The following is a 57671-nucleotide window of genomic DNA, read 5'->3' as shown; positions in this document are numbered from 1 at the left end:
CTTCGGGAACTCAAATGAATCAAAGAGAACATAGCTCTGGATTGAATCGTTGGAAATTGTAATGTTTCTTGCACTACCTATGGAACGATTGGTTACGTCGTCAATGATATCACAATCAAACGTTGTAGTTTCCTCAATTTCTTGCCCTGTCGTACGATCGTACTGAATATTAGCAATATTCGTACGGTTCGGAAGCATAATAGCACTGATTTTATACTTTGTACTATAAATATTATTCAAAATGATATCGACAGTCATGTTACCGTTTGATGCTTCAAAGCGACGATACATATTGTTCTCAACACTACCCTTCACATTTTCGTTACGATTAGCGGGAGTCAATTCAACAAGTGTTCCTTGACGAGTAGTCAGAGCGGTTAAGTCATTTTGAGTTGTAGCAATAAAGAAACCATACTGCAATTTAATTTCGTTCTTAGAAACAATTGAATAAGCAGGATTTACATTATAGCTATTGACTGCGTATATGTAACCATTTGAAGCTTTATATGGAGACTGTCCATTAAAGATAGGATTGACACCACCTGGATTGGAATTATAATAAGTCACATTATTTGTAGACTTAATAGAATCTGCATGAGTAGCGTAATGATTCACCTGAGCTGAATCTGTCTGATTTGCAACAGGGAATTGGCTAGTACTGAAGAAAGCGCTACTAATAAGCATATCTTTTGCACTATAAGATTGCAGAGAGTCAGCGTTCACACGGAGTGCGTTATTATCTGTCTTATCAAAAACACGACGCTCACTTGACCAATCATAGGCATAACTACTACCGTACTTGAACAAAGAGCTGACAGAATTGAATGCTGTCTCAAAAGCAGCATCAGAAGGAAGAACTGCAATGTAGAGTGAGTCTTCATTCTTTACTCTTGCACCACAAGCATCTAAAATCTTGTTAGTCTGGTGGTATACTGAATCAACATATACCATCTGGCCATTTTCATTCATCGCACCTTGAGTACTACCAGATTCAGAGAAAGTTTCCTTGTCTACTTTTGGATCTTTCAACGCTGCCCAAACCTTTGAAAAATTAGGGTTTGCAGCAAGATAATCATATATATTATAGGCAAAAGGAGAACGGCCATTTAGCAAATGCAAAGAACCATTTGCTGACACAATATTACCTGCAGAAGCATCAACAGCTACGGAATTAAACAGATTATGAGAAACCTCGTAGACACTAACCTTAGCATTCAGCAGACGTACTTTTTGTGTACCAACATTAGACTCGTTGCTAAAACGTGCAATATGGTTCAGAACAAATTGATTGGCGACATCATAGTTGATTTGCCAAGCTTCTCGATTAGACTGTGATGTCGGGTCAGAAGACTGTGCTAACAATTGATCACGTTTATCAAGTAATTTCAAATAATAAGATGCATTGTACGTACCATCTTTAGGTGCCCAAACAGTGAACGTCTGAGCCTGATTAAGAAGCTCACCCAGAGTTTGCTTTCCACTCTTGTCGTTAGCATTCTTCATCACATACGTACGACTCATAATCATCGCGAGAGAGTCTGTAGCACCATTGCTTTGTATGTTTTCCCAAAGAGTTTTGGAAGAAGCAGCGCCACTTTTTACATCATAATGGTCGTCGGAGCAAGCAGTTGTTCCTAAAAGAACAAGTGCCCCCATAAAGCCATAACGAGCAAAATTTATATATTTCATATTCTTTTCTGTTTTCAATCGGTTATTGGAATGAAAAGTGGGCAGTCTCTAAAGAAATAGAGACTTGCCACTTTCATATTTTTACCATGGATTCTCTGCAGCAGAACCATTATATACATTAGAGGGACAATACTCTATGTAGTCCAAGAAGAACTGAGAGTCCAACTTCTTGAGTGCTGATTTAAAACGTATATAGTAGGTCTTGCCTGCTTCCATATATTGGATGCCAACGATACGGCGCACAACACAATAGGTTTTACCATTAGGCAATGCACGAGCTTTAGATGTACCTGTACCGTCACTTGCACCAAAGTATAGGGGGGCTTTCATATAGCCTTGAATACGCAAGTTCTTATCGTTTTCAATATTGGTTTCAACGTCTGGCACATCATCTTGCCAATTCAATTGAGGATTGGAGTTGTTATCAACAGGCTGACGGAGGTCAAGGGGTAATCCTGTCGGTTGCAAGCGATAAGGGTCTTCACCAAAATAAGGTTGAGCCATACCGCGTAATGGGTTCTGAGAAATACCAAGGCGGATCTCGTAAGTACCAGACTTTGGTACAGGCGGGAGACGCAAAGTAAAGTCGAAAAGACCTGCAGCCATAAATTCATCACCTTGATAGTCCGTCCAAGAGGTGCCCCCTGCCCAAGCGGCATTAAGATAAGCGAACTTTGTACCAGAGGATTCGTTTGTAATTGCAGAAAAGTAACCCTTCGGGAAGAAGTGATAGTCAGCACCACGAATAGAATTAGACAACATTTCACTCAAGATTGTTGACAAATCTATACGCATACGTTCTCCACCCAGAGCATCAGCAACTTCTGTTGTCTTTAATAAAATGCCATCAATAGGATAGTAAAAGCCATTAAGCGCATTGTTATCGTACTGACCATTAGTTGCTGAAATCTTCACATTAAGACCTACACCTGGTGCGTGAGCAATCGTGGAAACCTCAGAATAGTCGCCATCAAAACCATCGTTATATTTAGAAACACGATTCAAATATATTTCATGTTCTCCTGTAGGAACTTGAGTCACTTTCAAGATATCATGATATTTACCTACGGTACGATAGTAATCCCATACATCAACAGAATAAGTCAGACGCTGAGGATTTTTCATATCCGCACCATACTTATAGCCATATTCACTCAAGTGTACTACCAATTTATTATAAGGTATACGACCTTCAATAAAGTGATAAGCAACAAAGCGATTAACTGGATTTTTAGGATTTTTCAAATCATTGACATGGCTTGATCCATAAACGGGTTCAAGTTTAGCAAGAATAACTTGTTTTACTTGATCCCAGTTTGTAATAGTTCCCTCGGAATTAGTAGTAACATTGATGCCCCACTCACGAGCATAAACATCATCAGTCTCAACAAATCCAGTAAAGCCTAAATAACGCTTTTGTGGAATTAAGAGGTCACGATAAACAGCGAATGTAGTTCTAGGTTCTTTCTCTTCATGCTCAATATTCTCATAAGCAAGATCACGATCAACAGCCAAAGAATCTGCTAAACCTGTCTCCTCAAGAAGACGACCCATAATCTTCATATTCGGTGCTTGCTGAATCATCTCAGCCACAGTATTTGCAGACGGAGATATCACGCAATTCACGAGATGTACGATACCATTTGAAACTTTCTGATTCTCTTTAATAACAGTAGATGTACCATTGATAACATACGGACTGTTATTTTGAGTAGAATCTTGATGACAAGAAAGTAAACGGTCATTAAGGTTGGACAAAGTAAACGTACCAGAAGTTGGGAAATCTGGTGTTTCGTAAGCACCTTCTGTTCCATTATCAATCACGCAATTGAACGCGATTAGCTGGGCTTGTTCGTAAGTTAGAGAACTAACATCAGTTGAGCCAGTGAGAGATGAAACATACTTTTTAACAGCTGAATTTGTCGGAGCAAAAACTGTATAATTACCACGAGCTGATAACACTGCTGACAAAGAAGAAGCATTGTCAGATCTACCAAGTTTTACTCGATCAAAGATAGCTTTGATATCTGACAGAGAGTCAGAAGCTACCAAATAATCCGTAACAGTCTTATCCTTAGCTATTGCAAAGTTTGAATCATCAATGTCTTCCTTGCAAGATTGCAGGGAAAAGGCAAAGGTACACAGCAACAAGAAGCTGCAAAATCCTTTGATTCTAGATATTACAATATTCTTTTTCATATTTCCAATATTATTTCTTGCTATATCTGTCCCAAACTGGATTCTGATTCAGTTTACCACCTGCAGGAACTCCATTGACTTTCATTTCATCAGAGAACACAGGATTATAGAGAGAATAAAGCAATTTCAAACGGTTCTTGAGAGAAGTAGAGAGAGACATATTATCCGATAGAGATTTAGTCGGATCGTTAGTAGCTTCAGCCTGACGCACAATATCAAACCAGAATTTACCTTCCCCAACAAATTCTCGTTGACGCTCCTGATAAACTAAAGTCAGCAAATTAGCTGCTGTCTTATCTTTACCATAATAGATATTGAGATTCGTACGGTCTGTATTGAGACGAGTACTCTTATACTCACTCTGCTCCGTTGCTGTAGCAGGTTTCAGACCTGGATTGTATCTACCGAAGAGAGCATTTACCATATCAAATCCTTCGCAAATATCTGCATTAACAATACCCGAAGCTGTCGCAGCCTTATCTGATTCTGCATGTTTGCGGGCAATAGCCTCTGCCTTCATCAACATAATATCTGAAAGACGATAAACTGGCCAATTGGCATCAGAAGTTGAAGAGGTGCGGAATGTATAGTTTCCACCTTTACCCATCTCTTGCCAATTATTTGCAGAAACAGAACTTGCAAGGTTTTTGATATACGGATAAACAGCATTAGCAGAGAAGGATGTAACTTGACTTATTTGCATAGTCTCAAGCATGCGGAAGTCCGTACGTCCAAAACCTTTTGCAGACTCATTACTATTGACATTTGCGAACAAAGAATTGACAACAAAAGCAGAAGTAGAAACACCTGAAGATGTATAGTTACTTAAATATCTGCCATAAGCACCATTAACATTGTTTACACCATCAAACTGCACTTCAAAGATACTCTCAGAGGAATTCTTATCACCAAAGATACTATTGTAAGCAACATCGGGAGTACCGCCCGTTACTTCGACAATACGAATCAAAGGATAAGGCTGAGTTTTCTCAATTGTAGAAGCAGAAGTATTCTTCAGCAAATTTTCCTGATATTTTGCTTTCATATAATCCAGTACGGCATCACAATGCTGGATAGCCTTATTAAAGCATTCCTGCGCTAAAGCGTTAGTATAAGCGTCATTTATAACCTTACCTTTTGCCGTACGTGAAACTTTAAGAGTATCTTTCCCAACAATAGAGTCCGTTGTCACATCAGAAATATTAATGATGTGTCCATAGGGAGTATTCGTTGGTTTCTTCGTATAATTTTTGAGAAGACATCCACGCCAAAGGTACATATCTGCAAGTAAGGCACGGATACCACGCTTCGTGAAACGCCCTTTATTATCGTTTTCGGAACCAAAGTTATCAGCTGCATAATCTTTTACGACCTCTAAAGAATCTATAAGATCGCCAAGAATAGCAACTCCGGGAGTTGCAGGGATACGCGCTGCCATAGCTTGCTTATCTGTTGACACTGGTTCCGAAACATAAGGTACATCACGGAATGCACGAATCAGGTAGAAATAATACAAGGCACGGAGTGCTTCCATTTCCGCTTTAATAGGACGCCATTCACCTGTCCCAAGACTAGGGTCTACACCTTTATTAACCATTTGCTGTCCTCTAGAGAGAACAAGGTTACAATAATTAATACCAGTATAGAAAGTAGACCAAGAGAACATATTCTCTGAAGGCATGAGAACACCTTCTTGTAAATGAAGCAGCGATGTATTATCCAACTTCATTAACTTAAAGTTATCTGAGCGAAGTTCTCCCCACAGCATAACACTTGGAGTGGTACGATTGAGAATCGTATAAGCACCTGCACGGACATTATTAAGGTCGTTCTTATCCTCCCAGAATTTTTCTTCTGTAATCTGGTCGGTCGGATAGACGGTCAAGTAATCGTCACATGATTGCAATACTCCACCAAAGCAGAGAATACCTGCTAAAGAGAGTAACTTGACATATATTTTATTCATTTTCATTGTCTTCTTCCAATTAGAAACCAAAGTTCAAACTAAAGGTAAAGGAGCGAGAACGCGGAGTTTGTGAACTATCGGTACATGGACTAAATCCATAAGCCGAATGTTCAGGATCTACACCTGAATATTTCGTCCAGAACAATAAATTGTTTCCAGAGAAAGCAAAACGAAGCGAACTCAAGCCATACTTCTTCAACTGCTTAGCAGGAACTGAATAAGAAAGCTGGAAGTACTGGAAACGAAGGAAGTCACCAGGTTCAACATAGCGATCGCTAATCAATGCATTATAAGATACACCGATAGATGCATTCATCGCGCGTGGAATCTGAGTTACTTGACCATTCTTTCTCCAACGATGGTTCACAGATGCACTTTGATTGCGGTTTGTACGCATATCTTCGGCGTACATACGTGCAAGGTTTAGAATCTTATTACCTATACGGAAGTTGAAGTTAGTCTTTAACTGCCAGTTACCATAAGTTAAGTCGATACCAAAACCACCATTTACTTTCGGGTTAGAACCGCCAAGGTATACAATATCTAATTGGTTGATTTCACCATCATGGTTAATATCATCATAAATTACATCACCACCCTGGAATTGATAGTTAATACCTCCATAGTTGTACATCATCGGTAGCGGATTACCATTCTTATCGTAAATCACATTACCTTGAGCATCACGGGCGATAGGAGCCGTCTTACCCGAATTCTTCGCTGTATTACGATTTGTTCCATCAGGATTATTAGGAGTATTTCCACTATAGAAGTATTGGTTCTTATCATCATTCAAGAAATAACCATTATGCGCATAGTCGTATGCATAAATACCCTTGTAGCGATAACCATAAATACCACCTAAAGCATTACCAATCTGAACACGGCGTAATACTTGCTCATTCTCATAATTCACCTCTGTGTTATTACTTGCCAAAACGGAAGCATCCATTTGGGTGATAGTATTTATGTTCTGAGCAATATTGAAACGAAGTTTTGCACTAAACTTTCCAACCTTAAAGATTGGACGTGTAGTGAGATAAAGTTCCCAACCTTCATTTTTCATTGAACCTACATTAGCATAATCCAGACGAGCATAACCTGTTGAAGAAGGGACACTTACACCGCTATTAAGCAAATCAGTCGTTCTCTTATTATATATATTCAAATCAAACTGCAAAAGGTCTTCTAATAAATTTAAGTTGAAACCTAAGTTCCAAGACTTTGTCTTCTCCCACTTCAACTCAGTGAGGCGAAGATTAGAAGGAACGATAGCTGTTACACCATTATAAACACCTGCTGCTGAATACTTATTAAAGATTAGTCCCTCAGAACCTGGAGCATTACCAGTAATACCCCAACCTGGGCGGAAGGCCAACATACTTACAACCTTTTTAACAGGTTGAAAGAATTTCTCATCACTAATATTCCAACGACCTGATACACCAGGGAAGAATCCCCACTTACTGCCAGAACCAAAACGGGTGCTACCATCTGCACGCAACGTAACATCGACAGAATACTTAGAACCGTAAGAATAGTGGATAGAGCTGATACCACTCATTGTGTGACCTTTACCAGTCGAAGTACTACTACCTGTTAGATAACCAGGAACAGTTGCGTCAGTAATACCACCATTGATACCAGAATTACTAGAATTTTGGTGAGTACTATTACTTGAACCAACCTCGAAACGTGCAAGAATTTGAAGAGAGTGGTTGTTATTGTAAAAATAGGGTTTGAATACAAAAGAATGACGAGTCGTGAACTGAAGATTCTTGAAATCAGAATTAGAAGTCAAATCAACGCCATCAGACCATGCACGAGACGTAAGACTGTGAGGATAATATGCATCACGAGTTTCAGTATAAGCATTCATATACACTTCACCCGTATAATTCAACTGAGTTTCATCATCAGCCTTACCTAAGAGCTTGTATTCCAAAGAGAATTGTGGGGTAATGGTGTAAGTAGACCATCTACGCCAAGCCTGATTTGCAATTGCAACAGGATTACCATTTCTCACCATATCAGCAAGATAGTAAGAAGAACGGTTACTATTAGCACCGACTAAACCTGCAGCACCTGCAGCAGGAGGCATGATGAAGTATTCACCGGTATTGTAATACTCACCTACTCCGTCAGCAGTTTCACGATATTCATTACGATAAACTGTCATATTAGGCATTGCCTGATATGCATAGTTCAGTAGATTATCGTCGTAGTTCTTATCATTCTTTGTATATGTAAGACCAAAATCAGAAGTAAACTTGATACGATCACTTACCCAATAGTCCAAAGCCAGACGCGTTGTGAAACGATCCAAAGCCTGCTTAATGATGGTACCTGTTTCGTGAACATAAGAACCAGAAATACGGAAGGTTGCTTTTTCACCACCACCTGCAACAGCGAGGTCAACACTATGAGACTGACCGAATTGTGTTACTTCTTTGAACCAATCAGTATTCTTATTATAATTACCATAATAAGCTGGATAGTTCTGGAGATACATAATTTCAGCAATACCAGAAGCATTGTCGCTCTGAGTTGGATTGAAGTAAGCTTCCTTCAACATCATCGTGTAACCATCACCATTGAGCATCTTCATGCCTTCAGGCTGCCATGAGCCATTGAAACGATAACCAACATTTACCTTGGTTTTACCGCGGGCACCACGACGAGTTACAATTTCAATCACACCATTAGAACCACGAGAACCCCAGATAGCTGTTGCTGCAGCATCCTTGAGGACGTTGATACTTTGGATATCTTCAGGGCTAACCTGCAACAAAGTAGCAAACTGTTCTTGATTTTCAAGATTAGAAAGATCGAGATCGCTCTTGTTATAATCCTCCATAATGTAACCATTCACAACAATCAGCGGTTCTTGAGAACCGTTAATTGAAGATACACCACGCAAACGCATGGATGTACCAGCACCAAGGTTACCAGAATTTGCAACAATGTCCAAACCTGCAATCTGACCTTGCAAAGCTTCACCAGCAGTCTCAAAAGAAAGACCTTCCATGTCGTCCATGTTAAGTGTCTGCTTAGCTACAGAGATTTCACGTTCAGGAATTGTCAAACCATTCGACTTCACACGACGTGTACTCGTTATAACTGCTTCCTTCAAGGTACTCTTATCCACAAGTTCTATACGGAAAGAACGCTGTGCACCAATGGTCGTCACTTTAGTGACATAACCAATATAAGATACTTGGAGTCGGTTATTGGGATTCTTGATGGCTAATGAGAAATTACCATTTGCATCGGTCTGCGTTGCAGAAACGTTACGGTTATTGGCATCTTTCTCAATTACGTTTGCCATAACAATCGCACCTTCCCCTTTACTCCATACATGACCAGTGATTCGAGTCTGTGCAAATGCAATAGAAAAGCAGAAACACAGAACGAGGGTCAGTAGATACTTCATGTTATTCATAATACTATATTATTTGTATGGTCTGTATTTTGCAACAAATCGTCTTGCACTGCCAGATGTTGTCCAAGCACTATCATAACGGCCGGATTTTAACTTCATAAAATTGAGAACTCCATCAATCTGATGAATAGCAGCATAAGAAGAGACCTTCACATAACGAGATTGCGTCATATTAGAAGGAGCTCTGTCAAAGTTCATGTCACGGGCAACCAAATTATAAGGCGCAATAACATGACGAGTATCACCATTAAGGTCCTTTAATTCAATTGCATTTGTCGTTTGCTTCAAGCCAATAGACATATACACATTTCTATCGTTATCAATACAAGATGTTTGATACGTACCACTATTAGTGGCATTATCTACATAGAAAGCATTGTCTTGGAAGTGATACTTCAAGAAGTTCACAAGGCATACAATCATAGCTTGTGCCTTAATCTTGGCATCAGAATTTACTACACCAGTTGCAGCGTCCGTATTTGCATCGAGATAATTTTGAATCGAAGTCCAAGTAGGTAGACCATTAGCAACAGCTGCAGCCATAGCTGCATTAGTAGGAATGTAAATAGTATAACGGTAGTTATTGAAGAAACGGACCAGTTTTTCTCCATTTGCAGGATGATTACCAGCATTGTCTTCAGCTACAAAGATACGATACTTATTCTGCTCGTTATTCCAAAGAGCTGCTTCATTAGCCTTTCCGTTAATACTATCTTTAAAGCCTGCCTTCTGAAGCAGTTCTGAGTCAAAGAAATTACAGAGATCATAGAATTGGCTGAATTCTGAATGATCGCGCATAATTGCGAAAACCGAATTCATTGTAGGCTGCATCGGGCGATCGAGCAAGTAAGTCATACCATTACCATAACCATTCTTTTCAGAAGTCATGTCAAAACCTTCCGTAACAGTACTTACATTGTTATTGTCTGCAGAAGCATCGCTATTTTGATCCAACTGCAAACCACCTTCGACCTTCATTCCACGACCATTATTATTAGCATCGCCAGCATGAGCCAAATAGATAGGAGCGCCACTGCGAGAGGTGAAGAAACGATTACCAGCATTCATACCTCTAGTATCATTGTTCTCATGAACCACAATATGCTGATTTACCATTTCAATGAGCAACTCACGTTTTGTTGCACCATAGTCATTATTCGCATAGGAATTATCCAAAACGTCATTGGGCAATGACTGATAACGACCTGTAACTTGACCGTCTACAGAAGCATCTCGATCCTTGTCGGGATTGTATTTGCGTGCAATAGCTTTGATGGGCAAACGAGGAGAGTTATCCGTTGCAGAAGTTGCACCATACTCGAAAGTCCAATAACGACGATTGGAAGGAATACCACTTGACATAGATACAGGATCCACATAACCATACTTTGCAAGTCCGTCATCTGTCGGAACAAAGAAAGAGAAGCGGCTCTGCATAGCTTTCAAGTAAGTACTGAAATACTGCTTCAAGGGAGCGCTTGTATAAGAAGTACCATCAATATATGGTTCATCTGCACGCAACACTGAGCGAATCACCTTCGTGTTTGATTGAAGGATAGCTGGTGCTATTACAGCTGCATAGTCAGCAGGAGTAATAACAGTATTCATTATATATACTACACCATTATTAGCAAGAAGAGTCTTTTCAAACAAATTCTTGTAAGCAGCTTCACTTCCATAAGTTGTTGCTGGGAACATTTGATCCTGAGCATCATTCATAATGGTCAAGTACTTGCTAGGAACGGTCTCTGCATAAGAGTCCTTCATCAAGTTATTAACAAGTGCTTGGATCACACTCAGAGGAATCTGCTGAATATTGAAAAGCAAATTCTCTTCTGTGTTTGCCTTTTTACCATAACGATTGATAAGAACACGACCTCCACCATTAAGGAAGTATTCCTTCATAGCTTTATCACTTGGTACGAACATAGCCGCCATATCATTTTCTTTCTTCGTAGAAGAAGATATCGCATATGTATTCCAAGCTGGATCAAAGCCTAGTTTTGGAAAATCTACCAGCGACTTTCCTTTTGGATCAAGGGCAATAGCAACGTTACCTTGAGAGTTTGAAGAAATATAACGTTTCTGGAAGATTGAGTCACCATTTATATTATGGAGAGCTGAATATTCATCCGTCAATGTACGAGAAAAGTATGGCGCACTAAAACGATCTAGCAAAGCATTGAAATACTTCGTATCACCATTTGTACGAATCACCTCAGCCATATTAGGAGGAGTCACAAGAACTGAATCGAGAACGTGATAGTAACCATTCAGACAAGTCACATCTTGTTCAACAACTCGACGATTGTAGATATAGCTACGATTCTCCGTTTCAGGCCAACTTCCATTTGGAAGGTTCAGGATGAAAGCAACGTCATCATGCTTCACTTTCTTCTCATTCATATTTCCTTCGAGGAAGTGAGTCATCATTGGATTAGTTGCATCCACTGCCATATATATACCACCGCGAGCTTCTCTACGGTAGTAGTTCCAGTATTTAGTATCACCTGCATCCGTACCATCAGCATCAGGCTGATTAAGATTTTCAGGCAACTGATACCATCTCCAATACGGCACTGTGTCAGTTGCCGTTGCATTAGAGACTTGGCGTAAACACAAGTTTTTACCATTATTTTCTGTATTGGAGAGCTTCTCCATTACATACGCATTATTCAACATAGAGTTGTTGAGCAATACGCGCTTCTGATTTGTTGAGAGCTGATCATAGCTTCTAATGGGATTACCATTGCCATCTTTCCAAGTTGTGGTTTGGAAGAAATGTTCATAGGCTTTGTCATCGGCCACAAAGAGCGTCAAGCTACCCGTCTTCGACAGCACATCCTTATACCCCAAATCATTCACCAGACGAATTGTAGTCTTAAATGTTCTGTCGGTACGGTTATTCAACTCATCATATATACTCGCTCCAAGAAACGCTGGTTTCTTTTCATCCAGATCATTATCCGAACAAGAGTAAGTAATACCGCAAGTTGAAAGCAAACACAACGCACCTAGCATTGCAGTTCCCAATCGGTTAAATCGGTCCTTCATACCTTTAAGTAATTGATTATTTTGTAGTTATATTTAATTCAGTGTTTACACACAATTATACGTTGGGACAAAGATAATTTTTTCTTATCATTTGACACGCAAGTATTGCAACTAATAAATTATTAGTTTATATTTTTTAACAATCAACAAAGGTAAATATGGTTAAGCATTGATGGATTGGTACACAACATTTATAGAAAACAAATGCTATAGAAGAATAACCAATCCACAATTACATCCTAAAAAACAATAGATTACGTATTTTAAAAGCACTCACATTTCCAACAATTAAAATTTATGAGCAGAAACACAAGTGCTTAAAAAATACTTTAAAATATCTCAAAATTGAGAACCTAACGAGGCTTCTAAAATAAATCCGAAAAGGACGAAACTAACTATAAATTAAGAGAGTGCTAAACGAGCAATTCCTTCTACTTCTATCAACCAACCAGGGCGACATACACGAGCCTCAACAATTAGCACTGGAAGATGATGCAATCTCTTTTTCAAATACGCTGCCACTACGGGATAATCAGAGATGTCACGCAAATAAACAATAGCATATTCCAAATTAGACAAAGAAGCCCCTCCGTCGTTCAGCAATTTTTCAATATTAAGAAACAGACGCTCAGTCTGTGCTTGAACATCTCTCTCATAAAGCACTTTTCCCTGGTTATCAATGCTAGCTGTACCTGACAACATCAAATATCGTTGCCCATTTGCATCTAAACTTGTAGCGCGTTCAAACGCCACGCCATATTCACGAGTGGGATTGAGGTATTCAAGTGCCTGAAGATAACGAACATCGTTGCGTTGCAAACCATCAACAGACAAAAAATCAGCACATACAATCGATTCTGCATTGGAAGGATAGCCACCAATACCCGTAGAGGCTATATAATGAGTATCTCCTGTAAGCCCTTCTTTAGCAAATACTTTATTACGCCCCACAACCACACCTTGGTAGTTTCTATCCACATCTCGCACATAGAACCACGTGCGATGACAATTTGCTTCAAGTGTAAGCCCTTCTTCTTTCAAGAATTGTTGATGTCGACGGAACGTTTCAATTGTTTCTTCTTCTGCGGAGAGGCTTTTTGCTTCAGCCGCTGTGAAACGAACTGATTGAAACAATATTTTCAACGCCCCTATGCCCATCTTCATTCGCTCAGGAGTACCTACTTTTTCTACATTCAATTCTGTTGTTAAAACACAGTGTAGAGCTACTTTCTCACCACTCAATAAGGGCTGTTCAATAAAGCTAATAGCACCTGCTTTGAGCTGGTTCCAAAGAGGATGTTGATGGAGAACTTCTAACTGATTAGCTGCATCTGAAAGATAAATACGTGTAACCAATAGTTGAGTCAGAGTAAGTTTTTCATTTTTCAGCATATCGACAAGTTGAACACTGAGACTATTCAACTGCTCGTCTAGTCCTCCTTGCTGAGTGGGGACCATAATTTTGAATATTAACATATCTCTGTCAAATACTTATTTACCAACATTTCCACCTTCTGCGGTTTTATGCCCCAACGTGGAGCAATAAGCAGTTCGCTTGGCGATTCCGAAACATAACGTTCAAGTGCCACAGAGGGCTTCAAACGTTTCAAAAATCGTGCAACAAGCTGAGCGTACCCCTCTGCTGTCATCAAAGAATAGTCCGCTTGATGGTGTATAAAATCTTGCGCCATAACTGTTCCTCGAAGAATTTGCAACTGATGAAGTTTAAGCACATCAATTGGCAATTCATTTATTCTGTCTGCTTGCTCCACATCACGATCTTGCGTAACAGTGGGAAGTCCCATAATGAGATGTACTCCAATCGTCAGTCCGCGCTCTGCAATGGCTCTAATAGTTCGTTGCGCACAAGCAAAATCATGTCCTCTATTGATGCGTTTCAACACATCGTCATAGGTACTTTCTACACCTAGTTCAATGTGTACAAAAGCTTCTTTATTCAACACTGCTAAATAATCCAGAACGTCCACCTCCACACAGTCGGGACGCGTAGCTATCACAAGGCCGTCAACATCTTGAACACTCAATGCCTCTTCATAGAGTTGGCGCAAACGTTCTAAAGAAGCATACGTGTTCGAATACGACTGAAAATAAGCCAAGTAGTGCGTATTACTCTTCGCCTTGTGAGAGAAAAAATTTTTTCCTCGTTGAATTTGTTCTGTCACGCTCAAGTGCGGATCACAGTACTGCGGACTATAGCTATAATTGTTGCAGTAAGAACATCCTCCTCTACCTACCCGACCATCACGATTAGGACATGTGAAACCTGCATCGATAGCCAACTTTTGAATTGGCCCCGAAACGTGGTGCGACAGGAATTCTGAAAAAGAGGGATTATCCATAGGCGCACAAAGGTAGTAAAATAATGGCTGAATAATGAAATTTGAACTGAAAAGGAGCAGATGCTTTTGGGCGTAAATCTCCTTATTGCATAAAAGAATACAATAAAGATGTCAGCTGACAGAATAAGGATGTCAGCTGACACACTTATTGTATTTAAGAAGATGATAAAGAAAGGATGATTATGAAGAGAGATAACGCTCTCCTTAAGAACATTTTCCTGTTGTCACATCGTCACGTTGTCACACTTAATTGCTAAAGTATTGAAAAAGTTCTCATTACTAGTGCGACAACGGTGTGACAACAAAACTTTAAAATAGACATTTGTTGTCACACCGATAAGTATCTATCCAAAAAGCCGTTCTTCTTTACAAATAGCCGTAACACAGCTTTTTCAGAGCAAGTCTTTATAAGCTTCTATCGCACGCTCTGTCGTCTTCACAGCTTCTTCCAAGGGAAAAGGGAGTTCTCCGCCACTGGCATTAAGATGACCTCCACCATTGAAAAATTCTTCTGCCATTTTATTACAAGGAAAATCATCAACACTGCGCAACGAAACCCTAACAACATCTTTTTCTGTATCTTCTCGAAGGCTGATACTCAAACGCATACCTTTCACTTGCAGGGGCATATTTACCAACCCCTCAGCATCGCCACGAATGAAATGAAAATCTTTCATTTCATTCCTCGTTATAGTGAAGATACTAGCCTTATTATCCGCATAAAACTTCAATTTCTCATAAAGTATATAGCCTTGTAAGCGCAAACGATCTACAGAATAAGTATTGAAAACATTTCTATATATCTTATCCTTGTCAATTCCTTTCTCCAGTAATTTGCTAATAATGGTATAGATTTCAGGATTATTCGAGTTGTAAGTAAAACCTCCTGTATCGGTCATCATACCACAATAGAGCGCGGAAGCCCCCTGAGTTGTCATTGTTTCGTATCCTCCCAACTGATAGATTAGGCGAAAGACAAGTTCTGAAGTAGAACTCATCTCGGGATGAGAGATAATAGTTTGAGCACATGTCGTATCAGGAGACAAGTGATGGTCTATCATCAAACGCTCTGCCTTTGAATTAGCTACAACATCACCCATTTCCTGTAAACGATGCAACGAATTAAAGTCTAACATACAAATAAGGTCTGTACCTTCTATCAAGTGGCGAGCAACGTCACGCTTATGGTCATAGAAAACCACCTTCTCCGAGTTAGGAAGCCAACGGAGAAAATCAGGGAAAGGGTTAGGCATTACAATAATAGCTGATTTTCCTAATCCTTGCAAATATTCGGCCCAACCCAGCGCAGCACCTAAAGCGTCGCCATCTGGTCCTCTATGCCCCATAATTACAATTTTACGCGCATTTTGAAGTGTGCGCATCAAAGAAAATAGAGTAGTATTATCTAAAAGAGGATTCATCAATAATTATTTTCTAAAAAAGTTTAGTTAAGTTGATACTAAAAAATCATTTACAGGCACTTTAATGCAGCCACCTCACCAACAGGATCGAAAGACTTAAAGATGGCACTTCCAGCTACAAGGGCATCGGCTCCAGCTTCTTTCAACTGTTTTCCAGTCGTTCTATTGACCCCTCCATCCACTTCTATCAAAGCTTTTGAAGCCTTACGATCTATAAGTTCACGCAACTGACGTGTCTTTTGGAGGCTATTTTCTATAAATTTCTGTCCGCCAAAACCCGGATTCACACTCATAAGCATAACGAGATCCAAATCTTGAATAATATCCTCAAGCAAGCAAACGGGGGTGTGTGGATTAAGAGTGACACCTGCCATCATTCCCGCATCTTTAATTTGTTGAACTACGCGATGAAGATGTATGCAAGCTTCATAATGCACATTCATTATCTTGGCACCTAAAGCGGCCACTTGACTCACAAATTTCTGTGGCTCTACAATCATCAGGTGCACATCCAATGGTTTCTTAGCTGCTTTAGCCATTGCTTCCATAACGGGAAAGCCAAAAGAGATATTGGGTACAAAAACGCCATCCATCACATCGAGATGAAACCAATCAGCTTCACTAGCATTTAGCATTTCTATGTCACGCTGCAGATTTCCAAAATCCGCAGACAGAAGGGAGGGAGATACGATCATATATCTAAATCTTTTAATGATTTTTCTGAGCCATCATCAGATAATAGGATAGAGTTATTCTCTCTAAGCTTCTGAATATAGGCAAGTTCATTCAATGCAAAATCAGCATTTAACGGTTCTTTCAACATTTTCTTATAAACGTTTTCAGCACTGATCAAGTCGCCAAGTTCAACATGTACATAAGCCCAACGACGACGAAGAAAGTTCATAAAGCGCTCTTCTACGTCCGTCATTGGCTCTGCTCCATCAGTGTACTTCTCTCGGAGCTCTTTAATAAGAGTATTTATAACGTAAAGGGAGCGAAAATCGCGCGCATTTACTAATGTATTTACATAGGCGATACTAACACCTATATCTCTTATATGAAAAATGCCATCCAAATAATAATAAGCTTGATCATAGAGCTTCAACTCTGCATAAGAAGAACCCAAATAAAAGGCAGTTAAGAACAAAGTGTTTTGGATTGCTTCATCTTTGGGAAGCTCATACGCCAACATCTTATTCCAAACGGGTGCCAGATACGCAATCACCTCATAATAACGTTCTTGACGAAAGCATTTCCTTCCCCAATAAACCTTCTGAGCAAAGTCATCCGTTTGCCACAATGCTAACATCTGCTGATCTTCCGTAAGCTCTTCTTGTTTGCCCGCAAAGATTTTATCAATTGCATCCTGCCGCATATAAGCCAGTTCTTTCAAGCGTTGCTCATTATCGCCCTTATCATAAGCCAAATAGAAACTAGAAGACTTCAAGGCTCCTGGCACTTCAAAGGCTCCAGCTTCTGCATTGACATCAGCAACAGCCGCCACTACATAAAGACATTCTTGAGTTTCCTTATCTGCTTTAAGAACAATCGTAGCTATACGCAGAGAGTCATTTTCTTTCGTCTGATATTTATACTTCACAAGCAGAGTAACAACATCTTTAACAAAAGAAGGCTTCCCTTCCTCTTCCTCAGCAATAAGAGAAGAAAGCACATTGAAAGTTTTAACTTGTTCAGCTGACGACAAAGTCTTAATACTATCTGATACTATAGTAATATCAATTATTGAAGGCTGATTTATTTGAAAAACAGTAGCTAAAAGAGAAGCAACACTTATAGGTAGTCTCGCCCCTGATCTATAATTAAACGATTCATTATCAGTCTTTTTTACTTTTCCTTCATTATTTAAGTGAAAAAGTTCAAGAGAGTCCAACAATGCATTTTCACGCGCATAGTTCAAATTATTTTTCTCTACGTCATAAGGCGAAGAAGAGGAACCTTCTTTTTCTAGAAGCAAAAACTCATTTGTAAAGATTCTTCGAACATCAAAGAATCCTTCCAAAAGAGTTAAAAAGGCATCTTTTGTCCGCAGAGTATCATCAGTAAAAAAGAAAGGTGCAGAAATATGGACAATCATATTCTTTTTATCATCACTATATGCATAATAAACTGTATGACAAAGAACTATAGTATTAACCCGATTACAAATAACTCGCAATAAATCTATTTTTTCAGCAGATACTTCTGCGATACCTTGAAAGAAAATAACCACCTCACCACTATGGGGAAAAATCCGCATATTATAATATCCATTTTGGAAATTAAAACGAAATTCTACGAGGTCATCCTTGCGTTTTTCTCGAGTGTACGTGCAACCGATCGATTTTAAGAGATTCTCAGCGTGTTTAGAATTATCCTCCTGAGAGCTTTTTCCGTTCTTTTTTGAGAAAAAGGCTCTAATTCTCTCTTTTGAGGAAAAAAATAGAATGACGGCTATCAACAAGACATCAACAACAACTGCTATAACATTTATAAAATCCATGTAGGTTACACCTCCTTAAACATTATACAAATGTACCATAAAAATATGGAATCCTTATAATCCAGCGGAAATTATTATTTTTGCGTTCCATAATCATATCAAAACAAAACTATGTCCGTACGCCAAATCCCCCTGGAAGATTTTTTTCGCAATAGTCCGCAAGCAGCGTTTCAATTATCCCCCGACGGGAAGCATCTCTCCTTCATGGCGCCCTATCAAGACCGAATGAATATTTTTGTTCGCAACTTGGACGAAGAAGAAGCCACGCAGCTGACCCACGAAACCGAGCGAAGCATTGATGGCTATTTTTGGGTGGACAATACGCGCATATTATTTATGAAAGATGATGGAGGCGACGAGAACTATCACCTCTTCGGTGTAAATCTTGATGGTTCTGACCTCCGCTGTTATACTCCTTTCGACGGAGTACGTGTAAGAATCATTGATGACCTAGAAGATATTCCAGACCAAGTGCTTATTGGCATGAATAAGCGTAATCCCGAGGTTTTTGACCCGTATCGTCTTGATTTGAAAACTGGAGAACTGACACAACTAGCAGAGAATCCTGGAAATTGGCAGGGATGGATGACTGACCACAATGGAGTTCTTCGATCTGTAACGGCCATTGTTGACGGTGTAAATACTCAGATTCTCTACCGCGATCATGACAACGAAGATTTTCGTGCAGTACTGACAACGAGCTTCAAGGAAAGCGTTGATTTCATAATATTTACGCCTGACAATAAGTATGTGTACGCTGCAACAAATTTAGGACGCGACAAATCTGTCTTGGTTCTCATGGATCCTGCTACGTGCGAGGAAATAGAAATGCTCTATGAAAACCCCATTTACGATATATCTTCTATCAGCTACTCCCGAAAGCGAAAGAAACTACTGGGCGTATTCTGTAGCGGCCACAAAGAGCCTGTACGCCATTACTTTGACGAGGAAGAAAAGAACTTAAAAGAAAAAATGAGGAGCTTCTTCCCTGGTCTCCACTGCGGTATGAGCGATTGCGATAAGGCTGAAGAGAAGTATCTACTTTATGTGGGTAGCGATCGCAATAAAGGGGCATATTACTACTACGACATTCACGAAGATCAGCCTCGAAAAATTGCTAGTCTTTCACCATGGCTCAACAAAGAAGAAATGGTTGAAATGGAAGCAGTCAAATATACTACGCGTGATGGACTAGAACTGGAGGCTTATCTCAGTTTGCCTAAAAGCTTCAATAAAAAGAATCCTACTCCTCATCCTGTTATCATCCATCCACATGGAGGTCCTTGGGCACGCGATTATTGGGGATTCGACTCTGTCGTTCAGTTTCTCTGTAATCGTGGTTATGCTGTCTTTAGCATGAACTTCCGTGGTTCAACAGGTTACGGACGCAAATTCCTAGAAGCCAGCTACAAAGAATGGGGACGCAAGATGCAGGACGACATCTCTGATGGTGTGGCTTACCTCATAAAAGAAGGTATTGCTGACTCCAAACGAGTAGCCATTTATGGTGCGTCGTATGGGGGCTATGCTGTTTTGGCCGGCCTCGCCTTTACGCCAGAGCTCTATTGCTGCGGTATAGACTATTGCGGTGTCTCAAACCTCTTCACCTTCATGAAGACTATCCCACCCTACTGGAAGCCAATGCTTGAAATGATGTACGAACAAGTGGGCAATCCAGAAACTGATCACGACTTGCTAGCGGCTGCTTCACCGGCACTCCATGCCGACAAAATACGCGTACCACTCTTTATTGCTCAGGGAGCTAACGATCCACGCGTCAATAAAGCAGAAAGCGACCAAATGGTAGAAGCTCTCCGAAAGAATGGCGTAGAAATAGAATACATGGTAAAAGAAAACGAAGGACATGGTTTCCACAATCAAGAAAATCGCTTTGACTTCTACCGCGCTATGGAAAAATTCCTCACAAAATATCTATAAACCATCGCGTAAACGCTAGAATTATAGTTTTATTGTGTTATTTTCCGCACCCAAGTATTGTTTTATAACATACATTTATTACATTTGCAACCGATAACTATAAAATTACTGCCTATCGAAACAGCATTACTCCAAAATCAAAACATCTGAAAGTAATGACTACTCTCAATTTTCAGCCGGACGAAATTCTTGTCGGCCTTTATGCACAAGGAGATAATGAGGCTTTTGATGTTCTCTTGTCCCGCTATAAAGATAGGCTCTATTCCTATATAAATTATATTGTACGTAATGACGATGTTGCGGAGGATATCTTCCAAGAAACGTTTGTCAAGGCTATTATAACCATACGTCAGAACAAATATCACGAAAGTGGTAAGTTCTATGCGTGGCTGACGCGCATAGCACACAATCTCATTATCGATTTCTTTCGCGTAGAGAATGCTAATACGGTAGTTTCTAATGATGAAGTAGAATACGATATTTTTAATAATGCAAAACTGGCTGACACTTGCATCGAAAATAGTTTGGTGAACGACCAAATCCTAAACGATGTGCGGAATTTGATGAATCATCTTCCGGAAAGTCAGCGGGATGTTGTCTATATGCGCTACTATAAGGAGCTTTCTTTCAAAGAGATTGCCGAACTGACAGGCGTTAGCATCAACACAGCTCTTGGACGGATGCGTTACGCTATCATGAATATGCGCCGCATGGCGGAAGAGCATAATATTCAGCTTAACGCCATCTAAACAGAGCTTATCCACACATTTTTATATAGACAGAGTTCTCCTGTACAGGGGAACTCTATTTGTTTTTACTGTTATGAGAGAAGAAAAACACAGAAAAGCAGAAAATAAATCAAGAAATACATACTAAAAGTATAGGCTCTGCGTTTGAATAAACAGATGCGGCGAAATAGGAGAAATAATGCAGCCACTAACCGCACAAGAATAAATTATAAAGCAAGTTGCCTATGACTGATTCTTTACCACATCGCACTTCGCCACGCGAAGACACTCTAAAATTTCTTCGGGAATTTGCCCGCTTCTATCAGCCTGTGACACTGCCCACAAATGATGACACGGACTCCACAATGGGTTCGCTCTCAACCTCCCTCTGTTAATAAAACACTAAGCACACACCTCTTCTCGGACGCTGTGTGCTTTTCCATTTATAAAGCATTTATCAATGAAGAAAATCTTATTGCTCGGATCTGGCGAATTAGGCAAAGAATTTACCATTGCGGCCAAACGCTTGGGACAATATGTTATTGCGTGCGACAGTTACGCTGGAGCTCCAGCACAACAAGTAGCCGATGAAGCGGAAGTATTCTCTATGCTCGATGGCAATGCCCTAGAGGCAGCCGTTCGCAAGCATCGTCCCGACATCATTGTTCCCGAAATCGAAGCCATCCGTACGGAGCGGCTCTACGATTTTGAGGAACAGGGCATACAAGTTGTGCCGTCCGCTCGTGCTGTCAATTTCACGATGAATCGTAAAGCTATCCGCGATTTAGCTGCTAAAGAACTAGGCGTTAAGACTGCTCGCTATTTCTATGCAAAGAACTACGATGAGTTACAAGCGGCGGCCAACGAAATAGGTTTCCCATGTGTTATCAAACCCTTAATGTCGAGTTCTGGACACGGGCAGAGCCTTGTAAAAAATCTCGACCAACTTCACGATGCGTGGACATCAGCCATAGAGGGAAGCCGAGGCGACATTCAAGAAGTTATCATTGAGGAATTCATCCAGTTCGACAGCGAAATTACACTACTTACCGTCACTCAGAAAAATGGTCCCACACTCTTCTGCCCTCCCATTGGACACGTGCAAGAACATGGCGACTATCGGGAAAGTTTCCAACCTGCAGCAACTACTCCCACTCAGTTGCAAAAAGCCGAGGAAATGGCGGCAAAAGTGACTGAAGCATTGACGGGCGCAGGTATCTGGGGCGTAGAATTCTTCTTGAAAGGTGATGAAGTCTACTTCTCAGAACTCTCTCCTCGCCCCCACGACACGGGTATGGTCACACTTGCCAATACGCTCAACTTCAACGAGTTCGAACTCCACCTACGTGCCGTTATCGGTTTGCCCATCCCCTGCATCAAACTCATGAGATGTGGAGCGAGCGCAGTGATTCTCTCTCCCATAGAATCAGAAAAACAACCACAATATCGTGGACTTGAACAAACGTGTGAGGAGGATGCCGATGTCCGCATTTTTGGCAAACCCACAACAAGACTTCATCGCCGTATGGGGGTGGTGGTTGTGAATGGTCCGACGAATGCCGACTTAAATGCTATTCGAGAAAAAGCCAAACGCTTGGCCAATTACGTTGAAGTTTACTAAGACAAACTGTCCTTTATTGCTTTCTAGCAACAGAAGGCTAGAGTTTTATACTCAAAAGTCTGCAACACTTTCCCAAAAGATTGCAGACTTTTTCATGTGACATGCCATGCCTTCTCCAGAAAGAAAAGACCTTACTTACTGTCGTTTTATTTGACATTCCACTTTTTCAATCTAGAAATTAAACACATTCATTTTCCCTGGAGAAAGGTCGAAGTTAACATCAAAAATCATAGTTGCAACCATTAGCAACCCTTTCACCAAAGAAAATAAGTGAAAAGAACTCCATTTTCGGATAAATTAAAGGGTAAAAACGAGCCATAAAGGCATATTTTTCTTTATTCTATCCAAAAATGCAATAAGACTTTCAGCTGAGAACCTTATTGCGTTTGAAAATTCCCTTATTGTATTTTCAATTTCTCAAGGAGAAAATAAAATTTGTAGTATAGAAAATAAAATTTCTCAAGGAGAAATTTTAAATAGGCCTATTTTAATGATGCCTCAAAACTGCGTTATTTTCGTCCTCAGGCCTTTACGCTCGATTTCAAGCGATTCTCGGGGGCGTAAAATACGAAAAATTTTGACAAGTACAAAACCTTTAAGACACAGACTAAGAAGAAACACGAGCGAAGACAATAAAAGAGTTTTAGAACATCCTCCTACTCGCATTCTTCTCTGCGCTCTTCCGTCTCCAGAGCATTCGCTACAGCCGAGCGGAACGACCAAAGTTCGGAAGGAGGGAGTGCCGTGTCTAAGAAATTCGGGAAAGCTTCCATCAAATCCGTCAAGCGATTGAGTCGGCGGAGCGCAGCAAGCAGTATCTCATGGTGATCAAAAGCCAGCTTGGGCAGAGCGTCTATGGGAGTCCACTGGGCATCGGCGGCATCATCATCGGCCAGAACTTGTTCCATCGGAGCAAACGACATATAAGCCACGGTCACCACAGGACCACGCGGATCTCTGTCGGGACGAGAGAAAACACCGAGTTCTACCAATGTCCCCACCTGCAAGTGGGTTTCTTCCTCCAATTCTCTACGAGCGCATGCAGGTAGATCCTCTTCGCCAACGTTCAGAAAACCACCCGGAAAAGCCCAATGGGACTTATAGGGATCTGCTGCCCGTTCCACGAGTAAGACATATAATTTCTTATCGTGAAAACTAAACACTACGTTATCGGCCGTCAAGGATGCACGAGGATACTTATAGGCATATTGAAACTCTTGTCCTTCGTGGACTTCACAATAAATATCTTTCATTCTTTCGTTTTTTTTGCAAAGCAAAATTAGCTCTTTCTAACTGAATAAAAGAAATATGTAGTTATCAAAACATTATCAGCTATTTTAGATTTTGAAGTTCCACCATTCAATACGCAGGAATCTGCTGATAAAACTTTAGGTTACAGTTGAATCTATAATTGAAAAGGCGTAATTTTGTAGCAATAAATTCTGGGATAAATATGATTAGTGCTAAAGACAAAGAGCAACTCGCTCAAAAAGGTATTTCGGAAGAGAAACTTAATGAACAATTAAACTGTTTCAAAACAGGTTTTCCGTATCTGAAACTTTATGCTGCAGCCAGCGTTGAGGAAGGTATTCTGAAGCCCACGAAAAAAGAGCAACAAGCATTTGCAGAAGCGTGGGACGAAGCAGCCAAGTCGCTCCACATCGTGAAATTTGTGCCGGCCAGTGGAGCTGCCAGCCGAATGTTCAAAGACCTCTTTTCGTTCAGCGAAGCTAACTATGATGTTCCAACGACCGACTTTGAAAAAACATTCTTCAACAATCTAGAGCATTACGCTTTCTTCTTTGCATTGGATGCACAGTGTAAGACACTCCACAATAAAGGTTGCAAAGAACTTCTGAAAGAAGGCGAGTATAAAAAGATTGTTAACGCACTTCTCCAGAAAGAAGGCCTCAACTATGGTCAACTTCCGAAAGGACTTTTACTTTTCCATCGTTATGAGGATAGTGTTCGAACTCCTGCCGAGGAACATTTGGTGGAAGGCGCACTCTATGCCAAGGAAGCGGACGGCACTGTGAACGTACACTTCACCGTATCGCCAGAACATCGCTCTTTGTTCGAAGCACACATCAAAGAAAACGTGCCTGCGCTGGAAGAGAAATTCGGCGTGAAATATAACATTAGTTTTTCGGAACAAAAGAGTTCTACGGACACCGTTGCTGCTACGCCAAACAACGAACCTTTCCGCCTAGACGATGGCAGTCTGCTTTTCCGCCCTGCTGGCCACGGTGCATTGATTGAGAATCTTAACGATATTGCGGCAGATATTCTTTTCATCAAGAATATCGACAACGTAGTGCCCGATCGTCTCAAACCAGAAACGGTACACAACAAGAAAATGTTGGCGGGTGTTCTCGTTTCACTGCAAAAGAAAACGTTTAATTACTTGCACCTGCTCGAAAGTGGGCAGTACAGTCCTATCGATTTGCAAGAGATAAAACTTTTTCTCGAAAAGGAACTCTGCTGCAAGACTTTACTTCCATTAGAAGGGAAAGCGTTGGCCGACTATCTCTACCAGAAACTGAACCGCCCAATGCGCGTGTGTGGCATGGTGCCCAATGTGGGGGAGCCTGGAGGAGGCCCATTCCTCGTTTATAACCAAGACGGCAGTATCTCCCTGCAAATTTTGGAGAGTAGCCAAATCAATATGGACGATGAGAAAAGCAAAGCCATGTTTGTCAAAGGCACTCACTTCAATCCCGTAGACCTCGTTTGCGCTGTCAAGAACTACAAAGGCGAGAAGTTTAATCTGCCCGATTTTGTAGATAAGAATACAGGCTTTATCTCCCTCAAAAGCAAGAATGGCCGTGAACTCAAAGCCCTTGAGCTTCCTGGACTTTGGAACGGAGCGATGAGCGATTGGAATACAGTGTTTGTGGAGGTTCCTCTTATCACTTTCAATCCCGTCAAGACTGTAAACGATTTAATCCGCGAGCAACATCAGTAATCCGCACAACAGAATGAACTCTTTTCTGAAACTTTTTGTCCTATTCCTACAAGAGGCTGGTTTTGCGCTAGGCAATGGCTATGCTGCCATCTCTCCCTTGCGCAAAAAACTAACAGCCTCGGACCTACTAACAGAAGAAGAATTTGACAACTCGCTAGCCATTGCGCAAGCTATGCCAGGCGTGTTCAGTATCAATCTTGCTGTTTATTTAGGACATAAAATATGCGGATGGAAAGGCAGTATAGCTGCAGCAGTAGGAACCCTCCTCCCAGCTTTTGCTATTTTGCTCATTCTGTCCATTTTTTTCAATGGAGTTCAAGAGAACAAGCACCTCTCTGCTTTTCTGAAAGGTGTACGCCCTGGAATCATAGCCTTCATTGTGCTGACTGTTATCAGAATGCTTAAAACTTCAGGTATCGCACTGGCCAATGTTTGGCTACCCATTGGTACCATAGCTTCTATTGTATTCCTCGGTATTTCGCCTGCCTATATCATTATAGCTATCGTCTTTGCAGCAATCTTATATGCCGTAACTATTCGTCCTAATGAATAAAACAGAAGTCTGAATCATGCTGATCCTTTATCTCTCACTCTTTATAAGCTTCTTTCTCACGGGACTTCTAGCTTTTGGCGGTGCCCCCGTTCTGCCAGCGTTCATTGGTAATATCTTCATCTCACAACATGAATGGTTTAGCTCTAGCCAAGTGTCGAACTTGATAGCGCTCAGCATGATTACGCCTGGCGATCTTGCGTTGAATGCAGCAACAGTAGGCGGATACGCCACGACAGCTTCCACTCTCACAACAGGATATAGCATACTGGGAAGTTTTATTGCTACACTCGGCGTAACGCTCCCATCCTTTGTCAGTACAAGCATCTTCTGTCGCTTCAAAGGGCTATTAAAAGAGTTGGGAATTACACAAACGGTTATCAGTTGGCTAAAACCTGTTATTCCTGGAATAGCCCTATCAGGAGCTATCCTATTGATAATGCCCGATGCAAAAGGAGGAGAGACGATGAGTAACTGGGAATTAGGTATTTCTATATTCCTCTTTATATCAACAATTATTGGTAGCGCAAAATTCAACTTTAGCCCCATTTTTATGCTTTTGCTTTGCGGCATTGCGGGCTGGATACTTTTCTAAAATAAAAACTAAATCCCATAGCATTTTGGGTTAACATAACAACTATTCTAAGATGAGCTTCAACGTTCCTAAATCCGACAAAAAACGCGTGGTTATTGTCGGTGGTGGCTTTGGCGGCCTTCAAGTAGCCAATAGACTTAAACACTCCGACTTTCAAGTAGTGCTTATCGACCGCAATAATTATCACCAATTCCCGCCCCTCATCTATCAGATAGCTTCGGCTGGATTGGAACCCAGTTCTATCTCCTTCCCTTTCCGCAAAATATATCAACGTCGAAAGAACTTCTATTTCCGTATGGCTACGGTACGCTCCATCTTCCCTGAACAAAAGATTCTACAAACGTCCATAGGTAAGATTAGTTACGACTACTTGATTTTTGCAGCGGGTACTACAACCAATTTCTTTGGTAATAAGGATGTGGAAGAAGAGGCTATCCCCATGAAAAATGTGAGTGAGGCTATGGGGCTGCGTAATGCCCTGCTCGAAAACTTTGAGCGCGCAATCACTTGCGCCAGTGAACAAGAGCGACAAGAACTTCTAAACGTTGTAATCGTGGGAGGAGGTGCCACGGGTGTGGAAGTTGCCGGAGCGTTAGCAGAGATGAAAAACTACATCTTGCCTAAAGATTATCCAGACATGGACAGTAGTTTAATGCAGATCTATCTTATCGAAGCGGGCAACCGCTTACTTGCTGCAATGAACCCGAAGAACTCTAGCCATGCCGAACAATATCTCCGAGAAATGGGCGTTAACGTGATGCTCAATAAGATGGTTACGGGATATGAGAATCACCGCGTACAACTCAAAGATGGAAGCTCCATAGCCACACGTACCTTTATTTGGGTGAGTGGTGTCGCTGCTCAACCTATAGGCAACTTAGGGAATGAGTTCTTAGGCCGAGGGAGACGCATCAAAGTGGACGAATACAACCGTGTAATAGGACTAGATGGTGTCTTTGCCATTGGTGACCAATGTATTATGACAGCAGATGCTGAGTATCCTAACGGGCACCCACAGTTGGCACAAGTAGCTATACAGCAAGGTCGCTTGCTTGCGAAGAACTTACAACGCCTAGAAAAGAACAAAGAACTCAAAGCTTTCCATTATCACAACCTCGGAGCTATGGCTACTGTTGGCCGTAATCGTGCAATTGCCGAATTCAGCAAGATTCGTATGCACGGTTTTGTGGCTTGGCTCATGTGGCTATTTGTACACCTCCGCTCCATTCTCGGCGTCAGAAATAAAATTATTGTTCTCTTCAACTGGATATGGAATTATGTTTCCTACTCTCAATCGCTCCGCATGATTGTGTATGCGCGAAAAGCCAAAGAAGTACAAGAGCGTGAGAAACGTTTATCTTCACAACACTGGGGAAAGGACCTTCTTAGCGAAGGAGCAGATTAACACGTCTTTAAAGGAACAGGGACGAGGTGCAAGACAAAGAGTTTTGGAAAAGCAAACAGACTCTTCTCTTGCAGCTCGTCCTTTATGACTCTCACAACAACGTTAGGACAATGAAATTTCCTGCAAATAAGATATTGCGGAGACACTTAAAGACAGGAGAGAAAAAACAAAATCTGGCAAAACTCAGAGAACGTCTTAGAAAACGCTCCCAACAAATTGGAAGACTTTCTAAAAAGTCGCTGCGTAAGCAGGCAGCTTGGATTCGTCGCTTCAAATGGAGTTGTCTTACAGCGTTCTTTCTCATAAGCTTAGGCCTAATATTTTTTCCAGCCTCTCTTGAAAATCAACTGTCAGGAATGGTGCGAGTAGAACTCGCTTGTACCAAGCAAATCATATCTCAAAGCGGCGACACGCTTTATTCTAATGAACTTTCAACAAAAGTTGTTGACGAATCGCTATCTTTAGCTGATTCCATAAATCAAGCAAAACTATCGGGAAGCGGTTTCTTTGTATCGAATGGTGGACACGTTGTGACAGCTATTACAGCCCCCGCTTCTATGACTACAAAGAAAACGGACTACGCACTACGGCAGGAACTTCGCGAAGATAGCATTGCTCTCGAAATTCTGAGTAAGCAGCTCAAACGCAGCCATCGCGAATTTGATTATTATGCTCGTACGCACTCCGTCGTAGACGATGGATATAACGATGTTATGGCTCTTCGTGAGAAAGTAATTCTCCGACAGGCCAATGCAGGCTCGATGCTCTCGCGTGTAAAGCGTATGCTTCACAGTAAACCTAAGTCGCTGTCCTGCAAACTTCTGCAATCTTATACTGTCAGTGTCATTTCACCCACTGACAGCGGAAAAGTCGTGATTAGACGTTATAAAGCCGCTCTTTGTCGGAACAATGGAGACAGCCTCTCCCTCCTTCAAATTGCAGGTAATTCGTTACCTAAAAACACACGGCATTTCTCTCCGTGGTACTTTAATCCACAAAATTGTATGCCTTTGGCACAGCCTAAAATAGAACTTGGGTTCCAGCAAACGAGAGAAAATGCTGAGACTTTGTCGGATGCCGCTCAAACCAAGCCTCATCATAAATATTTCAGCAATACATCTATTGTTGTCAATCGTTGGGGGCAACTTGTGGGCGTTAATTACGGAAACAATTATGCAGACTTTAGCAGTTTGCACAAACTCTTTTATGCCCACCATTCCTACATAGGTTGGTTCGCCTATAATGTGGTAAAATGGTTTCGCAGTCTTTTCGACAATCACCATTATTTCCAAGAAGTTTCGCTCAAGATTCCCACAGCTTCTCCCCGCAATATTTTAGGATGGAACACTGTGGGTAATCAGTATCAAGAGGTTGTTCTCGGAAAACAACATTATTCAGGCAGATATCTCCATCAGCAGCCTAATGGCGAGGGTACTATGATCTATGGCGATAGTTGCACTTATCAAGGAGAGTGGAAAAATGGTTTACGCGAAGGTTTTGGAACACTCCACATTCCGCAGCGCGGAACATGGCAGGGATATTGGCACGCCGACACGCTGCAAAGTGGAACTTTTAACAATCTCACACAAGAGTATACAGGAAAGTTCAATCGGCATCTTGAATTTGAAGGAGAAGGAAAACTCCGAACATTCAAATCGCCCCAAATCAGCAACCACCAAATGCCCTATGCCATTGACAGCACATACTATGCTGGATTATGGAAAGCAGGAAAGCGAGCTAATTTTGGCATTGCAATTGAACCCAAGAAGACGATCCATGCAGGCATCTGGAAGAATGATCATTTTCTTGGAGAACAAATGATTTATACTTCACACCGCGTTTACGGCATTGATATTTCACGTTTCCAGCACGACATCAAAAAGAAAACGTATGGCATCGACTGGTCCGATCTCCGCATCACAAGTCTTGGTAGCTTGAAGAGACGCATCCATGGAAATGCTAGTTATCCTGTTAGCTTTGTCTATATCAAAGCTACAGAAGGGAAAAAACTCCGCAACAAGTACTTCCATACTGATGCTCAACACGCCCGACAGCACGGTATCGCAGTTGGAGCTTATCACTTCTTCTCTACACACATCTCAGCGGCAGAACAAGCAGCTTGGTTTCTCAAGTATGCAGCACCACATCAAGGCGATCTTCCACCTATGCTCGACGTCGAACCAACGGAAAAGCAAATCCAAGATATGGGTGGCGAAGACGTTTTATTTCGTGCTATGCTTTCCTGGCTACGTATTGTGGAACGCCACACCGGTACACGTCCGCTAATTTACGTTGGGCAAATGTTCGTGAATCGTCACCTACGCAAAGCTCCGCAGGAACTACAAGATTATGATATTTGGATAGCACGCTATTCAGAATTCAAACCTTTCGTACAACTACAATACTGGCAGCTAACATCGGAAGGTCGAGTAAAAGGAATTCATGGCGATGTAGATATCAACGTATTTAATGGAACAAAAGGAAATTTTCAGAAACACCGCACTCTCAATGGAGTGAAACACTCCAAATAGGTCTTTCTCCAAGACAGAAAAAAGCAGCGAAGGTCTTAGAATGAGCTACGAGGCTTTTCCATGTAGATCTATTTTCTTTACACTTATGAGGCTTAAGACTTACATTGCTGAAACTGTATTAAAGATTAGCCAAAGCAAAAGAAGAAGACTTTACTACATCGGAAAAAGTCACCTTTCTTAAAAAAGAAAGCAAATTCCGACAAACAGATTCAGAGGGGCGGAAGATACATGGCATTTTCACTTTCTTTGCAGTTCGCACATAAATCCATATATTTGCACCCGCTAGCTAAAAAAACTAGCGGGTGTGAAATTTCTCCACATCTCATCATTTGTAAATTGCATTTTCATAACAATGATTCCGCTTTTAGCGCTTTTATTTTTAGTAGTTTTCGCATCATTCACTTGCTCCGTACTCGAGGCATCTTTACTCTCCACCCCTATGTCTTTCGTTACCATGAAGGAAGACGAAGGCTCAAAGACAGCACTCCGCTTAAAGAAATATAAGCAAGACATCGACAAACCCATCTCAGCTATCCTCACTGTCAACACCATTGCTAACACCGCTGGCGCTGCTGGCGTTGGAGCTATGGCTGCGGCGCAATTTGGCGATGCAGCTCTGGGGTGGTTTTCAGCAGGCCTAACGGTACTCATCCTTGTTTTTTCTGAAATCATTCCGAAAACCATTGGCGCTACCTATTGGCGGCACATCATCTTGCGCTTCACACCGCTCATCCATTTCCTTGTCATCATCACTTATCCTTTTGTTCTCTTGGCTGAACTTATCACCAATTTCATTCAGCCCGATGCTGCTCCCGCCTCTGTTAGTCGCGAGGAGGTTTCCGCAATGGTTACCGTTGGAGCAGAGGAAGGTGTTTTTCAGCAGAAAGAGGATAAAATGCTACAGAATATGCTGAAACTGTCAAAGGTTACTGCACGCGAAATCATGACACCTTCTTCCGTCGTGGAAATGGCAGAAGAATCTATGACGCTCAAAGAATTTCGTGAACACGAGCAGTTCCAGACCTATTCGCGCATACCGGTGTTCAAGGACAACGACGACTACATCACAGGCTACGTACTGCGCCAAACCATTCTCGAGAAGCTGTCAGAAGACAGGTTTAGCATGAAACTCGAAGAACTGGTGCGCCCCATCCTTTCTTTCCCCGAAAACGAAAGTGTTTCTGTTATTTGGGAAAAATTATTGGCGCAGAAAGAGCACATCTCTGTCATCATCGACGAATACGGCTGCTTACGAGGCATTGTCACTATGGAAGATGTCATCGAAACAATGCTTGGTACCGAAATCGTTGACGAAAAGGACACGGTGACCGATATGCAAGAATATGCTCGAGAACAATGGAAGGAACAGCAGCAACAGCAAGCTGACGACAAAGAAGCATAAATTCTCCCACTTATCCTCCTTCCAGTTTGACTGTATATAGAAGACATAATCAGTTTTTTACTGTTTATCTTTTCTTATCTTATACGATTTTTTAATAATCTATCATAGTTTAGCGGCAATATGTATTGACTCTGATGTCACATATTGCCGCCAATCTTACTTGGTAACCTATCATTTTCGTAAAGATAAAACTCTTCGCTTTCCCATCCTACTAATTAGTTCAAAAATAAAGAGAAAAATGCATAGAAAGCGTTCAAAAATACAATAAGGCTACAAAATTGTATCCTTATTGTGTCAGCTGACATCTTTATTGCATTTCCAAACACCATAAGGAAAATCACGAAAGAGATAATCTTATTGGAGAAAACTCCTCTACTAAATCTTTTTTATGATTGTTTTTGTTTGTTTAGAAAAAGAACTATATTTGTCGCACTAGCACACTTGAATAGGGATAAAAATAGAAAAAAGATTGTTTTAGTCTGTCAATTACTTCCCTTTCTCAGTTGTTTAACTCATTATTTATTTACAAATTTCAATTACCTATGAAAAAATTTTACGCATTATTTTTGGTTCTTCTGTCAGTTTGGCAAGTTTCAGCGCAACCGTGGGATGGAACTTCCGCTGAAGTTTGGACTCAAGGAGAAGGAACGGAGCAAGCACCCTATCTCATTGAGAAACCTTCAAACTTAGCCTATCTATCACAAAAGGTAACAGCTGGAGAGTCTTATGAAGGGAAATTCTTTAAATTGACAACAAATTTAGACATGAACGGGAAAGACTTCCCCGTAATTGGCTACTACTACGAGAAAGCCGATCCTGAAACGGGCGACCCTATCGAGGACATGTCTCACTATTTTGCAGGAGTGTTCGATGGTAACCATAAGATGATAGATGGTCTCACAATCACAAAGACCAATACAGTACAGATAACAGCAGATAGTACAGCCGAAGCCGAAATGGGAGTAGGCCTCTTTGCCTGTCTCTCTGAAAGTGGCATCATTCGTAACCTTGTGATAGGTCCACAATCAAACATTGCCTGTTCCAATACCGTTGGAACGGGGGCTATTGTAGGTGTGCTGAATGGTGGAATCGTGGAAAACTGTGCTAATTTAGGATACGTTGGCTCTATCATGATTGCAGGTGGCATTGTGGGGGCTATGTATGAAAATAGTACCGTACAATACTGCACCAACAAGGGTAAAGTGAATGGTGCCTTTGGAGATGCTGGAGGCATCGTGGGAGCCATGGATTTATCAGCAGTCGTACAAGGTTGCTACAATATGGGTGACGTGGAAGCCTATACTACTGTTGGAGGAATTGCGGGTAAAACTTCTCAAGAAGATAAAGTGCTCTATTGCTATTCAGCAGGAAAGCTCACGGAAGCTGCTGGTGGCGTAAAACTCGGAGCTATTGTTGGCGAAGCCAATGCTGATACAAAAATGGAGGGTAACTTCTATGTTGAAAAGTTCACAAAAAGCATTGATTTAAATGCTGAACCCATATCAGAAGAAGAAATGCGTTCCGAAACAACTCTGCAAAAATTTAATAATGGTTTAGGAGCAACAATCTTTAAGACTATTCCAGCCTTAAACAATGGTTTCCCATGTTTCGTTTGGGAAACAAAAGAACTCACTTCTGCTGGTCAACTCACAATTGCTAACGATTTGCTCTTGAATGGTCGCAAGCTTAAGAGTTCACAACCGCTGACAATCTATGATCTCTCGGGTCGTATGATTACGAAGGGACAGGATATCCAACTGAATGAAGCTGGCAATTATCTCATTGTACGCCCTGGGATGAAGACGCTAAAAGTTACGGTGAAATAGGAACTACAGAAAATAATATCTTATAATTGAAGATTCAATCCAAAATTAGTTCCTACACACTACAATAAAAAAGCTTCGTGGAAAGTCTTGCACTTTTCACGGAGCTTCATTTGTATTAAAGAGTAGAACCAACGCATTCTTCAACGCCTCCTCTTATTATTCTTACTGAAATTAGGATTATATGACTGCGGTTTATCATCGCGCGTCTTTCGCTTCTGCCGCTGAGGTTTGGAAGTAGGCATAGGTCCGCGGTCAGGTAGTCCGCCATAGAGTTTCTGTATCAAATCTGGACGGTTCATACGCCGCAACTCAGCCTGAATCTTTGCGCGCTCCTCTGGCTTATACCAGAAGAAGAACATACGCTGACGCAATTTCTGCTGCGGTGTTTGTGCGGAATAAACGGCTTCGAGTGTGTAAGGATGGTAGCCACTATACCACGTCTCGGTGCTTACCGTCATGGGAGTAGGCGTGAAGTCTTGAACCTGCTCCAAATGAAAATCCAACTCTTTCGTAAGTGCTGCCAATTCAGCCATATCCTCTTCCGTACAACCTGGGTGAGAGGATATGAAATAAGGTATAATCTGTTGCTTAAGTCCAGCTTCTTTGTTGATTTTCTCAAAGATGCGTTTGAATTCATAAAACAACTGGAAGCTTGGCTTACGCATAATGTTCAGCACGCGGTCGGAAGTGTGCTCTGGAGCCACTTTCAGACGACCACTAACATGCCGAAGAATAAGTTCTTTCGTATATTCTTGTGCGGCTTTATTGGAATGTTCATCTTTGCTCTTATGGAGCAAGAGATCATAACGCACACCACTACCGATAAAGCTTTTCTTCATACCAGAAAGTGCATCAACAGCGCGGTACACATCAAGCAGCGGTGTATGGTCAGTATTGAGATTGGGGCACACAGCCGGACTAATACAAGACGGACGCTTACAACGGGCACATATATCGCGGTTGCGCCCCTGCATTCCGTACATATTGGCTGATGGGCCTCCTAAGTCGCTCAGATAACCACGAAAGTCGGGCATCCTCGTAACAGCCTTCACCTCGCGAATTATGCTCTCCTTAGAACGCGACATGATAAACTTGCCTTGATGGGCACTAATGGTGCAGAAAGCACAGCCGCCAAAGCATCCGCGATGGATGTTGACGCTGAACTTTATCATCTCATAAGCAGGAATACGTTTGCCGCGATATTTAGGGTGAGGCAAACGCGTATAAGGTAAGTCAAAACTACGGTCAATTTGCTCCGTCGTCATCGGAGGATAAGGAGGATTGACAACAACATAATCTTGCCCTAAAGGTTGTAAGATGCGCTGTGCGTGAAGACGGTTACTCTCCTCCTCTATATGACGAAAATTCTCAGCATAATGCTTACGATTGCTCAGACAATCCTCATGACTATGCAGCACTATATCATCCTCCGTGATACCTCCTGGAACTTCGTTTTCTTTCACCATCGTGACGGTTTGCGAAACGGGGAATTTTCCAACGATGTTCCGAAAATCGGTAGCAGCCACAAAGGCATCGGGCTCGTGATGTAGCACTTTGTCCTCCAAAAGCTGGCAAAGCGCAAGCATGGGTAGTTCGCCCATGCCGTATATAATAAGGTCGCCCCCACTCTCCTTGAGAATGCAAGGTTTGAGGGTATCTTTCCAATAGTCGTAATGGGTAAGGCGGCGAAGACTGGCTTCTATCCCTCCCAGCACCACAGGTACATCAGGATATATCTGTTTGAGAATTTGAGAATATACTATCGTTGGATATTCGGGGCGCATATCGTGACGACCATCCGGACTGTAAGCATCTTCCGAACGCAGACGGCGGTTGGCTGTGTACTTATTGACCATAGAGTCCATACAGCCCGGTGCAATTCCAAAAAAGAGGCGTGGCCGTCCGAGCTTCTTAAAGTCGCGGAAGTCACCATGCCAGTCGGGCTGCGGTACTATGGCCACACGGTAGCCTTCAGCTTCCAATATGCGGCCTATGACTGCTGCGCCAAACGAGGGATGATCGACATAAGCATCTCCACTAAAGAGGATAACATCCAGGTAGTCCCAACCACGCTGACGGACTTCCTTCAACGTTGTTGGAAGAAAGTCGGTCAGTTGTACCCTCTTTTCAGTCTGTATATTTTGAAACATCTATTCTCATAAAGAGGAAGTTACCCTCTATTCCTCTTACTTATTAAAATTCCACTATCGTAATTCCCGCTCCGCCAAACTGAACGTGCTCGTCATGAAAGGATTTAACGCCGGGAACCGTTTGAAGATATTGGCGGACAAGAGCGCGGAGAGCACCTGTTCCCGTTCCGTGAAGAATACGAACTTGCGACTGCTCTAGGAGTATGGCATCGTCAATGAAATGAGATACCACGTCGAGCGCTTCATCCCCGCGCATACCGCGTAGGTCTATCTCAGACTTAAAATTCAACTTTTTTTCGTAAACAGCATCCCGTGTCTGCTTCGACACAAAGGTGGAAACTTTTGAGATATTATTGATCTCTGGCTTCACCGTTACTTCGAGGCGCGACAGAGGAACGTTGGTGTGCATCATACCAAAGAGAACGCGCGCTTGCTTACCAGTAATCACTTCCACGTGCCCAACAGTAGTTTGGCCTTTTAAGCGGACATAATCCCCCACCCTCACTTTTACTTGAGTAGGTACAGTCTGAGGCTGATCGGAAGCATTCTTTGACAACGTACTAACCAACTGTTGCAGTGCAGAACCTTTCTTTTCAGACTTTCGCTGCTGCCGGCGTTTGATTTTCTCAATCTTTCGTGCTATGCGGTCTTCCTCTTCCACGTCCTGACGAAGGGCGTTTTTATATTCATCTAACTGTTGGCGCACTTCGCGCGTTTTTTCTTTCTCGGCCTGGGCTTCTTTGATGGCACGGATAGTACTTTCAATTTTCGCATTACTCTGCTTGAGCAAGTCCTGCGCTTCCTCTTTTGCTTTAGCCATCACTTGTTTCCGCTCCTGATTGAAATTCTGGAGTTCTTTCTCGTAGTTGGCCAGCGACGCCTGCAGCTGCTTCTCCTGCGTGTGTACTTTCTGACGCTTGGTTTCCCAGTACATTTTATCGCGAGCTATGTCCTGGAGGTATTTATCGGACATGACATAGTCCTTCCCTACCAAGTCGGCAGCATAGGCTATCACATCTTCGGGTAAACCTATCTTACGGGCTATCTCTATGGCGAAACTGCTACCTGGATGGCCTATGCGCAACAAGAATAGCGGTTGCATCTGTGCGCGATCGTATAGCATAGCTCCATTCACTACGCTCTCCGTTGAATCTGCAAAATGTTTGAGATTCTGGTAGTGGGTTGTGATGACGCCGTAAGTACCATTTTCCACAAAACGGTTAAGGATGGCTTCAGCCATAGCTCCGCCTATTTGGGGTTCTGTACCGCCGCCGAATTCATCAATCAAGAGCAGCGAATGAGGCCCGGCATTTTTCATCATGGCTTTCATACCGAGCAAATGACTGCTGTAAGTGGAGAGTTCGTTTTCAAGGTCTTGCTCATCGCCAATGCTGATGAAAATATCCTGGAAAATACCCATCACGGAATTTTCGCGCATAGGTACGGGCATACCGCATTGTAGCATATACTGCAACAAACCGACAGTTTTCAAACAAACTGACTTACCGCCTGCATTAGGGCCTGAAATCAACAGAATATGTTGCTTGCCTTTGAGGGCAATATCGAGCGGCACTTGCTTACTGCCGTGGCGTTGCAAACTTTGCTGAAGCAGCGGATGAATGGCTTGCACCCAATCCATGTAGGGATATTTGCGCACTTCAGGAATAACAGATTCAAATGTCGTTGAAAAGCTCGCCAAGGCGCGCAGAAAGTCGATATGAGCCAAGAAGTGTAGACTTTGCAACATGGCAGGCGCACAAGGGCGAATGTTGTTGGTCAATTCTTGCAAGATACGAATGACTTCGCGCTTCTCCTGCGACTTTAATTCGCGGATACGATTATTTGCATCTACAACTACTGATGGTTCTATGAAAACGGTCTTGCCTGTGGCACTCTCGTCGTGTATGATACCCTTAATTTTTCGCTTAAGGGCTGGAGCAACAGGAATCACCAAACGCCCATCACGCAGTGTGGGCGCAACATCGCGATCAATATAGCCTTCGTCCTGTGCCTCGCTGATGAGGGTGCGCAAACTATGGCTGATGCCACGCGTTGTTACTTCTATCGAATGACGGGTTTGGAGCAATTCGGGAGAAGCCGTATCCTTGACTTTTCCATATTTGTTGAGCACTTCATCAATGCGCTTAACGATTTGCGGGAAGGTCTCCACATTGGAAGCCATCTGAGTGAGCGCTGGGTATTCAGGTGTTTCGTCTTCGCCTTTTTTGCGAAAGAAATCAACTAAATCACTGACCGACTTGAGCGAACGTTTCAAATCGAAAAGCTCAAGTTCTTCCATGTGTGTGCGCTCCGGACGGATGCGCATCAAGGCCTGACGGACATCGAAAAAGTTTTCTTCGTAAACGTCGTCCTCCTCTTCAGAAAAACGTATGAAGTCGCGCACCTGTTCGAGCGCTTCTCTCACGTCTTCATATCGGGACAGAAATTTGAGTTGACTATCTACCCATTCGGTGCCAAGCGTGGACATGCAACGCCCTTTAAGCAACGTCCGAATTTCGTCAAACCCGATTTTCTGTTCAAAATTTTCAGGGAAAATCATGCTTGTATTTATTTTTAGGCAAAGATACAAAATAGATACGAGATAAGAGAGAAGCTGAACGGATAGAAGCTCTCAGCAAATGACGCACAAGGAGACGTTATTTACTGATACTTTATTTGACAATAAATACTTTTCTTCCAGAGAAGAGAGCCTTAAAAAAATCCGCCAGCAACCTAAGAAAAGAGCGTCTCAATGGTGTATTTTCTAAAAATTCCCTCTATGAGGTTTTGAAAGAGAGCCGATATGGGCATTGTTTTCATCATTTTTGCAATTTTCATATACTGAAGAGGCGCTTCTATCCTTATGCTGTCAGGTGATACAATAAAGATAATGCATCAATAAAAAACCAGCCCTACTGAGAAGTTATTTTACAAATAACATCCCGATAGGGCTGGCGAGTTTTAAGAAATATGGTTTATTTTATCACCAAAGCGCGGTCGATAGCATCCACTAAGGAAGCGTTGTGGGCCTGCGTCTTAGCATCAGCCACTGGCATACTCAGTTTCTTACGTAATTGCTTCAACGTTGAAAGCACAGCAGGGCGCGCATCATTAGAAAGACTTGCCGATTTGAAGAAGTCGATCAGATTCTGCACATAAAGTTTCTGCACATCACGCGTGTACTGAGAAGGCGTACTGCTCTTAAAGATGTAATTTGTGAGATCCTGCAAATATTCTGGAGCCTCGTATTCACTGTTCAAACCATTGAGCAGAGAGGAGTTGACAAGCAGCATCATGGTGCGTGCAGCAATGCCGTATGTAGCGTTATTTACATCAGGGAAAAGACTTTTTACATAAGCCGGCGCGCGGAACCACGTAGGCTCTGTGAGAACGTTATCAGCAACAAACTTCAAGCATTCTTTCTGACGGGCCTTGCTGACGTTGATATAAACATTTCCTCCATTGTCCACCGTACCATAATTTTTGTAGACACCACCTATGTTGCGGATAACGTGCCCCATATAACGGAGGAACTGGCTCTGCACCTGTTGGTACATTGACTTGAGGTTTGTGGAATAAATATCATTGCTTTGATAGGTCCATTCGGGCAACTGTGGCAACATGCGCTTCAAGTTGCGAATACCATAATAAGAAGCCTTGACAGCATCATCGCCCAAGTCCTCTGTTTGGCAACGACTGTCGCGGGTAGTATTCGTTTCACCATCACCAAACCAGATTCTCGGCTGACCACTAATCTTTGAATCGATACGTGCCTTGGCATAGGCCTCGTTCGTCATCTTCTCGAGCTCATAATGGTCACTATTGTCATCATAGGCATTCCACATCGGAGTATAACCCCATTTGATCGCCCATACATCATAGTCGCCAATGCGTGGGAAGATACCCGCACGCGAGATACCATCTTCAGGCTGTGCCACATAGTTGAAACGAGCGTAGTCCATAATGGAAGGCGTGTGCCCGTGAGCCTCAACAAAAGCTTTGTTGCGAAGACTATCGACAGGAACAGTGCTGCTTGAGCCGAAGTTATGGCGAAGACCGAGCGTGTGGCCCACTTCGTGAGAAGAAACAAAGCGAATGAGCTCGCCCATTAGTTCGGTGTCGTACTTCATCTTGCGAGCAGCCTCATCAAGCGTTCCGGCTTGAATCATATACCAGTCGTGTACCAGCGTCATCACGTTGTGATACCAGCAAATATGACTTTCCAGAATTTCACCTGAGCGCGGGTCGTGCACCTGTGGGCCATAAGCGTTTTCTATCGGAGCGGCCAAATAGCGAATCACGCTGTAGCGCGCATCCTCCATACTCATCGTTTTGTCAGAATCAGGCCATTCTTTTGCAAGAATAGCATTCTTAAAGCCTGCTGCCTCAAAAGCTTTCTGCCAGTCCTCAACACCTTGAATCAAATACTTGCGCCATTGTTTGGGGGTGGCAGGATCGATATAGTAAACAATCGGTTTCTTCGGCTCCACAAGTTCACCGCGTTTCATCTTCTCCATGTCGGCAGAATCTTTTGGTTCTAAACGCCAGCGAGTGATGAAGCGTTTCGGCTCAACACGTTGCTGATTGTCACTGAAATAAACAAAATCGTCAGTGAAATAGCCTACGCGTGGATCAAAGAAACGGCGCATCATCGGCTTCTTAGGGAGCAGTACAAACGAAATGTTCAAGCCGAAGGTGATCTTTCCAGTGGCCGATGCCGCTGCCGTACGCATTTTCTGCGACATAAAAGTTCTGACCAAACGGATTTCTGTGTTCATCGGGAACGTTTTAACGCTTTCAATATATGAAAGCTGTGGCAGGAACCCTGCAAGGCCAATATCTTGTTTATCGTCTTGGGGCACGCTAAAAGCGGCATTGTCATCATTGAGTAGAGATGTGACTTTAATCTTATACATACCCTTCACATGACTTTCTATTTTGAAGGCGGCAATGATTGGATTTGTATTACTGATTGTCACCGCGCGATTGATAGCATCAATGGAATCGGCAGTATTCATCAAAATATTTGAGCGCATCAAAAGTCTATCGCCTGGTGCTTTCTCAAAATAGATGGTTTGCTGATTTATCTGCTCACCGGCAAACTTGCCAACGTTGGCTGGCGCTTGCGTGAGACGCACAGTGGTTAAGAACTCGCGAGATAAAAGACTATCAGCGATTTCAAAGAAATAGTCTTCACCTTGTTTTGTTACGGTGAACAGACCTTTCGTAGTCTCAGGTTTTGCAGCAGAAGCCTGCTGTCCGCCTGCCGAAGCCACCGTAGCAGAAGGCTTTGCAGACTGTGTCTTTTTCCGAGCGACTGATGGTGTACTTACCAGCAGACCGCAAAGAAGAAACGGGATGACATGTTTCATAGGTGTGTAAAAAAAAGATTGATATTATATTTTTAGAATTTCCTTTTTGAAGAGTTCGAAAGAACCGTCCAAACGACTCAGTTCGTAGTCGCGCAAACGGAGGGAGAAAGTTCCTGGAAGTTCGCCAAGGGCAAAATAGGACTGCAAGATACTGGCCATATTATAGCTCAAGTTATCGCCGCGCTGCATCAGCTGAACGCTATAGGTGCGCAGCAGCTTAGTGTCGTGTTCCACCTTTTTGAGTTGTTGGAACATTTCGTAATAACACGGCAGGGTTCCTGCTGACAAGAGATAGAAAGCTTGTGCGGGTATGTCGTCAGAACAAAACAAATGCAAGAGCAAACGAACTTCTTCCACTGTGCGAACTACAGGCAAGAGGGTAAGCAAAAGCTTCCGACAATCTATTGGACTGGCCACATCGGCAAACTGCTGTAATGTAAGAACATCAAGTTTGAACTGACCTATGGAATAGAGCGTAATGGCAGCTTTGAGAAAGGTGCCAAGATAGGCTTTTGAGTTGGAAGAAACCAGAACAAGGAAAGAGTTCCAAAAAACCGTGGGACTGTTGGCCAACTTAGGCAAGAGCTTCTCCCCCAGCAAGAAGCCAGCTGTTCGAAAATCCTGATTGGAAAGCCCCTCTAAGAAAGAACGCAGTCCTTGAATGTCGTCCGCGGCCAGATAGGCTAACAGACGACGTTCAAGGACTGGATTATGTCTCTTCAGTATGGACATGTTTATAAAAAGAGAATGTAGCAAGTGAAAAGAAATAGTCACTGACTGCGGCTCTTATCTTATTTTCGAGTTAGCAAGACAACATTCTCCACATGCTGCGTGTGGGGGAACATGTCTACGGGCTGCACCTTAAGAACCTTATATTTTTCGTCCAGCAATTGGAGGTCGCGCGCCTGCGTAGCAGGATTGCAGCTGACATAAACGATGCGCTCGGGAGCAGCATTGAGAATCACGTTGACAACATCGGCGTGCATACCCGCACGTGGTGGATCAGTGATAATCACATCAGGCCGACCGTATTGCGCAATAAAGTCATCGTTCAGTACGTCCTTCATATCGCCCGCAAAAAAGAGCGTGTTGTCGAGTTTGTTTAAGGCAGCGTTCACTTTAGCATCTTCAATAGCCTCTGGAACATACTCGATGCCGATTACTTGTCGCGCTTGGTGAGCCACAAAATTGGCAATCGTTCCCGTACCCGTGTAAAGGTCGTAGACAAGTTCTTTACCAGTTAATCCAGCAAAGTTGCGCGCCACTTTATAAAGTTCATAGGCTTGCTCCGTATTGGTTTGATAGAAGCTCTTCGGTCCTACTTTGAAGCGGAGGTCTTCCATTGTTTCGTAGATATAGTCGTGACCAGCGTAAATCTGAATGTCTAAATCGCCAATCGTATCGTTACACTTCTGGTTATCTACCCACAAGAGAGAAGAAACCTCGGGGAAGTTGATGTGTATCCACTCCATCAGTGCCATTGCCTTTGGCTGATCGTCAGCCTCTTTCAAACAGAATTGCACAACGAGCATCACCTCACCCGTGGCCGATGTGCGAATCATTATGTTTCGCAGAAGGCCCTCCTGCTTGCGGAGGTCGAAGAATGTCAAAGCGTTATCAAAAGCATACTGGCGAATACCATTACGCAAGCGGTTGTTAATGTCGTCCATGAGCCAGCACTCGTCAATGTCGAGTATCTTATCAAAAGCTCCAGGTATATGAAAGCCCACGGCATTCATATTGTCGAATGTCTCGCCCGAAGATATCTGCTCTTTCGTCAACCATTTTTTATTGGAAAAGCCAAACTCCAATTTGTTGCGGTATTGCTTGATATGTTTACTACCAAGTATTGGAGAAATCTCGGGAAGTTCCACCTTGCCAATACGGGTCAAAACATCTGTCACCTGCTGCTGTTTGTAGGCAAGCTGCTCCTCATAGGGAAGAATCTCCCACTTGCAACCGCCACAAACACCATAGTGTTTGCAAAAAGGCTTGCAACGCTTTTCAGAATACTTATGGACTTTAACAGCTTCGGCTTCAGCATAAGAATGCTTTTTTCGCGTTAGCTGCAAGTCTACAACATCTCCAGGTACAACATAAGGAACAAAAATTACCATCCCATCAACGCGCGCTAAGGCTTTTCCCTCAGCTGCCACATCAGTTATTTCGATTTGCTCCAATAAAGGAAGCGGCTTTTTCTTTCGACTCATTAGTATATATGTAATCTATTGCAAAGATACACAATTATAGCGAAAACCACAGAATTGACTCCTGTTTGCAGAAAGATATAGTTCTATTGTCATCGTGTTTTGAAACCATCCGTTTGAGGATAAAGAGATTCACTCAGAGCATGGAATAAAGGCGCGTGACAAGTCGAGGAGCAGCAAACTCACTGCGCACTTCCTCATCAACAACAATATAACCGCGCTCCACAAGTAGAGGCAAAGCTTCAGCAGGAAGGTCTACCTCATAACAATCTGCTAACAACACACGATGGGTCAAAACGTGTTTCATACCTTCCGCCACCAAGTGATAGCTGCTTCCTGAAGGCAGATCAGCAGTACGGACCACCTCATCAAATTCCGCCTTGTGCTCAAACTCTAACAAAGGCGGTTCGTAGAGACCTTGCCAAATGTCGCCGGCTCCCCTACGATGCAAAAAGATTTTCCCCTCACAACGAAGATAGAGATACACAAAATAGCGTGTTTTCACCTCCGTCTTTTTCGACTTCACGGGAAGTTGCTCGACACAGGCAGCAGAGTGTGCCACACACGTATGGCTTAGCGGACAATCTGTACACTGAGGGTTCTGCGGAGTACACTGTAATGCGCCGAAATCCATAAGAGCTTGGTTGTAATCGCCTGGATGTAGCTCGTCAAGAAGTTGCTGTGCCAACTCTCTAAAGACTTTTTTCCCGGCGGTTGTATCTATCGGTGTGAAAATCCCAAAATGGCGGGCTAACACGCGATAGACATTTCCATCGACAACAGCTGTAGGCAATCCGAAAGCAAAGGCAGATATGGCAGCGGCCGTGTAATCTCCCACGCCTTTTAGTGTGCGAATTTCTTCATAGGTTGTAGGAAAATGTCCCATATTTGCAATAGTTTTTGCTGCTGCATGAAGATTTCGCGCACGGGAGTAATAACCCAGTCCCTGCCACTGCTGCATCACTTCATCCTCACTGGCAGCGGCTAAAACAAAGACATCGGGGAAGCGCTCTAAGAAGCGCAAATAATAGTCGTATCCCTGCGCCACTCGCGTTTGTTGCAAGATGATTTCAGAAATCCAAATACGATAAGGGTCTTTCGTGTCGCGCCACGGCAAAGGGCGTTTGTACTCCTCATACCACTTCAGCAACACTCGAGCAAACTCAGAAGAGAAAAGAAACGAGTTACCAAGCAATGCTTCGCAACTCGTATCAGATTTCTCGTATGTAGCGGTCTGTCTTTCTAACGACTCATTTTTTATTGGGTCTTTTTTCAATCGTGGAATAATTTAATGCGTTGTTCTTCGCTTAGTTTGCAAATCAGCAGTGTACCATCGCGCTCGGCAACGACATAGCCGTCCAGGCCTTGCACTACTACTTTCTTCAGCTTCTCAGCATGTACCACGCAGTTGAAACTATCATAGAAATTGATATCCGGTCCTATTCCAGCATTGCCATATCGGTCCTTCTGACTATTGTCGCGGAGCGATGTCCATGTGCCGAGGTCGCTCCAACCGAACGAAGCAGGACACACAAAGATTTCTTCTGCCTTTTCCAAGATGGCATAGTCCACACTGATATTCTCAAGCGACGGATAGAGTTCATTGATGCGTTCTTGCTCCTCTTCCGTGTCGTAAATCGGAGTCAAGCGTTCGAAAGCTTTCGACATATCGGGCTCGTAAACGCGAAAGGCATTGATGATCGTAGATACGCTCCAGATGAAGATACCTGAATTCCACAAATAATTATCATGCGTCACATATTCTTGAGCCAGTTCGAGGTTGGGCTTTTCTTTGAAAGAGTCGACACGGAAAATATCTTTTTTCCGACTGGAAGAGAACGTCAAATCAGCCTTGATATAGCCATATCCTGTTTCGGGGCGCGTGGGGTGAATTCCTAAGGTAACAATAGCGTCGGTCTCAGCCGAAAACTCCATCGCGTTCTCTACAACGCTGCGAAAGGTTGAGGCATCGAGCACCACATGGTCGCTGGGTGTCACTACGATATTGGCACGCGGATCGCGCTTCTTGATTTTGTAGGACACATAGCAAATACACGGAGCTGTATTGCGGCGACACGGTTCGAAGAGCACATTGGTTGCTGGCACTTCGGGCAACTGTTCTGCAATAGTGGCTTTGTACTTTTCCGAGGTAACAATCCAAATGTTCTCCATCGGGACAAAGTTCCTAAACCTATCCACAGTGAGCTGAATCAAGGTCTTGCCACAGCCCAACACATCCAAGAATTGCTTTGGGACAGCCTCACTACTCAGCGGCCAAAAGCGGCTACCGACACCGCCTGCCATAATGACTAAATGATTCATTCGTCTCTCTACTTATCGTCTTGAGTGGTTCCTTCGATATATATACGCACCAAACTATTTGAAGCATTGGAACGAACCGTTACAGGTTTCTTAAAAGGACCTGCATACGTATTCTTACCATCATACGTAACCTTCACTTCGCCTTTCTTACCTGGCTCAATGGGTTGCTTCGTGAAATCGGCCACGGTGCAACCACAGCTGCTAAACGCCTGCTGAATCACCAGCGGTTTGTCGCCTGTATTCGTAAAAGAAAACGTAACCGTCTGTGGCTTGGAAATAGAAAAAGTTCCAAAGTTGTGCGTTGTCTTGTCGAACTTAATCACTGCCTGCGCATTCAGACTTTGGAATACGCCAGCCAAAAGTATTGAAAATAAGAATAAAAATTTCTTCATAATCTCAATTTTAATTTGGTATAGGTAGCGAAGATAGGAAATTATCTTAATAATAAGGATATTTAGTATTATAAATCACACTTTTTCAGATGTAATACACTATATTTGCTTCAGAATCCACATAATTATGCCTATAACTTCCCTTCCTGTTTCTGCTCTTGATAGCCCTGACAGAGTGATTCTTGGTATCGACCCTGGTACCAACTTTCTTGGCTATGGCATCATTCGTAAGCAGGGGCGCAAGGTGGAAATGCTTGCTATGGGTATTATTGATCTCCACAAGGTGGCCGACATTTATCTGAAATTAGGCCGTATCTATGAACGCGTACAAGGCATCATAGATTCCTACCTTCCGGATGAAATGGCCATTGAAGCTCCATTTTTTGGAAAGAATGTGCAAAGCATGCTCAAACTTGGACGAGCACAAGGTGTTGCTATTGCAGCTGCCATGAGTCGGCAGATACCGATCCACGAATACGCGCCACTGAAAATTAAGCAAGCCATCACAGGTAATGGGCAGGCCTCAAAGGAGCAGGTGGCTGAGATGATGAAGCGCATGCTCCATCTGCGCGACGAACAGATGCTCTCCCATCTCGATGCCACTGATGCTCTCGCCGCCGCATATTGTCACTATTTACAATCGGGCCATGACAATCGTACCGAGGGAGCTCCGCGCTCGTGGAAATCATTTGTCAATCGCAATCAAAATCGTGTGAGTTCTGGTCTTACGGGTCCGCAGCAACGATTGGCTGCGGCCTTGGCCAAAACAAATAAGAAAGTCTGATTAACTACTATGCTGAAAATATCACTAATTCTACTCTTTCTTCTTAGCTGTGGCACAACCGCAAAAACCCAGGAAGTGTACAACTATGTGCTGAATAACGCTATCCGAACAGTTCAGTCACCGACCAGTGGTTTTACACAAACACGTATTGCACAATTCAAGCAAACAGCATTGACATATCTGCGCAAGAAAGCCACAGAAACCATGCCGGAGGTGACAGATCAGTTTCTGAACACCCAGGCCTATTATATGTCTGAATTTATCACTCTCTTCTTCGATGAAATCCTCAAGAGCAAGAAGCAGGATTGCGAGAAGAAGAAAGCTAAAATTATGTTGTTTATGGATGCCAGCAAGAGCAACCCGCTCTTCGATGACACGGACACAGAAACAACCGACTCCTACATTTTGGAAGGCAATCAGCTCACGCCTTTCTCTCTCAATACCGACTGGCCACGGGCTTACGCTGCGGCAAAGGACAACATATAAAATAAGAACGTCCCCCTATGGACAAATAGCCTTATTGTTTTCAAAAATGCAATAAGGCTATTTTTTTATACAATAAGGCTGCCAGCCGACAGCCTTATTGCATCAGCTGACAGAATAAGGAAAATCCCGACTTCTTGCTATCCTGTTTTTCTCCTCATAAATATCTCCAAAGAAGAGCAGAAAGAGGCTGAACGAATGCTTATGGAGCAGAAAGGTGGACAGAAGAGAAACGATGAGAACAGCCCAACAGAAGTCAAAGATAGGAGAAGCTTTCCGCATCGAGGATAAAAGAAGTTCTCCTCCCATCTGCAATGATGGGAGGAGAAACCTTCGTTAGAACATCTAGAGTCGTTATTCTACCTTAGGCTAAATGCTATAATTACAAGAGCTTTCTTATTAGAAAGAAAAAGGCCATGCCTCGCTTTTTGTAGCGAAAGGCATGGCCAAAAACTTGTAACTAATCTCCCCAAATGGAGCGATGAAGTTCGTCATCAGAACCAAATTTCGAGTCTACGAAACCGCTCTGTTCTCTTGTTCCAATTTCTTCTGTGGAAGGGTCGAACTGCCCATTTGAAACACCAGGGCTTGCAGTTATCATCAGGCTCTCTGCCGAGAATAAGAATGTCTCGTTCTGTGGTTTAATGTACTTTTTCTTTTCCATGATATTTTTGTTCTTATTTGATCATGATTTTCTTTCCGTTGTAGATATACAAACCATGTTGTGGTTTCTCAACGCGCTGACCATTCAAATTGTAGTAAACTCCATTGTTAACATTCGAGGAAGCTGCATCAACAGCATCGATACCTGTGATTGTAGTGTTATCGTCCATGAAAGTGAACACGAGTCTTGCGGTTGCAGGTACATTGGCGATTTTAGCATAAGCCTTGTGTACTGGCATTGTGAAAGAAGCGGGAGCCTTCTTGAAGATACCTTGAGCAGCAGATACTACGAAGATAGGATCAGAACCAGTAGTGATGAGCTTATCCTTTACAATTTGTCCAACCATCAGGTTGTCACGAACAGTATATGCTGTGTTGTCTTTCTCACCAATAGCATAGTAGAAACTATCAGGAATTGCTTCGTAGGAAAGAACCTTCAGCAGAACGCCTGTTTCTGCAGGAACATAGCTGAAATCAGATGCAGCGCCACCCTTCTCGTCGATGCTGACCATCTGGATGCTGTACTTAGAGTCACCATAGTCGCCCTTACCTCTTTGGATACCAGCTGTTGTAGCTACGAATGCTGCAACATCGGGGGTCTTACTATTGTCTCTATAATAGATACCCAAATCAGCATCAAACTCACGTGCGAACGTGCCGTATTTGTGAGTAAGCTTCAAACCTGGAATCTTGTAGTCAACCTTAGAGGCATAGTTTGCCCAGCCTTTTGCTGCCTTATAAGTAGCAACAGCACTCTTCTTTACATAGATATTCGGCAGTGTGGTTGGGAATTCAGAATAGCCTGAACCAAGTTCCCACTTCGTAGCGCTCATATCGCGGGGAGGAATAGCATTAGTGAAGAAGACCTTCTCAATAGTAGAGGAACCATCGGCTTTCTTGAAGGCGTCAATACCTAAATAGTCGAGAGGGGTGCGGAATACTACTTCCTTAATGTTGGTAGTGTTGTCCTTCATGGCATAGTCGCCCCAAAGACGTACCTCATAATTAGTACCAGCGTTCTCTACGTGTGCCGGAACCAGATAGGTATAGACATCGCTCTTAACATCAACCACCATAACTGCCTTTTTAGACAGAGGGAAGTATTCAGTAGGACCATAACCGTTAGGATCTTTGAAGAAAGATACACCAATGTTATGGAAAGAGCTCCATACACTGTTTGCATGATACAGACTCTCTGAGCCATTGCGTACACTGATGTCGATCTTCGACTTATCTACGTTTGGTGCATAGAAAGCAGTATTGGCTACATTGGTAGCAGGAATAGGAGTCTTGCTCAAGAAGGCAATAGTGTTCAGTTGCTTACACATATCGAAAGCATGTGCACCAATCTTGTTAACCTTCTCGGGGATAGTTACGTTCTCCAGGTTCTGTATATAATAGAAAGCATAGGGGCCAATCTCCTCGATGACAGGAGGAAGCATAGTGTAGTAGGTGTTAGCCTTTCCTGGAGGGAAGGAGACAAGAGTTTTTTTATCCTTGCTGAGCAGGAAGCCGTCAACACTTGAATATTGAGTGTTATTCTTATCAACATGGATAGCTGTCAGAGAACCGCAGAACTGGAATGCCTTCGGGTCGATATTAGTGGTAGCTGCAGGGATATTGATTGTTGTGATCTTTTGGCAGCTGTTGAAAGCAGACTGCGCAAGCGTGGTTACACTTTCGGGCAAATCAATGCTCAAGAGACCTGTGTTTTGGAACGCACCTGCGCCGATCGTTGTGATCTGTGCTGGAGCGGCAAATGTTACAGAAGACATATTAGAGCAACCGTTGAAAGCACCCGTATTAATCATCGTTACAGATTTGGGAATCTCAAAAGTAGGCAACTTGGTATCACCGCTGAACGCGTTGGTCTCGATAGTTTGCAACACACTTGTTCCTAAGAATCTGAAAGATTCAAGATTTGTACAACCTTGGAAAGAGCCGTTACCGATAGATTGAAGTTGTGAACCATTATCAACGGTCACAGTCTTGAGGTTTGCACATCCGTTGAAAGCAGCAGCACCCAATTCTTGCAGAGAAGCGGGAAGTTCCAACTTCTCCAAACCTGAATTAACGAATACCCATGTACCAATTTTCTTGAGATTGGATGTAGGCTGGAATTCGAGTTCTTTCAATTTGCTTGTTCCTTGGAAGGCATCGTTGTCAATCTCTTCTACGCTTGGAGTCAGCGTGAGTTTTGTGATCTTTGCAGCATAATAGAAAGCTCTCTTTCTGATTTTCTTAGTAGTGGGTTCTGTAGTATAAGCACCCTGCTTGCCAGCAGGATAAGATACCAGTTCCGTCTTATTCGCATTGTAAAGCACACCATCAGCAGAAGCATAAACAGAGTTACCTGCCTCCACATTGATAGATTCCAGAGCAATGGAGCCAGAGAATGCACCATCAGCGATGTCAGTGACAGTTGAAGGAACTGTAACTGTCTGCAAATAGCGGCATGTGTTGAAAGCATCTGCACCAATCTCTTTGAGCGGTGCACTCATCTTGACAGAAGAGAAACCTTCTACACGAGCAAAAGCGGAGGGACGAATTTTCTCTACCGTTGTAGGAACGACATATTCATAAGTGCCATATCCCAAAGTAGGAGTTCCTTTACCACAAGGATAAACCACCAACTCTTTTCCATCAGCTGTGAAAACTACACCATCCTCACTCTTGAAATTGGCATTACCTGAAGTTACATTGATTGCGGTGAGTTTTCGCGCAGAAGTGAAGCCGTTATAACCTGGTGAAGAGAAAGGAAGATCCTTCAAGGTTGTTGGCAATGTAACGGACGTGATATTCTTGGCTGCCTGAAAAGCATTGACACGGATACCTGTGGTGCCTTCTGGAACAGAATAGCTGGCATTAGGACGGTCTACAGGATAGTCCAACAACCACTTGTTAGCTCCATCGTTTTCATAGAGCACACCGTTGTCAGAATAGTATTTTGCATTGCCTGAAGCCACATTGATCGCTTGCAGAGCTTGGCAGGAAGAGAACACACCATTTGCCATTTCGGTCACTGATGCGGGAATAGAGATTGTAGTCAATTTAGTACCACCAAGAGAGTTTGCCTCCATCGCTGTTACCGTGTTTGGTATGGAAACACTGATTGCGTTGGGCACAGAACTGTTGTTCTGAATACGAGTTACCTTCCACTCAATATTCACACTGTCCTTCACTGTAGAGGGGATTGTTAAAGCCCCACTATTGTTTGAGCCAGCAAAGGCGACCTCCTTGTTTACCAAACTGGTAATCACATAGGTCATACCATCTTTAGTAAACTTATCGCCATTAATGGCGGCATTTGCGGTCGCCACATTTAGCGCGATAAGCACTAATAGTAATAAAAATTTTGTTTGTCTCATAATAAAAAAAATATATAAATCTGTTTTATTTATCTTTACTTATAGCTCTGAGTTATTCTAAAAAAACTTCATAATGAAAAATGGAGCTTATAGTCGCTGGCTTTCACCTGGCCAACGAATCCGAAGAAATAGGCAACGGGAACTCTTGCGAAGTCTCGACCTAAAAGCATTGTGCAGTTTTTCACGTGCACGCTTATTTATATTATGTAAAGAGTGAGTAGCTCTGCACTTAGAGAGAAAAAAGAGAAATATATTTGGAACAGATAGAGAATACAGCATAGAGAAATCTCCATTTCTCTGAACCGCGCATATTCCTTTTTCTTTACACAAGGAATAATGGCAGTGATTGTATTTCTTCGTAAATCTGTTCACTTTTCTTTATTTCGATAACTGGCGCAAAAGTAAACAATGTATTCGGAACTTGCAAAAAAAATACAGAAAAAAAGTAAAATACGACAGAAATGAAACCGTTTTTGCCACCTTTAGTCAGCAAAAATACACTATTGGGTTATAAACAGAACATTATAAGAGATACGAAATTAAGGTAAAAAAACATTACATTTAAACAATATTGTTTTTGTTCTAATTTACTTTTCTCAAACAGCACTAAGAAGCAGATACATTTTACACAAACAAAATTAATGCCCCTCTACCGGCTACTTTTCACAAGATTATATAGCGGTATTTGCAAACTCCTCTCTCTGTCCTAAATTACTCTTTCAGGAACGAGCATAGACAAATAAAGAATATTGTTTTTGTGAAGGGCAGAATCCACAATTAACCATTTTTCTAGATAGAATCGTTTTTGTATGGCGAATCTTTAGAAAAATCAATTGATAGAAGGTAATTATTTAATTTTATCCTATGTCTGTTGTTAGATTCCCCAGAAGTCGAGATATTGACGAGCCACTTTCAGATGATCGTGATAGCGCCGAATGTATTCTCGACTGTCGGCCTTTAACTGCAGAAGTTCATCTCTTCTATCCATTAAAAGGCAGAGTTGGTCATAAACATCATCTTCATTGGGCTGCACGTTAACTATGGGTTTCAAATCTGTATCGCCAAGAATTGCATAGTTTTCAGGTTCGGCTCCACCCACAACGATCATACCGTGCGACATGGCTTCCAAAGCGTTCATCGCAGGTGTATAGGAATAAAGCTGATCGAGCAAGATGTCCGAGTTGTTGAAAAGACGAACGTATTCTTCAAAAGGAACGGACTCGGCGCGTACTATTTCCATATCGTCAGGATAACGCTGAGCCACTCGCTCTAATGCTCTCAACATAATATCCGTGCCCTTGTAGGCACTCCGCGACTTTTGAATACCAATGAAGAAGCGAAGAGGCTGGTGAACACTCAATGGAGATTCATCCACACGAATAGGAAAAGGGATGAAGCGGAGTTTGTCTGCGAACTCGTTCCGATAGCTGGCATAGTATTCATATAAGCCTGCAATAATCCCATCACAATCGGCAGCGATTTGACGATTAAGAAGGCCTTTAGCCCCATAAAGCCAATCACGAATCCAAGCTTCATTATCGGAATTGTGGCGAAGTTGGTTGCCAAAATTAAAATCGCTATAACGGAAGGTTGTACAGTCGAGGCAGGTACGGACGTAATAATGGTCCATGCCAAAAGCACCCATAAAGACTTTCTTATTATATCGCCTCAAGTCCTGATAAAAAGGCAAGATACGCTCTCCTTTGAGCGGCAAAAAAACAGGATTGATGAGTTGGACTACATCATATCCCCGAAACTTGCGACATTTCCACTGGAGCTCAAAATAATAACGCAAACTGCTCCAGCGCGAGAGCGATGGACGACGGAGGTCTATGTCTCGCGGATAGTTTTTCCAGCCATCACCATCGGAAGCCACCGTGACGTAATGGCCAAGTTCTCGCAATCCCGCTGCCAGCGTGGCGTGGACATTACTATAATCGCCTAAGAGAAGTATGCGCATAAATTCTTATGTATCTTGCAGTAATAAAAAAAGAGAACAACAAGAGAGAGTTTTCGCTCCGTCCTGTTGTTCTCTTTATAGTAAGAATCTTACTCAGCAGCTTCTTCTGCTGGCTTCATATTTGTATAAACCGTCTGAACGTCGTCGAAATCTTCGAGTTTCTCCACCATCTTGTCGATGGTTTCACGCTCTTCGGGCGTTACATCTTTGAGGTCGTTGGGGATGTAGGTGAATTCAGCACCGATCACTTCGAAACCTGCTTCTTCAAGGTGTTTTTGAATTTCGCCGAAGCTCTTCGGATCTCCATAAATGGTGATACTATCTTCTTCGGGGTCTTCATCGAATTCGTCCTCTACGCCATAGTCAATAAGGTCGAGGATGAGCTCGTCCATATCCAGTCCGTCCTTGCGTTTGAATGTGAAAACAGCCTTATGATCGAAGAGGAAAGCCAAAGAACCCATTGTGCCAAGGTTGCCGTTAAACTTATTGAAGACACTGCGAACATCGCCCACTGTGCGAGTAGTATTATCGGTCAGCGTATCAACAAAGATGGCGACACCGTGAGGGCCATAGCCTTCGTAGGTCATTGTCTTGTAGTCGCTCTGGTCTTTGCCCATTGCGTTCTTAATGGCGCGCTCAATATTGTCCTTCGGCATATTCTCGCGCTTTGCATTAGCGATAATAGCACGCAATGCAGGATTGTTTTCTGGTTCTGGACCGCCGGCCTTTACTGCAATAGCAATCTGCTTACCAATTTTAGTAAACGTACGAGCCATATGGCCCCATCTCTTCAGCTTAGATGCCTTACGATATTCAAATGCTCTTCCCATGGGAATCTATATTTTTTGTTGTTCTTATTTTTATTCGAAAATAGAGACTGTCTTTCGTGGAGCACGAATATGCTCACCGCGATTGATTGCTCCGTAACTCTTTCTGCTTATCTCAACTTAGCGTCTAACTGCTTCTGCAAACTTGTGATAATCTTGTTCATGACGGCATCGACTTGCTTATCGTTCATCGTCTTTGTTTCATCTTGCAAAGTGAAATTGACGGCATAGCTCTTTTTGCCTTCTTCAAGATTTTTTCCTTCATAGACATCGAAGAGTGTAACCTTCTTCAGCAATTTCTTATCTGCCTTATAGGCAATATCTGCAATCTGTTTGAACTGAACTTCCTTATTAACAAGCAGAGCGAGGTCGCGGCTAACAGCTGGATATTTGCTAATCTCTGTGAATTCTACTTTGTTCTTGCGTGTCTTCTTCATCAGCTCATTCCAATTGAACTCGGCAAAGTAGACGTCATTCTCTAAGCCTTGCGCAGCAGTAAGTTTCTTTGCAACAACACCGAACTCAAGCAACACCTTCCCATTGCGATCTGCCACTTGCAGGCTCTTGCTAAAAATATCGGCAGTACCATCTTGAATGAGCAAGCCACCAAGTTGGACACCAAGACGCTGAAGAATACCGACAACATAGGCTTTCAATTCGTAGACACTAGAAGGTTCATTGGGATGTGCCCAGCTACCTTCGACATGATTACCTGTCAGCCAAAGTCCTAAATGGCATTCCTCAGAATAGGCCACCATATGATTTTTTTCTGCTAACTTTTCAAGAACTCCACCATCCTGGAAATCCTCTTCTCGAGCGGATTGAGACTCGCTTTCAGCTGATGGCTTGCGGCGACTTGCATCGAAAGCATAGACATTACCCAACTCAAAGAAACGAAGGTTGGTTGCACGGCGATTCACATTGCGAGAGAGGCTTTCTAAACCGCCAAAAAGCAAGGTTTGACGCATTACGTTCAAATCTGAACTCAAAGGATTGATGATATGAACTAAATGCTCCTTAGGATAGCTCTTCAACTCGTTATAATAAGCTTCTTTGGTGAGAGAGTTATTCATAATCTCATTAAAGCCTTGCCCTATGAGTTGCTGAGCGATAAGCTTCTGTAACTTGTTACTACGATCTGCTTCACCTTCTACAGTTAGGCAAGAGTTCATAGTAGAGGGTATCTCAATGTTATTATAACCATAGATACGCAGAATCTCTTCTACGACATCGCAAGGACGCTGCACATCTACACGATAGGCTGGGACGTGGAGAGTGAGTTCTGTTTCGCTTTCGGCTACAATCTTCATTTCCAAATTAGTAACGATTTCTTTGACCACTTCTCGTGGAAGTTCTTTGCCAACTAAGTCATTAACGTATTGGAAGTTTAAGACGACAGGGAAATACTTCGGAAGTTCACCAGCTTCCACATCTTTGATTTCCATACTAATAGTACCCCCTGCCAATTCCTTTGTAAGGAGAGCGGCAGCTTTCAATGCATAAATTTGTCCGTTAGGGTCTACACCACGTTCAAAACGGAAACTGGCATCAGTGCTCAAGCCATGACGACGAGCACTCTTTCGTATCCAAGTGGGATTGAAATAAGCACTTTCAAACAACACATTCTTAGTTGTTGCGTAAGTACCACTACCCTTACCACCAAAAACACCGGCAATGCACATAGGTTCTTTTGTATTGCAAATTGCAAGATCACGATCAGACAAAGTATGTTCTTCACCATCAAGCGTTACAAAAGGGGTTCCGTCGGGCATAGATTTGATGATGACTTGTTGCCCTTCAATCATATCTGCATCAAAGCAGTGAAGAGGCTGACCGTAAGCCATCATTATATAATTGGTAATATCTACGATATTGTTAATAGGACGAAGACCTATCGTTGTCAATTTCTTTTGTAACCACTCAGGACTTTCCTTAACTACGCAATCTTTTACTGTGACTGCACAATAGCGCGGACATGCTTCTGCATTTTCAACTTTAACATCAATGGGCAAGTCTTCATTGTCTGCTGCAAAAGCATCGACACTGGGACGATGAAGACTAGTATTATAACCATTACGCTTTAGCCAAGCATAAAGATCACGAGCCACACCGTAATGAGATGCAGCATCAATACGATTTGCCGTTAAATCAACTTCAAGCAGAAAATCACTCTCTAAGTTAAAATACTCGGCAGCAGGAGTTCCAACTTTCGTATCTTCAGGCAAAACAATAATTCCATCATGACTTGTACCTACTCCAATCTCATCTTCAGCACAAATCATTCCGAAAGAATCTAAACCGCGCAGCTTAGACTTCTTTATAACAAACTCTTTATCTCCATCATAGAGTTTGGCTCCTAAAGTGGCGACAATAACTTTCTGTCCAGCTGCAACATTAGCAGCACCACAAACAATTTGAACAGGCTCTCCATTTCCTAAATCCACAGAACATACATGCATATGATCTGAATTAGGATGTGGCTCACAAGAAAGAACATGGCCTACTACCAAACCTTTCAACCCTCCACGAATAGATTGCACCTCTTCAACACCGCCAACTTCCAAACCAATAGAAGTTAATGCAGCAGATAATTCTTCAGCCGAAAGATCAAAGTCTACATATTCCTTCAGCCATTTATAACTTACATTCATACGAATAAATTTGCTTCTATGAAATTGCTCAAAGGCAATGACTCTGACTTTTTATAGTCGGACGCAAAAATAATAGAAATCAAATGAAAAGCAAAGAAGAATGAAAGCTAACTGTCTCCTGACCATAAACCCAGACTCCACCAACCAGCTTGCCCTTCTCAGAAAAGTAAATCTGCGAGCCTCTGCCTGAAACACAAAAAAGAGACTCCCATCAGATAATTGCTCTGATAGGAGTCTCTTATTTGAAAAAAAGGCGGCGACCTACTCTCCCGTCTTGTGGACAGTACCATCGGCGCGACC

The 57671-nt window shown here is 42.5% G+C and carries 37 protein-coding genes (1 of these 37 running past the window's edge); 13 read left to right on the top strand and 24 right to left on the bottom strand.

The window, feature by feature from the left end; all coding sequences use genetic code 11:
* From ACO4R2_RS05360 to ACO4R2_RS05315, 10 genes are all read right to left on the bottom strand, one after another.
* Window positions 1-1689, bottom strand: the 5' portion of a protein-coding gene (locus ACO4R2_RS05360; protein WP_484769466.1) for a hypothetical protein. 135 nt of this gene lie to the left of the window's left edge; 1689 of the gene's 1824 nt are visible here — the first part of the coding sequence; its start codon is at window positions 1687-1689; the stop codon falls past the left edge of the window.
* Window positions 1690-1770: 81 nt separating this feature from the next.
* Window positions 1771-3888 carry a fasciclin domain-containing protein gene (locus tag ACO4R2_RS05355; protein ID WP_484769465.1) on the bottom strand — a complete coding sequence of 706 codons (2118 nt, stop codon included), beginning with the start codon at window positions 3886-3888 and terminating at the stop codon, window positions 1771-1773.
* A gap of 10 nt (window positions 3889-3898) precedes the next feature.
* Entirely contained in the window at window positions 3899-5854 is a 1956-nt protein-coding gene (locus ACO4R2_RS05350; protein WP_347719865.1) for a RagB/SusD family nutrient uptake outer membrane protein, read from the bottom strand.
* Between the two features lie 19 nt (window positions 5855-5873).
* Window positions 5874-9296, bottom strand: coding sequence for a SusC/RagA family TonB-linked outer membrane protein (locus tag ACO4R2_RS05345; protein WP_311490116.1), 3423 nt, complete (start codon window positions 9294-9296; stop codon window positions 5874-5876).
* A 9-nt stretch (window positions 9297-9305) separates the two neighbouring features.
* The gene (locus ACO4R2_RS05340) at window positions 9306-12350 is read right to left on the bottom strand and encodes a hypothetical protein (protein WP_484769464.1); all 3045 of its coding nucleotides are present in this window, start codon (window positions 12348-12350) and stop codon (window positions 9306-9308) included.
* A gap of 402 nt (window positions 12351-12752) precedes the next feature.
* Window positions 12753-13826 (bottom strand): Rid family hydrolase, encoded by a 1074-nt coding sequence (locus ACO4R2_RS05335; RefSeq protein WP_484769463.1) that lies wholly within the window; start codon window positions 13824-13826, stop codon window positions 12753-12755.
* Window positions 13820-14710 (bottom strand): tRNA modification radical SAM protein MnmL/YtqA, encoded by an 891-nt coding sequence (gene mnmL / locus ACO4R2_RS05330; RefSeq protein ID WP_484769462.1) that lies wholly within the window; start codon window positions 14708-14710, stop codon window positions 13820-13822. The genes ACO4R2_RS05335 and mnmL overlap by 7 nt, the downstream gene beginning before the upstream one ends.
* A 392-nt stretch (window positions 14711-15102) precedes the next feature.
* Window positions 15103-16131: a DHH family phosphoesterase gene (locus ACO4R2_RS05325; protein ID WP_484769461.1), complete on the bottom strand. Its 1029-nt coding sequence runs from the start codon at window positions 16129-16131 to the stop codon at window positions 15103-15105.
* Window positions 16132-16181: 50 nt separating this feature from the next.
* Entirely contained in the window at window positions 16182-16826 is a 645-nt protein-coding gene (gene rpe, locus ACO4R2_RS05320) for a ribulose-phosphate 3-epimerase (RefSeq protein ID WP_484769460.1), read from the bottom strand.
* A complete protein-coding gene (locus ACO4R2_RS05315; RefSeq protein WP_484769459.1) occupies window positions 16823-18631 on the bottom strand; it encodes a hypothetical protein in 1809 nt (602 codons plus the stop codon). Before ACO4R2_RS05315 ends, rpe begins: the two co-directional genes overlap by 4 nt.
* A gap of 111 nt (window positions 18632-18742) precedes the next feature.
* Between ACO4R2_RS05315 and ACO4R2_RS05310 the strand changes: the two genes are divergently transcribed.
* From ACO4R2_RS05310 to purT, 4 genes are all read left to right on the top strand, one after another.
* Window positions 18743-20569, top strand: a complete 1827-nt coding sequence (locus tag ACO4R2_RS05310) for a S9 family peptidase (RefSeq protein WP_484769458.1) — start codon at window positions 18743-18745, stop codon at window positions 20567-20569.
* Between the two features lie 155 nt (window positions 20570-20724).
* Window positions 20725-21318: an RNA polymerase sigma factor gene (locus tag ACO4R2_RS05305; RefSeq protein WP_484769457.1), complete on the top strand. Its 594-nt coding sequence runs from the start codon at window positions 20725-20727 to the stop codon at window positions 21316-21318.
* Between the two features lie 224 nt (window positions 21319-21542).
* A complete protein-coding gene (locus tag ACO4R2_RS05300) occupies window positions 21543-21692 on the top strand; it encodes a hypothetical protein (protein WP_311490125.1) in 150 nt (49 codons plus the stop codon).
* A 65-nt stretch (window positions 21693-21757) separates the two neighbouring features.
* Window positions 21758-22918, top strand: a complete 1161-nt coding sequence (gene purT, locus ACO4R2_RS05295; RefSeq protein WP_484769456.1) for a formate-dependent phosphoribosylglycinamide formyltransferase — start codon at window positions 21758-21760, stop codon at window positions 22916-22918.
* 656 nt (window positions 22919-23574) lie between these two features.
* Here the strand turns inward: purT and ACO4R2_RS05290 are convergent.
* A complete protein-coding gene (locus ACO4R2_RS05290) occupies window positions 23575-24171 on the bottom strand; it encodes an NUDIX hydrolase (protein ID WP_315090945.1) in 597 nt (198 codons plus the stop codon).
* A 200-nt stretch (window positions 24172-24371) separates the two neighbouring features.
* Here ACO4R2_RS05290 and ACO4R2_RS05285 point away from each other — a divergent pair, with 200 nt between their 5' ends.
* The 7 genes from ACO4R2_RS05285 to ACO4R2_RS05255 all read left to right on the top strand — a co-directional run bounded on the left by ACO4R2_RS05285 (window position 24372) and on the right by ACO4R2_RS05255 (window position 34192).
* Window positions 24372-25883 carry a DUF4301 family protein gene (locus tag ACO4R2_RS05285; RefSeq protein ID WP_484769455.1) on the top strand — a complete coding sequence of 504 codons (1512 nt, stop codon included), beginning with the start codon at window positions 24372-24374 and terminating at the stop codon, window positions 25881-25883.
* A 13-nt stretch (window positions 25884-25896) separates the two neighbouring features.
* Entirely contained in the window at window positions 25897-26436 is a 540-nt protein-coding gene (locus tag ACO4R2_RS05280) for a chromate transporter (RefSeq protein ID WP_484769454.1), read from the top strand.
* A 16-nt stretch (window positions 26437-26452) separates the two neighbouring features.
* Entirely contained in the window at window positions 26453-27028 is a 576-nt protein-coding gene (locus ACO4R2_RS05275) for a chromate transporter (protein WP_484769453.1), read from the top strand.
* 52 nt (window positions 27029-27080) lie between these two features.
* Window positions 27081-28433, top strand: a complete 1353-nt coding sequence (locus ACO4R2_RS05270; protein WP_315090934.1) for an FAD-dependent oxidoreductase — start codon at window positions 27081-27083, stop codon at window positions 28431-28433.
* A 356-nt stretch (window positions 28434-28789) separates the two neighbouring features.
* Window positions 28790-30964, top strand: coding sequence for a GH25 family lysozyme (locus tag ACO4R2_RS05265; protein WP_484769452.1), 2175 nt, complete (start codon window positions 28790-28792; stop codon window positions 30962-30964).
* 352 nt (window positions 30965-31316) lie between these two features.
* Window positions 31317-32366 carry a CNNM domain-containing protein gene (locus tag ACO4R2_RS05260; RefSeq protein ID WP_484769451.1) on the top strand — a complete coding sequence of 350 codons (1050 nt, stop codon included), beginning with the start codon at window positions 31317-31319 and terminating at the stop codon, window positions 32364-32366.
* A gap of 542 nt (window positions 32367-32908) precedes the next feature.
* Window positions 32909-34192, top strand: coding sequence for a peptidase A26 (locus ACO4R2_RS05255; RefSeq protein ID WP_484769450.1), 1284 nt, complete (start codon window positions 32909-32911; stop codon window positions 34190-34192).
* A gap of 140 nt (window positions 34193-34332) precedes the next feature.
* On the opposite strand, the gene ACO4R2_RS05250 is transcribed toward ACO4R2_RS05255, so the two are convergent.
* The 8 genes from ACO4R2_RS05250 to ACO4R2_RS05215 all read right to left on the bottom strand — a co-directional run bounded on the left by ACO4R2_RS05250 (window position 34333) and on the right by ACO4R2_RS05215 (window position 46635).
* Window positions 34333-36342: a YgiQ family radical SAM protein gene (locus tag ACO4R2_RS05250; protein WP_484769449.1), complete on the bottom strand. Its 2010-nt coding sequence runs from the start codon at window positions 36340-36342 to the stop codon at window positions 34333-34335.
* A gap of 43 nt (window positions 36343-36385) precedes the next feature.
* Window positions 36386-38902: an endonuclease MutS2 gene (locus ACO4R2_RS05245; RefSeq protein ID WP_484769448.1), complete on the bottom strand. Its 2517-nt coding sequence runs from the start codon at window positions 38900-38902 to the stop codon at window positions 36386-36388.
* Window positions 38903-39317: 415 nt separating this feature from the next.
* On the bottom strand, window positions 39318-41714 hold the full coding sequence (locus tag ACO4R2_RS05240) for a zinc-dependent metalloprotease (RefSeq protein ID WP_484769447.1): 2397 nt from the start codon (window positions 41712-41714) through the stop codon (window positions 39318-39320).
* 24 nt (window positions 41715-41738) lie between these two features.
* Entirely contained in the window at window positions 41739-42446 is a 708-nt protein-coding gene (locus ACO4R2_RS05235; protein ID WP_484769446.1) for a hypothetical protein, read from the bottom strand.
* Between the two features lie 59 nt (window positions 42447-42505).
* Window positions 42506-43924 (bottom strand): 23S rRNA (uracil(1939)-C(5))-methyltransferase RlmD, encoded by a 1419-nt coding sequence (rlmD, locus tag ACO4R2_RS05230; RefSeq protein ID WP_484769445.1) that lies wholly within the window; start codon window positions 43922-43924, stop codon window positions 42506-42508.
* A 133-nt stretch (window positions 43925-44057) separates the two neighbouring features.
* Window positions 44058-45197, bottom strand: a complete 1140-nt coding sequence (mutY, locus tag ACO4R2_RS05225; RefSeq protein ID WP_484769444.1) for an A/G-specific adenine glycosylase — start codon at window positions 45195-45197, stop codon at window positions 44058-44060.
* Entirely contained in the window at window positions 45194-46243 is a 1050-nt protein-coding gene (locus ACO4R2_RS05220; protein ID WP_484769443.1) for a mannose-1-phosphate guanylyltransferase, read from the bottom strand. Before ACO4R2_RS05220 ends, mutY begins: the two co-directional genes overlap by 4 nt.
* A gap of 8 nt (window positions 46244-46251) precedes the next feature.
* A complete protein-coding gene (locus tag ACO4R2_RS05215; protein WP_311490142.1) occupies window positions 46252-46635 on the bottom strand; it encodes a DUF1573 domain-containing protein in 384 nt (127 codons plus the stop codon).
* 127 nt (window positions 46636-46762) lie between these two features.
* On the opposite strand from ACO4R2_RS05215, the gene ruvC reads away from it, so the two are divergent.
* Window positions 46763-47419 carry a crossover junction endodeoxyribonuclease RuvC gene (ruvC, locus tag ACO4R2_RS05210; RefSeq protein WP_311490143.1) on the top strand — a complete coding sequence of 219 codons (657 nt, stop codon included), beginning with the start codon at window positions 46763-46765 and terminating at the stop codon, window positions 47417-47419.
* A gap of 9 nt (window positions 47420-47428) precedes the next feature.
* The gene (locus ACO4R2_RS05205; protein ID WP_315090915.1) at window positions 47429-47905 is read left to right on the top strand and encodes a hypothetical protein; all 477 of its coding nucleotides are present in this window, start codon (window positions 47429-47431) and stop codon (window positions 47903-47905) included.
* Between the two features lie 457 nt (window positions 47906-48362).
* Here ACO4R2_RS05205 and ACO4R2_RS05200 read toward each other — a convergent pair whose 3' ends face one another.
* The 5 genes from ACO4R2_RS05200 to pheT all read right to left on the bottom strand — a co-directional run bounded on the left by ACO4R2_RS05200 (window position 48363) and on the right by pheT (window position 57371).
* The gene (locus ACO4R2_RS05200; protein ID WP_347719837.1) at window positions 48363-48566 is read right to left on the bottom strand and encodes a hypothetical protein; all 204 of its coding nucleotides are present in this window, start codon (window positions 48564-48566) and stop codon (window positions 48363-48365) included.
* A 13-nt stretch (window positions 48567-48579) separates the two neighbouring features.
* Window positions 48580-51933, bottom strand: a complete 3354-nt coding sequence (locus ACO4R2_RS05195) for a leucine-rich repeat domain-containing protein (RefSeq protein ID WP_484769442.1) — start codon at window positions 51931-51933, stop codon at window positions 48580-48582.
* Window positions 51934-52807: 874 nt separating this feature from the next.
* Window positions 52808-53893, bottom strand: coding sequence for a glycosyltransferase family protein (locus tag ACO4R2_RS05190; protein WP_484769441.1), 1086 nt, complete (start codon window positions 53891-53893; stop codon window positions 52808-52810).
* Between the two features lie 89 nt (window positions 53894-53982).
* Window positions 53983-54723: a YebC/PmpR family DNA-binding transcriptional regulator gene (locus ACO4R2_RS05185; RefSeq protein ID WP_311491290.1), complete on the bottom strand. Its 741-nt coding sequence runs from the start codon at window positions 54721-54723 to the stop codon at window positions 53983-53985.
* A gap of 107 nt (window positions 54724-54830) precedes the next feature.
* Window positions 54831-57371, bottom strand: a complete 2541-nt coding sequence (gene pheT / locus ACO4R2_RS05180; RefSeq protein ID WP_484769440.1) for a phenylalanine--tRNA ligase subunit beta — start codon at window positions 57369-57371, stop codon at window positions 54831-54833.
* Window positions 57372-57671: the final 300 nt, after the last annotated feature.

This window comes from Alloprevotella sp., assembly GCF_057240785.1.
This window is presented reverse-complemented; position numbering and strand designations above follow the sequence as displayed.

Excerpts from the sequence above, each read along its gene's own strand:
- ruvC (WP_311490143.1), top strand. The coding sequence starts at position 46,763 with ATGCCTATAACTTCCCTTCCTGTTTCTGCTCTTGATAGCCCTGACAGA.
- ACO4R2_RS05185 (WP_311491290.1), bottom strand. The coding sequence starts at position 54,723 with ATGGGAAGAGCATTTGAATATCGTAAGGCATCTAAGCTGAAGAGATGG.
- ACO4R2_RS05340 (WP_484769464.1), bottom strand. The coding sequence starts at position 12,350 with ATGAAGGACCGATTTAACCGATTGGGAACTGCAATGCTAGGTGCGTTG.
- ACO4R2_RS05325 (WP_484769461.1), bottom strand. The coding sequence starts at position 16,131 with ATGAATCCTCTTTTAGATAATACTACTCTATTTTCTTTGATGCGCACA.
- purT (WP_484769456.1), top strand. The coding sequence starts at position 21,758 with ATGAAGAAAATCTTATTGCTCGGATCTGGCGAATTAGGCAAAGAATTT.
- ACO4R2_RS05245 (WP_484769448.1), bottom strand. The coding sequence starts at position 38,902 with ATGATTTTCCCTGAAAATTTTGAACAGAAAATCGGGTTTGACGAAATT.
- ACO4R2_RS05240 (WP_484769447.1), bottom strand. The coding sequence starts at position 41,714 with ATGAAACATGTCATCCCGTTTCTTCTTTGCGGTCTGCTGGTAAGTACA.
- rpe (WP_484769460.1), bottom strand. The coding sequence starts at position 16,826 with ATGATCGTATCTCCCTCCCTTCTGTCTGCGGATTTTGGAAATCTGCAG.
- ACO4R2_RS05355 (WP_484769465.1), bottom strand. The coding sequence starts at position 3,888 with ATGAAAAAGAATATTGTAATATCTAGAATCAAAGGATTTTGCAGCTTC.
- rlmD (WP_484769445.1), bottom strand. The coding sequence starts at position 43,924 with ATGAGTCGAAAGAAAAAGCCGCTTCCTTTATTGGAGCAAATCGAAATA.
- ACO4R2_RS05305 (WP_484769457.1), top strand. The coding sequence starts at position 20,725 with ATGACTACTCTCAATTTTCAGCCGGACGAAATTCTTGTCGGCCTTTAT.
- ACO4R2_RS05200 (WP_347719837.1), bottom strand. The coding sequence starts at position 48,566 with ATGGAAAAGAAAAAGTACATTAAACCACAGAACGAGACATTCTTATTC.
- ACO4R2_RS05220 (WP_484769443.1), bottom strand. The coding sequence starts at position 46,243 with ATGAATCATTTAGTCATTATGGCAGGCGGTGTCGGTAGCCGCTTTTGG.
- mnmL (WP_484769462.1), bottom strand. The coding sequence starts at position 14,710 with ATGGATAATCCCTCTTTTTCAGAATTCCTGTCGCACCACGTTTCGGGG.
- ACO4R2_RS05205 (WP_315090915.1), top strand. The coding sequence starts at position 47,429 with ATGCTGAAAATATCACTAATTCTACTCTTTCTTCTTAGCTGTGGCACA.
- ACO4R2_RS05275 (WP_484769453.1), top strand. The coding sequence starts at position 26,453 with ATGCTGATCCTTTATCTCTCACTCTTTATAAGCTTCTTTCTCACGGGA.
- ACO4R2_RS05250 (WP_484769449.1), bottom strand. The coding sequence starts at position 36,342 with ATGTTTCAAAATATACAGACTGAAAAGAGGGTACAACTGACCGACTTT.
- ACO4R2_RS05260 (WP_484769451.1), top strand. The coding sequence starts at position 31,317 with ATGATTCCGCTTTTAGCGCTTTTATTTTTAGTAGTTTTCGCATCATTC.
- ACO4R2_RS05195 (WP_484769442.1), bottom strand. The coding sequence starts at position 51,933 with ATGAGACAAACAAAATTTTTATTACTATTAGTGCTTATCGCGCTAAAT.
- ACO4R2_RS05315 (WP_484769459.1), bottom strand. The coding sequence starts at position 18,631 with ATGGATTTTATAAATGTTATAGCAGTTGTTGTTGATGTCTTGTTGATA.
- ACO4R2_RS05215 (WP_311490142.1), bottom strand. The coding sequence starts at position 46,635 with ATGAAGAAATTTTTATTCTTATTTTCAATACTTTTGGCTGGCGTATTC.
- ACO4R2_RS05350 (WP_347719865.1), bottom strand. The coding sequence starts at position 5,854 with ATGAATAAAATATATGTCAAGTTACTCTCTTTAGCAGGTATTCTCTGC.
- ACO4R2_RS05255 (WP_484769450.1), top strand. The coding sequence starts at position 32,909 with ATGAAAAAATTTTACGCATTATTTTTGGTTCTTCTGTCAGTTTGGCAA.
- ACO4R2_RS05290 (WP_315090945.1), bottom strand. The coding sequence starts at position 24,171 with ATGAAAGATATTTATTGTGAAGTCCACGAAGGACAAGAGTTTCAATAT.
- ACO4R2_RS05235 (WP_484769446.1), bottom strand. The coding sequence starts at position 42,446 with ATGTCCATACTGAAGAGACATAATCCAGTCCTTGAACGTCGTCTGTTA.
- ACO4R2_RS05280 (WP_484769454.1), top strand. The coding sequence starts at position 25,897 with ATGAACTCTTTTCTGAAACTTTTTGTCCTATTCCTACAAGAGGCTGGT.
- pheT (WP_484769440.1), bottom strand. The coding sequence starts at position 57,371 with ATGAATGTAAGTTATAAATGGCTGAAGGAATATGTAGACTTTGATCTT.
- ACO4R2_RS05265 (WP_484769452.1), top strand. The coding sequence starts at position 28,790 with ATGGTGCGAGTAGAACTCGCTTGTACCAAGCAAATCATATCTCAAAGC.
- ACO4R2_RS05335 (WP_484769463.1), bottom strand. The coding sequence starts at position 13,826 with ATGTTAATATTCAAAATTATGGTCCCCACTCAGCAAGGAGGACTAGAC.
- ACO4R2_RS05300 (WP_311490125.1), top strand. The coding sequence starts at position 21,543 with ATGACTGATTCTTTACCACATCGCACTTCGCCACGCGAAGACACTCTA.
- ACO4R2_RS05270 (WP_315090934.1), top strand. The coding sequence starts at position 27,081 with ATGAGCTTCAACGTTCCTAAATCCGACAAAAAACGCGTGGTTATTGTC.
- ACO4R2_RS05285 (WP_484769455.1), top strand. The coding sequence starts at position 24,372 with ATGATTAGTGCTAAAGACAAAGAGCAACTCGCTCAAAAAGGTATTTCG.
- ACO4R2_RS05310 (WP_484769458.1), top strand. The coding sequence starts at position 18,743 with ATGTCCGTACGCCAAATCCCCCTGGAAGATTTTTTTCGCAATAGTCCG.
- ACO4R2_RS05190 (WP_484769441.1), bottom strand. The coding sequence starts at position 53,893 with ATGCGCATACTTCTCTTAGGCGATTATAGTAATGTCCACGCCACGCTG.
- ACO4R2_RS05345 (WP_311490116.1), bottom strand. The coding sequence starts at position 9,296 with ATGAATAACATGAAGTATCTACTGACCCTCGTTCTGTGTTTCTGCTTT.